Source organism: Spirillospora sp. NPDC047279 (assembly GCF_040643285.1).
In the GTDB taxonomy this organism is placed as follows: Bacteria; Actinomycetota; Actinomycetes; order Streptosporangiales; family Streptosporangiaceae; genus Spirillospora.
Genome location: NZ_JBEYUA010000021.1, coordinates 1 through 55337 on the forward strand (window position 1 = coordinate 1; position 55337 = coordinate 55337).

Annotated in this window: 63 protein-coding genes and 2 pseudogenes (1 of these 65 running past the window's edge); 55 read left to right on the forward strand and 10 right to left on the reverse strand. The window is 69.5% G+C overall.

Annotated features, from left to right (window positions below):
- Nucleotides 1–861, forward strand: a pseudogene (locus ABZ810_RS39220) (DNA-directed RNA polymerase subunit beta); the annotation flags it as partial.
- A gap of 20 nt (nucleotides 862–881) precedes the next feature.
- A complete protein-coding gene (locus ABZ810_RS39225; protein ID WP_358411989.1) occupies nucleotides 882–4754 on the forward strand; it encodes a DNA-directed RNA polymerase subunit beta' in 3873 nt (1290 codons plus the stop codon).
- A 183-nt stretch (nucleotides 4755–4937) separates the two neighbouring features.
- Here ABZ810_RS39225 and ABZ810_RS39230 read toward each other — a convergent pair whose 3' ends face one another.
- A complete protein-coding gene (locus tag ABZ810_RS39230) occupies nucleotides 4938–5357 on the reverse strand; it encodes a hypothetical protein (RefSeq protein ID WP_358411990.1) in 420 nt (139 codons plus the stop codon).
- A 251-nt stretch (nucleotides 5358–5608) separates the two neighbouring features.
- Here ABZ810_RS39230 and ABZ810_RS39235 point away from each other — a divergent pair, with 251 nt between their 5' ends.
- From ABZ810_RS39235 to ABZ810_RS39390, 32 genes and pseudogenes are all read left to right on the forward strand, one after another.
- Complete coding sequence (locus ABZ810_RS39235; protein WP_358411991.1) at nucleotides 5609–5842, forward strand: hypothetical protein; 234 nt, start codon at nucleotides 5609–5611, stop codon at nucleotides 5840–5842.
- A gap of 105 nt (nucleotides 5843–5947) precedes the next feature.
- On the forward strand, nucleotides 5948–6928 hold the full coding sequence (locus ABZ810_RS39240; RefSeq protein ID WP_358411992.1) for an aldo/keto reductase: 981 nt from the start codon (nucleotides 5948–5950) through the stop codon (nucleotides 6926–6928).
- A gap of 276 nt (nucleotides 6929–7204) precedes the next feature.
- Nucleotides 7205–8929, forward strand: coding sequence for a hypothetical protein (locus ABZ810_RS39245; protein ID WP_358411993.1), 1725 nt, complete (start codon nucleotides 7205–7207; stop codon nucleotides 8927–8929).
- Between the two features lie 585 nt (nucleotides 8930–9514).
- A complete protein-coding gene (gene rpsL, locus ABZ810_RS39250; RefSeq protein ID WP_019632621.1) occupies nucleotides 9515–9889 on the forward strand; it encodes a 30S ribosomal protein S12 in 375 nt (124 codons plus the stop codon).
- Nucleotides 9889–10359 (forward strand): 30S ribosomal protein S7, encoded by a 471-nt coding sequence (rpsG, locus tag ABZ810_RS39255; RefSeq protein WP_151558974.1) that lies wholly within the window; start codon nucleotides 9889–9891, stop codon nucleotides 10357–10359. The genes rpsL and rpsG overlap by 1 nt, the downstream gene beginning before the upstream one ends.
- A gap of 45 nt (nucleotides 10360–10404) precedes the next feature.
- Nucleotides 10405–12516 carry an elongation factor G gene (gene fusA, locus ABZ810_RS39260; RefSeq protein WP_358411994.1) on the forward strand — a complete coding sequence of 704 codons (2112 nt, stop codon included), beginning with the start codon at nucleotides 10405–10407 and terminating at the stop codon, nucleotides 12514–12516.
- Between the two features lie 91 nt (nucleotides 12517–12607).
- Entirely contained in the window at nucleotides 12608–13801 is a 1194-nt protein-coding gene (tuf, locus tag ABZ810_RS39265) for an elongation factor Tu (RefSeq protein WP_358411995.1), read from the forward strand.
- A gap of 111 nt (nucleotides 13802–13912) precedes the next feature.
- Entirely contained in the window at nucleotides 13913–14221 is a 309-nt protein-coding gene (rpsJ, locus tag ABZ810_RS39270; protein WP_018657599.1) for a 30S ribosomal protein S10, read from the forward strand.
- A 14-nt stretch (nucleotides 14222–14235) separates the two neighbouring features.
- Nucleotides 14236–14886, forward strand: a complete 651-nt coding sequence (gene rplC, locus ABZ810_RS39275; protein WP_358411996.1) for a 50S ribosomal protein L3 — start codon at nucleotides 14236–14238, stop codon at nucleotides 14884–14886.
- On the forward strand, nucleotides 14883–15488 hold the full coding sequence (rplD, locus tag ABZ810_RS39280) for a 50S ribosomal protein L4 (protein ID WP_358411997.1): 606 nt from the start codon (nucleotides 14883–14885) through the stop codon (nucleotides 15486–15488). Before rplC ends, rplD begins: the two co-directional genes overlap by 4 nt.
- Before the next feature lie 12 nt (nucleotides 15489–15500).
- A complete protein-coding gene (gene rplW / locus ABZ810_RS39285; protein ID WP_358411998.1) occupies nucleotides 15501–15800 on the forward strand; it encodes a 50S ribosomal protein L23 in 300 nt (99 codons plus the stop codon).
- A gap of 43 nt (nucleotides 15801–15843) precedes the next feature.
- Nucleotides 15844–16677 carry a 50S ribosomal protein L2 gene (rplB, locus tag ABZ810_RS39290; protein ID WP_358411999.1) on the forward strand — a complete coding sequence of 278 codons (834 nt, stop codon included), beginning with the start codon at nucleotides 15844–15846 and terminating at the stop codon, nucleotides 16675–16677.
- Between the two features lie 12 nt (nucleotides 16678–16689).
- Complete coding sequence (gene rpsS / locus ABZ810_RS39295; RefSeq protein ID WP_161100910.1) at nucleotides 16690–16971, forward strand: 30S ribosomal protein S19; 282 nt, start codon at nucleotides 16690–16692, stop codon at nucleotides 16969–16971.
- Nucleotides 16972–17002: 31 nt separating this feature from the next.
- Entirely contained in the window at nucleotides 17003–17413 is a 411-nt protein-coding gene (gene rplV, locus ABZ810_RS39300) for a 50S ribosomal protein L22 (RefSeq protein ID WP_358412000.1), read from the forward strand.
- Nucleotides 17413–18276, forward strand: coding sequence for a 30S ribosomal protein S3 (gene rpsC, locus ABZ810_RS39305; protein ID WP_358412001.1), 864 nt, complete (start codon nucleotides 17413–17415; stop codon nucleotides 18274–18276). The genes rplV and rpsC overlap by 1 nt, the downstream gene beginning before the upstream one ends.
- Before the next feature lie 7 nt (nucleotides 18277–18283).
- On the forward strand, nucleotides 18284–18703 hold the full coding sequence (gene rplP / locus ABZ810_RS39310; protein WP_358412002.1) for a 50S ribosomal protein L16: 420 nt from the start codon (nucleotides 18284–18286) through the stop codon (nucleotides 18701–18703).
- Nucleotides 18703–18951 carry a 50S ribosomal protein L29 gene (gene rpmC, locus ABZ810_RS39315; RefSeq protein WP_358412003.1) on the forward strand — a complete coding sequence of 83 codons (249 nt, stop codon included), beginning with the start codon at nucleotides 18703–18705 and terminating at the stop codon, nucleotides 18949–18951. Before rplP ends, rpmC begins: the two co-directional genes overlap by 1 nt.
- Complete coding sequence (gene rpsQ, locus ABZ810_RS39320; RefSeq protein ID WP_358412004.1) at nucleotides 18944–19216, forward strand: 30S ribosomal protein S17; 273 nt, start codon at nucleotides 18944–18946, stop codon at nucleotides 19214–19216. Before rpmC ends, rpsQ begins: the two co-directional genes overlap by 8 nt.
- 112 nt (nucleotides 19217–19328) lie before the next feature.
- A complete protein-coding gene (gene rplN, locus ABZ810_RS39325) occupies nucleotides 19329–19697 on the forward strand; it encodes a 50S ribosomal protein L14 (protein ID WP_026414311.1) in 369 nt (122 codons plus the stop codon).
- A pseudogene (rplX, locus tag ABZ810_RS39330) lies at nucleotides 19697–19984 on the forward strand (50S ribosomal protein L24); the annotation flags it as partial. The gene rplN and the pseudogene rplX, both read left to right, overlap by 1 nt.
- A gap of 103 nt (nucleotides 19985–20087) precedes the next feature.
- Nucleotides 20088–20663: a 50S ribosomal protein L5 gene (gene rplE / locus ABZ810_RS39335; protein ID WP_358412005.1), complete on the forward strand. Its 576-nt coding sequence runs from the start codon at nucleotides 20088–20090 to the stop codon at nucleotides 20661–20663.
- A 2-nt stretch (nucleotides 20664–20665) separates the two neighbouring features.
- Nucleotides 20666–20851, forward strand: coding sequence for a type Z 30S ribosomal protein S14 (locus ABZ810_RS39340; RefSeq protein WP_018657585.1), 186 nt, complete (start codon nucleotides 20666–20668; stop codon nucleotides 20849–20851).
- A gap of 162 nt (nucleotides 20852–21013) precedes the next feature.
- On the forward strand, nucleotides 21014–21412 hold the full coding sequence (gene rpsH, locus ABZ810_RS39345) for a 30S ribosomal protein S8 (RefSeq protein WP_358412130.1): 399 nt from the start codon (nucleotides 21014–21016) through the stop codon (nucleotides 21410–21412).
- Nucleotides 21413–21428: 16 nt separating this feature from the next.
- A complete protein-coding gene (gene rplF, locus ABZ810_RS39350) occupies nucleotides 21429–21965 on the forward strand; it encodes a 50S ribosomal protein L6 (protein WP_358412006.1) in 537 nt (178 codons plus the stop codon).
- Between the two features lie 2 nt (nucleotides 21966–21967).
- On the forward strand, nucleotides 21968–22354 hold the full coding sequence (gene rplR, locus ABZ810_RS39355) for a 50S ribosomal protein L18 (RefSeq protein WP_358412007.1): 387 nt from the start codon (nucleotides 21968–21970) through the stop codon (nucleotides 22352–22354).
- 31 nt (nucleotides 22355–22385) lie between these two features.
- Complete coding sequence (gene rpsE, locus ABZ810_RS39360; protein ID WP_151558938.1) at nucleotides 22386–23012, forward strand: 30S ribosomal protein S5; 627 nt, start codon at nucleotides 22386–22388, stop codon at nucleotides 23010–23012.
- Nucleotides 23009–23191 carry a 50S ribosomal protein L30 gene (gene rpmD / locus ABZ810_RS39365; protein WP_358412008.1) on the forward strand — a complete coding sequence of 61 codons (183 nt, stop codon included), beginning with the start codon at nucleotides 23009–23011 and terminating at the stop codon, nucleotides 23189–23191. Before rpsE ends, rpmD begins: the two co-directional genes overlap by 4 nt.
- Nucleotide 23192: 1 nt before the next feature.
- Nucleotides 23193–23654: a 50S ribosomal protein L15 gene (gene rplO / locus ABZ810_RS39370; RefSeq protein WP_358412009.1), complete on the forward strand. Its 462-nt coding sequence runs from the start codon at nucleotides 23193–23195 to the stop codon at nucleotides 23652–23654.
- A gap of 403 nt (nucleotides 23655–24057) precedes the next feature.
- On the forward strand, nucleotides 24058–25359 hold the full coding sequence (gene secY, locus ABZ810_RS39375) for a preprotein translocase subunit SecY (protein WP_358412010.1): 1302 nt from the start codon (nucleotides 24058–24060) through the stop codon (nucleotides 25357–25359).
- The gene (locus ABZ810_RS39380) at nucleotides 25359–26012 is read left to right on the forward strand and encodes an adenylate kinase (protein ID WP_358412011.1); all 654 of its coding nucleotides are present in this window, start codon (nucleotides 25359–25361) and stop codon (nucleotides 26010–26012) included. Before secY ends, ABZ810_RS39380 begins: the two co-directional genes overlap by 1 nt.
- 29 nt (nucleotides 26013–26041) lie before the next feature.
- The gene (gene map, locus ABZ810_RS39385; protein WP_358412131.1) at nucleotides 26042–26851 is read left to right on the forward strand and encodes a type I methionyl aminopeptidase; all 810 of its coding nucleotides are present in this window, start codon (nucleotides 26042–26044) and stop codon (nucleotides 26849–26851) included.
- 37 nt (nucleotides 26852–26888) lie between these two features.
- On the forward strand, nucleotides 26889–27326 hold the full coding sequence (locus tag ABZ810_RS39390) for a DUF1707 domain-containing protein (RefSeq protein ID WP_358412012.1): 438 nt from the start codon (nucleotides 26889–26891) through the stop codon (nucleotides 27324–27326).
- Between the two features lie 10 nt (nucleotides 27327–27336).
- Here the strand turns inward: ABZ810_RS39390 and ABZ810_RS39395 are convergent, their stop codons facing one another.
- Nucleotides 27337–28146: a phosphodiesterase gene (locus ABZ810_RS39395; RefSeq protein ID WP_358412013.1), complete on the reverse strand. Its 810-nt coding sequence runs from the start codon at nucleotides 28144–28146 to the stop codon at nucleotides 27337–27339.
- Between the two features lie 158 nt (nucleotides 28147–28304).
- Between ABZ810_RS39395 and ABZ810_RS39400 the strand changes: the two genes are divergently transcribed.
- Both ABZ810_RS39400 and ABZ810_RS39405 read left to right on the forward strand, forming a co-directional pair.
- The gene (locus ABZ810_RS39400; protein WP_358412014.1) at nucleotides 28305–28811 is read left to right on the forward strand and encodes a hypothetical protein; all 507 of its coding nucleotides are present in this window, start codon (nucleotides 28305–28307) and stop codon (nucleotides 28809–28811) included.
- Nucleotides 28804–29475, forward strand: coding sequence for a class F sortase (locus ABZ810_RS39405; protein WP_358412015.1), 672 nt, complete (start codon nucleotides 28804–28806; stop codon nucleotides 29473–29475). Before ABZ810_RS39400 ends, ABZ810_RS39405 begins: the two co-directional genes overlap by 8 nt.
- Before the next feature lie 22 nt (nucleotides 29476–29497).
- Here ABZ810_RS39405 and ABZ810_RS39410 read toward each other — a convergent pair whose 3' ends face one another.
- Nucleotides 29498–30046 (reverse strand): hypothetical protein, encoded by a 549-nt coding sequence (locus ABZ810_RS39410; protein ID WP_358412016.1) that lies wholly within the window; start codon nucleotides 30044–30046, stop codon nucleotides 29498–29500.
- A 280-nt stretch (nucleotides 30047–30326) separates the two neighbouring features.
- On the opposite strand from ABZ810_RS39410, the gene infA reads away from it, so the two are divergent.
- From infA to truA, 8 genes are all read left to right on the forward strand, one after another.
- Entirely contained in the window at nucleotides 30327–30548 is a 222-nt protein-coding gene (gene infA, locus ABZ810_RS39415) for a translation initiation factor IF-1 (protein ID WP_018657567.1), read from the forward strand.
- A gap of 65 nt (nucleotides 30549–30613) precedes the next feature.
- Nucleotides 30614–30727, forward strand: a complete 114-nt coding sequence (gene rpmJ, locus ABZ810_RS39420) for a 50S ribosomal protein L36 (protein ID WP_018657566.1) — start codon at nucleotides 30614–30616, stop codon at nucleotides 30725–30727.
- Between the two features lie 201 nt (nucleotides 30728–30928).
- Nucleotides 30929–31309: a 30S ribosomal protein S13 gene (gene rpsM / locus ABZ810_RS39425; protein WP_358412017.1), complete on the forward strand. Its 381-nt coding sequence runs from the start codon at nucleotides 30929–30931 to the stop codon at nucleotides 31307–31309.
- 55 nt (nucleotides 31310–31364) lie between these two features.
- On the forward strand, nucleotides 31365–31766 hold the full coding sequence (gene rpsK / locus ABZ810_RS39430; protein ID WP_021596710.1) for a 30S ribosomal protein S11: 402 nt from the start codon (nucleotides 31365–31367) through the stop codon (nucleotides 31764–31766).
- A gap of 25 nt (nucleotides 31767–31791) precedes the next feature.
- Nucleotides 31792–32421, forward strand: a complete 630-nt coding sequence (gene rpsD / locus ABZ810_RS39435; protein ID WP_358412018.1) for a 30S ribosomal protein S4 — start codon at nucleotides 31792–31794, stop codon at nucleotides 32419–32421.
- A gap of 119 nt (nucleotides 32422–32540) precedes the next feature.
- Complete coding sequence (locus ABZ810_RS39440; RefSeq protein ID WP_358412019.1) at nucleotides 32541–33554, forward strand: DNA-directed RNA polymerase subunit alpha; 1014 nt, start codon at nucleotides 32541–32543, stop codon at nucleotides 33552–33554.
- 264 nt (nucleotides 33555–33818) lie between these two features.
- Nucleotides 33819–34346, forward strand: a complete 528-nt coding sequence (gene rplQ, locus ABZ810_RS39445) for a 50S ribosomal protein L17 (RefSeq protein ID WP_358412020.1) — start codon at nucleotides 33819–33821, stop codon at nucleotides 34344–34346.
- Nucleotides 34347–34611: 265 nt separating this feature from the next.
- Nucleotides 34612–35475, forward strand: coding sequence for a tRNA pseudouridine(38-40) synthase TruA (gene truA / locus ABZ810_RS39450; RefSeq protein ID WP_358412021.1), 864 nt, complete (start codon nucleotides 34612–34614; stop codon nucleotides 35473–35475).
- A 66-nt stretch (nucleotides 35476–35541) separates the two neighbouring features.
- Here the strand turns inward: truA and ABZ810_RS39455 are convergent, their stop codons facing one another.
- From ABZ810_RS39455 to ABZ810_RS39465, 3 genes are all read right to left on the reverse strand, one after another.
- On the reverse strand, nucleotides 35542–37209 hold the full coding sequence (locus tag ABZ810_RS39455; protein WP_358412022.1) for a hypothetical protein: 1668 nt from the start codon (nucleotides 37207–37209) through the stop codon (nucleotides 35542–35544).
- A 24-nt stretch (nucleotides 37210–37233) separates the two neighbouring features.
- Nucleotides 37234–38331 (reverse strand): hypothetical protein, encoded by a 1098-nt coding sequence (locus ABZ810_RS39460; RefSeq protein WP_358412023.1) that lies wholly within the window; start codon nucleotides 38329–38331, stop codon nucleotides 37234–37236.
- A 287-nt stretch (nucleotides 38332–38618) separates the two neighbouring features.
- Nucleotides 38619–39356: a CAP domain-containing protein gene (locus ABZ810_RS39465; RefSeq protein ID WP_358412024.1), complete on the reverse strand. Its 738-nt coding sequence runs from the start codon at nucleotides 39354–39356 to the stop codon at nucleotides 38619–38621.
- A gap of 513 nt (nucleotides 39357–39869) precedes the next feature.
- Here ABZ810_RS39465 and rplM point away from each other — a divergent pair.
- From rplM to glmM, 3 genes are all read left to right on the forward strand, one after another.
- Nucleotides 39870–40313, forward strand: a complete 444-nt coding sequence (rplM, locus tag ABZ810_RS39470) for a 50S ribosomal protein L13 (protein WP_358412025.1) — start codon at nucleotides 39870–39872, stop codon at nucleotides 40311–40313.
- Nucleotides 40314–40569: 256 nt separating this feature from the next.
- The gene (gene rpsI, locus ABZ810_RS39475) at nucleotides 40570–41085 is read left to right on the forward strand and encodes a 30S ribosomal protein S9 (protein ID WP_358412026.1); all 516 of its coding nucleotides are present in this window, start codon (nucleotides 40570–40572) and stop codon (nucleotides 41083–41085) included.
- Nucleotides 41086–41330: 245 nt separating this feature from the next.
- Entirely contained in the window at nucleotides 41331–42680 is a 1350-nt protein-coding gene (glmM, locus tag ABZ810_RS39480; protein ID WP_358412027.1) for a phosphoglucosamine mutase, read from the forward strand.
- Nucleotides 42681–42721: 41 nt separating this feature from the next.
- Here glmM and ABZ810_RS39485 read toward each other — a convergent pair whose 3' ends face one another.
- Entirely contained in the window at nucleotides 42722–43075 is a 354-nt protein-coding gene (locus tag ABZ810_RS39485) for a hypothetical protein (RefSeq protein WP_358412028.1), read from the reverse strand.
- Between the two features lie 20 nt (nucleotides 43076–43095).
- Nucleotides 43096–43782: an HNH endonuclease family protein gene (locus tag ABZ810_RS39490; protein ID WP_358412029.1), complete on the reverse strand. Its 687-nt coding sequence runs from the start codon at nucleotides 43780–43782 to the stop codon at nucleotides 43096–43098.
- Between the two features lie 85 nt (nucleotides 43783–43867).
- Here ABZ810_RS39490 and ABZ810_RS39495 point away from each other — a divergent pair, with 85 nt between their 5' ends.
- From ABZ810_RS39495 to ABZ810_RS39515, 5 genes are read left to right on the forward strand one after another with little or no spacing between them, the layout of a single operon-like run.
- Complete coding sequence (locus ABZ810_RS39495; protein WP_358412030.1) at nucleotides 43868–44875, forward strand: DUF389 domain-containing protein; 1008 nt, start codon at nucleotides 43868–43870, stop codon at nucleotides 44873–44875.
- Nucleotides 44876–44910: 35 nt separating this feature from the next.
- Nucleotides 44911–45909 carry an ABC transporter ATP-binding protein gene (locus ABZ810_RS39500; protein WP_358412031.1) on the forward strand — a complete coding sequence of 333 codons (999 nt, stop codon included), beginning with the start codon at nucleotides 44911–44913 and terminating at the stop codon, nucleotides 45907–45909.
- The gene (locus tag ABZ810_RS39505) at nucleotides 45906–46847 is read left to right on the forward strand and encodes an ABC transporter permease (protein WP_358412032.1); all 942 of its coding nucleotides are present in this window, start codon (nucleotides 45906–45908) and stop codon (nucleotides 46845–46847) included. Before ABZ810_RS39500 ends, ABZ810_RS39505 begins: the two co-directional genes overlap by 4 nt.
- Nucleotides 46844–47755, forward strand: coding sequence for an ABC transporter ATP-binding protein (locus ABZ810_RS39510; RefSeq protein ID WP_358412033.1), 912 nt, complete (start codon nucleotides 46844–46846; stop codon nucleotides 47753–47755). The genes ABZ810_RS39505 and ABZ810_RS39510 overlap by 4 nt, the downstream gene beginning before the upstream one ends.
- Nucleotides 47752–48468: an ABC transporter permease gene (locus tag ABZ810_RS39515; protein ID WP_358412034.1), complete on the forward strand. Its 717-nt coding sequence runs from the start codon at nucleotides 47752–47754 to the stop codon at nucleotides 48466–48468. Before ABZ810_RS39510 ends, ABZ810_RS39515 begins: the two co-directional genes overlap by 4 nt.
- A gap of 88 nt (nucleotides 48469–48556) precedes the next feature.
- Here the strand turns inward: ABZ810_RS39515 and ABZ810_RS39520 are convergent, their stop codons facing one another.
- Together ABZ810_RS39520 and coaA are read right to left on the reverse strand one after the other, a co-directional pair.
- Nucleotides 48557–50299: a hypothetical protein gene (locus tag ABZ810_RS39520; RefSeq protein WP_358412035.1), complete on the reverse strand. Its 1743-nt coding sequence runs from the start codon at nucleotides 50297–50299 to the stop codon at nucleotides 48557–48559.
- Between the two features lie 125 nt (nucleotides 50300–50424).
- Nucleotides 50425–51363 (reverse strand): type I pantothenate kinase, encoded by a 939-nt coding sequence (gene coaA, locus ABZ810_RS39525; RefSeq protein WP_358412036.1) that lies wholly within the window; start codon nucleotides 51361–51363, stop codon nucleotides 50425–50427.
- Between the two features lie 88 nt (nucleotides 51364–51451).
- Between coaA and glmS the strand changes: the two genes are divergently transcribed.
- The 3 genes from glmS to ABZ810_RS39540 all read left to right on the forward strand — a co-directional run.
- Complete coding sequence (gene glmS / locus ABZ810_RS39530; RefSeq protein ID WP_358412037.1) at nucleotides 51452–53296, forward strand: glutamine--fructose-6-phosphate transaminase (isomerizing); 1845 nt, start codon at nucleotides 51452–51454, stop codon at nucleotides 53294–53296.
- A 175-nt stretch (nucleotides 53297–53471) separates the two neighbouring features.
- Nucleotides 53472–54494, forward strand: coding sequence for an ABC transporter ATP-binding protein (locus tag ABZ810_RS39535; RefSeq protein WP_358412038.1), 1023 nt, complete (start codon nucleotides 53472–53474; stop codon nucleotides 54492–54494).
- 9 nt (nucleotides 54495–54503) lie between these two features.
- Nucleotides 54504–55337 carry the 5' portion of an ABC transporter permease gene (locus ABZ810_RS39540; protein ID WP_358412039.1) on the forward strand. 126 nt of this gene lie beyond the right edge of the window, so only the first 834 of its 960 coding nucleotides appear in the window; it begins with the start codon at nucleotides 54504–54506; its stop codon lies off the right edge, out of view.

Below are 55337 nucleotides of genomic sequence, written 5' to 3' on the forward strand. Positions count from 1 at the left end.
GGCAACAAGGGCGTCATCTCCAAGGTGCTGCCCGTGGAGGACATGCCGTTCCTCGAAGACGGCACCCCCGTCGACATCGTCCTCAACCCGCTCGGTGTCCCCGGCCGCATGAACGTCGGCCAGGTCCTCGAAACCCACCTCGGCTGGGTCGCCAGCCGCGGCTGGAAGGTCGAGGGCGACGACGCCGACTGGAAGAAGGCCCTCAAGGCGATCGGCGCCGACGAGGCCGAGCCGTGGACCAACACCGCGACCCCGGTCTTCGACGGTGCCCGTGAGGACGACGTCACCGGCCTGATCGCGAGCACCCTGCCCAACCGCGACGGCAACCGCATGGTGGAGCCGGGCGGCAAGGCGAGGCTGTTCGACGGCCGTACCGGCGAGCCCTACAAGGACCCGATCTCGGTCGGTTACATCTACATCCTGAAGCTGCTCCACCTGGTCGACGACAAGATCCACGCGCGTTCGACCGGCCCGTACTCCATGATCACCCAGCAGCCGCTCGGCGGTAAGGCCCAGTTCGGCGGCCAGCGCTTCGGTGAGATGGAAGTCTGGGCCCTTGAGGCCTACGGCGCCGCCTACGCGCTGCAGGAGCTGCTGACCATCAAGTCCGACGACGTCCTCGGCCGCGTCAAGGTCTACGAGGCCATCGTCAAGGGCGAGAACATCCCCGAGCCCGGTATTCCCGAGTCCTTCAAGGTCCTCATCAAGGAAATGCAGTCGCTGTGCCTCAACGTCGAGGTTCTCTCCAGCGACGGCATGTCCATCGAGATGCGCGACACCGACGAGGACGTCTTCCGCGCGGCGGAAGAGCTCGGCATCGACCTGTCCCGGCGTGAGCCGAGCAGTGTCGAAGAGGTCTGAACAACTCAAGGGGAAACAAGTTGCTTGACGTCAACTTCTTCGACGAGCTTCGCATCGGTCTGGCGACCGCCGACGACATCCGCCAGTGGTCGCACGGCGAGGTGAAGAAGCCGGAGACGATCAACTACCGGACTCTCAAGCCGGAGAAGGACGGGCTCTTCTGCGAGAAGATCTTCGGTCCTACCCGCGACTGGGAGTGCTACTGCGGCAAGTACAAGCGCGTCCGGTTCAAGGGCATCATCTGTGAGCGCTGCGGCGTCGAGGTGACCCGTGCCAAGGTGCGCCGTGAGCGGATGGGCCACATCGAGCTGGCCGCGCCCGTCACGCACATCTGGTACTTCAAGGGCGTCCCGTCGCGCCTGGGCTACCTGCTCGACCTCGCCCCGAAGGATCTCGAGAAGATCATCTACTTCGCGGCGTACATGATCACGAGCGTCGACGCCGAGCGTCGCGACCGTGACCTGCCGACCCTCGAGGCGCACATCTCGGTGGAGCGGCAGCAGATCGAGCAGGCCCGCGACGCGCAGGTCGAGGCCCGCCAGCAGAAGCTGGAGGCCGACCTGGCGGAGCTGGAGGAGGCCGGGGCCAAGGCCGACCAGAAGCGCAAGATCCGTGACGGCGCCGAGCGGGAGATGAAGCAGCTGCGCGACCGCGCGCAGCGCGAGATCGACCGTCTCGACGAGGTCTGGAACCGCTTCAAGAACCTCAAGGTCCAGGACCTCGAGGGCGACGAGATGCTCTACCGCGAGATGCGCGACCGCTTCGGCAAGTACTTCGAGGGGGGCATGGGCGCCGCGGCGATCCAGGCCCGCCTGGAGAACTTCGACCTCGACGCCGAGGCCGAGCGCCTGCGCGACATCATCCGCACCGGCAAGGGCCAGAAGAAGGCCCGCGCCCTCAAGCGGCTGAAGGTCGTCTCGGCGTTCCTCAACACCCGCAACAGCCCGCTGGGCATGGTGCTCGACTGCATCCCGGTGATCCCGCCGGACCTGCGTCCGATGGTGCAGCTGGACGGTGGCCGCTTCGCGACCTCCGACCTCAACGACCTGTACCGCCGCGTGATCAACCGGAACAACCGGCTCAAGCGCCTGCTCGACCTGGGCGCGCCCGAGATCATCGTCAACAACGAGAAGCGCATGCTTCAGGAGGCCGTCGACGCGCTGTTCGACAACGGCCGCCGCGGCCGGCCCGTCACCGGGCCCGGCAACCGCCCCCTGAAGTCGCTCTCCGACATGCTCAAGGGCAAGCAGGGCCGGTTCCGTCAGAACCTCCTCGGCAAGCGCGTCGACTACTCCGGCCGTTCGGTCATCGTCGTCGGCCCGCAGCTGAAGCTGCACCAGTGCGGTCTGCCCAAGCAGATGGCGCTGGAGCTCTTCAAGCCGTTCGTCATGAAGCGGCTGGTCGACCTCAACCACGCGCAGAACATCAAGAGCGCCAAGCGCATGGTCGAGCGGGCCCGCCCGGTCGTGTGGGACGTGCTCGAAGAGGTCATCACCGAGCACCCGGTGCTGCTCAACCGCGCACCGACCCTGCACCGTCTCGGCATCCAGGCGTTCGAGCCGCAGCTGGTCGAGGGCAAGGCCATCCAGATCCACCCGCTCGTCTGCACCGCGTTCAACGCGGACTTCGACGGTGACCAGATGGCCGTGCACCTGCCGCTGTCGGCCGAGGCCCAGGCCGAGGCGCGCATCCTGATGCTCTCGACCAACAACATCCTCAAGCCGTCGGACGGCAAGCCCGTCACCATGCCCACCCAGGACATGGTGATCGGCCTCTACTGGCTGACGACCGAGCGCGAGAACACCAACGGCGACGGCCGCTCGTTCGGCTCGGTGGCCGAGGCCACCATGGCCTACGACCGCGCCGAGCTCGACCTCCAGGCCAAGATCCAGATCCGGTTCAAGGACGTCCCGCCGCCGCGCGGCTGGCAGGCGCCCGAGGGTTACGAGCCGGGTCAGCCGTACCGCCTGGAGACCACGCTGGGCCGGGCCCTCTTCAACGAGGCCCTGCCGGCCGACTTCCCGTTCGTCAACTACGAGGTCGGCAAGAAGCAGCTCTCGGCGATCGTCAACGAGCTGGCCGAGACCTACCCCAAGGTCGAGGTCGCCAACGCGCTGGACAACCTCAAGTCCACGGGATTCCACTGGGCCACCCGGTCCGGCGTCACCATCTCCATCGAGGACGTGGTGACCCCGCCCAACAAGGCCACGATCCTGCAGGGCTACGAGAACCGCGCCGACAAGGTGCAGCGTGAGTACAACCGCGGTCTGATCACCGATGATGAGCGCAAGCAGGAGCTCATCATGATCTGGAACGAGGCCACGGCCGAGGTCGCCGCGGACATGGAGCAGGCCTTCCCCAAGACCAACCCGGTCTGGATGATGGTCAACTCCGGTGCCCGTGGCAACCCGCTGCAGATCCGGCAGATCGCCGGTATGCGCGGCCTGGTGTCGAACCCCAAGGGTGAGACCATCCCGCGGCCGATCAAGTCGTCCTTCCGTGAGGGCCTCTCGGTCGTCGAGTACTTCATCTCGACGCACGGTGCCCGTAAGGGCCTGGCCGACACCGCGCTGCGCACCGCCGACTCGGGCTACCTGACCCGTCGACTCGTCGACGTGGCGCAGGACGTCATCGTCCGCGAGGAGGACTGCGGCACCGACCGCACGATCCCCTTCTCGGTCGCCGACAAGCTGCCCGACGGCACGCTGGTCAAGCCGGCCACGACCGAGACCGGCCTGATCGGCCGGACGATCGCCGAGGACGTCGTCGTCGACGGCACGGTGGTCTTCCCGGCCGACACCGACCTGTCGGACACGGTGGTGGGCCGCCTGGTCGAGACCGGCGTGGAGAGCGTCCGGACCCGTTCGGCCCTCGTCTGCGAGGCCAAGATCGGTGTCTGCGCCGCCTGCTACGGCCGCTCGCTGGCGACCGGCAAGCGGGTGGACGTCGGTGAGGCCGTCGGCATCATCGCCGCGCAGTCCATCGGTGAGCCCGGCACGCAGCTGACCATGCGCACCTTCCACACCGGTGGTGTGGCCGGTGGTGACATCACGCACGGTCTGCCGCGTGTCCAGGAGCTGTTCGAGGCGCGCATCCCCAAGGGTGTCGCCCCGATCTCCGAGGTCGCCGGCCGGGTCAAGATCGACGAGACGGAGAAGACCCGCAAGGTCGTCGTCGTCCCGGACGACGGCTCGGACGAGATCGCCTACCAGGTCCCGATGCGTTCCCGCCTCCTGATCAAGGAGGGCGAGCACGTGGACGTCGGCCAGCAGCTCATCGCGGGTGCGCAGAACCCGCACGAGGTGCTCCGCATCCTCGGCCCGCGCGCCGTGCAGCTCCACCTGGTCCACGAGGTCCAGGAGGTCTACCGGTCGCAGGGCGTGTCGATCCACGACAAGCACATCGAGATCATCGTTCGGCAGATGCTCAAGCGGGTCAACATCCTCGAGTCGGGTGACACCGACCTGCTGCCCGGCGACCTGGTGGAGCGTCCCCTCTTCGAGGAGACCAACCGCTCGGTCGTGGCCGAGGGCGGTTCGCCCGCCGCCGGCCGCCCGGTCCTGATGGGCATCACCAAGGCCTCCCTGGCCACCGAGTCGTGGCTCTCGGCCGCCTCCTTCCAGGAGACGACGCGAGTCCTGACCGAGGCCGCGATGCACGCCAAGAGCGACCCGCTGCTGGGCCTCAAGGAGAACGTCATCATCGGCAAGCTCATCCCGGCCGGTACCGGCATGCCGCAGTACCGCAACGTCCGGGTCGAGCCCACCGAGGAGGCCAAGGCCGCCGTCTACTCCGTCGGCTCGTACGACGACGGAGCCGAGTACGCCTTCGGCCAGGGCTCCGGCGAGGCCGTCCCGCTGGAGGAGTACGACTTCGGCCAGTACAACCGGTAACACCGAGGCCGCCTGAACGGCACCTCTGACGACACAGGAAGGCCCCTCCCGAGTCATCTCGAGAGGGGCCTTCCGTCTGTGCGGCGTGCGTTCAACCGTAGAGTCCGGCGACCGCGGCGCTCACCGGCGTCGCCGTGATCGCGTGGCGGCTCCCTGGGCGGTGACCGGGCCCGCCGTGCCCGGCTAGCGGGTGATGGTGATCGGCGTGGGCGGGACGTGCACGTGCTGGAGGCCGCCGTCCCCCTCGACGTAGCCGGACGCGCTCCAGGTCGCCGCACCCCGGACGAACCTGGCACCGTAGCCGGTCAACGTCACGCTGAAGGTCCGCGCGGTGCCGTCGCAGACCGAGGGCTCCAGATAGCCGATGGCGCGGGCGGTCTGTCCGTTTCTGGTCTGCAGCACCTCCAGATCGAGCACGCCGCGATCCGGCAGGCCCGAGGTGAACGGCCCGCAGGAGTAGTGGCCCGACAGCCGTACGTCCGTCGTGGGAGACCCCAGCCGTGCCCTGTCCGCCGAGATGGTCAGACCGGCCGCGGCCTGCGCGGTCGCCGGCAGGACGAGGCTCCCGGCGGCCAGGACGATGACGAGCGCTCTTCGACTCATGGGACTGCCCTCTTCCAGCTCCGTGTCGGCCCTCCGCCCCAGCGGAGCACCGCCGCCCCCGGCGGTCAAGAGAGCCCCCGGTGCGCGGGACCCATCCGTCAGGGGTGGTCGGTAGGCGCCGTCGCCCCGGCCACAGTGATCGTTATTACCGTGACTGGGTGGACTTTGTCGGGTTTTGGGTAGTTCGTCACGAGGTCAAGGGGAGCCGCGCACTAACGTACGAACGGGTCTTGAACAGGGGGAACGTACACATGACGAAGCTCATCGCCGCAGGTGTCGCCGGGGTCGCCACGGCCTTCGGGGCGGTCGCCGCCGCTCCCGCCCAGGCCGCGCCCCCGCAGCGGGTCACGGTGGACTGCCGCACGTACTCGGGGGTCGAGGTGTGCGGCGGGCTCACGCTGGACGCGAAGCAGAAGCAGTGCGTCCGGCAGGCGGTCGACCAGGGGATGAGCGAACGCCGCGCCGAGGTCGAATGTTCGCGCTAGATCCGTGTCGAGGCCGCTTCCCGAAGGGGGAGCGGCCTCGATCCGTTGTTGCGGGGTCATGATGGTGTTGGTGATCACGATGACCGGACGGGTGAGGGAGCAGGCATGGAACAGACGCGGCTCGGGGGCACCGGACTGAAGGTCTCGCGCATCTGTCTCGGCATGATGAGCTACGGAGACCCCGCGCGGCGGCCGTGGTTCCTGCCCGAGGAGGCCGCGGAGCCGATCGTGCGGCGGGCGGTCGAGGAGGGCGTCACGTTCTTCGACACCGCCGACGTGTACTCGGAGGGCAGGTCGGAGGAGATCACCGGGCGGTTGTTGTCCCGGTTCTTCGAACGGCGCGACGACTACGTGCTGGCGACCAAGGTGTACTTCCCGATGAGCGACCGGCCCAACGACGCGGGCCTGTCGCGCAAGCACGTGCTGGCGTCGATCGACGCGTCGTTGCGGCGGCTCGGGACCGACCACGTGGACCTCTACCAGGTCCACCGGTGGGACCACGAGACGCCGATCGAGGAGACCATGGAGGCGCTGCACGACGTGGTGAAGGCCGGCAAGGCCCGCTACATCGGCGCGTCCAGCATGTTCGCCTGGCAGTTCGCCAAGGCGCAGCGGGCCGCCGAGGTGGGCGGCTGGACCAGGTTCGTCTCGATGCAGAACCACTACAACCTCGCCTACCGCGAGGAGGAGCGGGAGATGCTGCCGCTCTGCGTGGACCAGGGCGTGGGCGTGATCCCGTGGAGCCCGCTGGCGCGCGGGCTGCTGGCGGGCAACCGGGAGCGCGGCGGCGAACGCCATACGCTGCGTTCGGCGAACGACGCGTACGCCGACGACCTGTACGGTGAGGCCGACTTCGACGTGGTGGACGCGGTGAAGGAGGTCGCGGGGGAGCGCGGGGTGACGCCCGCGCAGGTGGCGCTCGCGTGGCTGCTCCACAAGCCCGGCGTGGCCGCGCCGATCATCGGCGCGACCAAGCTGCGGCACATCGAGGACGCGGCCGCGGCGGCGGCGTTGAAGCTCGACGAGAAGGAGATCGAACGGCTGGAGGCGCCTTATCGGCCGCATCCGATCTCGGGGCACGAGTAAAGGCGTCCGTAAAAGGGGCCGTCCTCTCTTCGGAGGGGCGGCCTCTTCCCATGTCAGGGGAACGCTCCAGAGGGTTTCGGCGTCAATGTGGGGTGGTGATTTGCGATACCGCAGGCGATCGGGGCAGTCTGGGGGCGAAAGGCCCCTGGGCGGCGGTGACGTCGCTCCTTGGTCGAGATCGAAGGCAAGGAAGCCGCGTTATGCGCCGCGCGTTTCCGAGCCGGGAGGCACGGGCCTGGGAGACCCCCGGGATGACGGCGCTGAAGGAGCCCGACGATGACCGAGAACGACGGCACGCAGGGACCGCAGTCGCCGTGGCCAGACGATAAGGACAAGCCGGAGGCCGAGCAGGCCGAGGGCCAGAGCGCGCAGCAGGACGAGCCGCCCGTTCGCCCGATGGGCGACCGCACGGTGGTCTTCGGAGCCCCCCAGCTCGGAGGCACGGCGCAGCCGCCGCCTCCGCCCGCGCCTCCCGCATCCGCGCCGCCCGCGCCCACGGCACCGCAGGCCCCTCCGCAGCGGGAGACGCCCCCGCCGCCGCCCGCGACCATGATCGAGCCGATGCCCATTCCGGGTGCCGAGCAGCCGCCTCCGCCGCCGCCGCAGCCGTACGGCCAGGAGCCGCCGCAGTACGGTGCTCCGCCCCCCGGGGGCTACGGACCGCCGCCTGAGGCGCCGCAGCAGCCGTACGGGCAGTCACCCCCGGCGCCGCCCACCTTCGAGCAACAGCAGCAGCCCTACGGCCAGCAGCCGCCGCCTCCGCCGACCTTCGAGCAGCCGCCGGGCGGCGCCTACCCGCAGCAGCCGCAGCAGCCCTACGGCCAGCCGCCCGCGCAGCCCCAGCAGCCCTACGGGCAGCCTCCGTTCGGGGCGTCGCAGGAGCCGCCGGCGCCGACGGCCCCGCATGCGGCCGAGCCGTTCACGCCCCCGGCCGAGCCGGAGGCGCCGGCCGCCGAGGGCGCTGACCTCAGCGAGCGCACGATGATCGTCCCCGGCCCGGGGGCCGGCGCGCCCGCGCCGGAACGTCCCGCCGTGGACGACCAGGCGACGACCGCCTGGTCGCCGGGCCCCGACATCCCCGTCGCCTCGGGCCCGGAGCGCAGGCACGCCCCGCAGGAGCCGGCCGGCGAGCCCTGGCAGGTGCCGACCCCGCCCGCCACGCCCGAGCCCTGGACGCCGGAGTCGCAGTCCCCGCAGTCCGCACCGCCCGAGCAGCCGCGGCAGCCCTCCGTCGACTCCGACCGCACGATGATGGTCCCGCCGCCGGAGCCCGGCCTCGGCACGGCCTCGTCGGGCGAGGAGTCCCAGGGGTACGGCGCCCCGGCGGCGCCGGCCGCGGGCGCGTCCGACGCCGAGGACGTCCAGCAGACGCAGGCGTTCGACCCGTCCGCCGGGGGCAAGCCCGGCGAGCAGCCCCAGCAGGGCGGCCTGGGCGACGCGACCCGGCTGGACATGAACTACCAGCAGTGGGGCGGCGCGTCGGCGCAACCGCAGGCACCCGGCCAGCAGCAGCCCTACGGCCAGCAGCAGTACGGGCAGGAGGGGCAGCAGCAGTACGGGCAGGAGCAGCAGCAGTACGGCCAGCAGCAGCCTTATGGCGGCCAGCAGCAGTACGGCCAGCCCGAGGCTCAGCCCGGCCAGCAGCAGGGCTACGGGCAGCAGCCGGAGGGCCAGCAGGCGTACGGGCAGCAGGCGTACGGGCAGCAGCAGTACGGGCAGCAGCAGGGCTACGGCCAGGAGCAGCAGGGCTACGGGCAGGAGCAGCAGCAGGGCTACGGGCAGGAGCAGCAGCAGTACGGGCAGCAGGCCTACGGGCAGCAGGCCCCGGGTCAGCAGGCGCCGGGACAGTACGGCCAGCAGCAGTACGGCCAGCAGCCGGGATACGGCACCGGCGGCGAGGCCGACAAGAAGAGCGGCGGCAACAAGAATCTGCTGATCATCGTCGGCGGCGTGATCGTTCTGGTGATCCTCGTCGTGGTGCTGATCGCGTTCTTCCTCTGACCCGCCTCCTCTGACCAGCGGCGGAACGGAATGCCGGTGGGGCCCGCGCGCGTCGCGGGAACAACCCGCCGGCATTCCGTCGTTATAGTTGCCGGTAGAGAGTGGCGGAAGACACGGTGCTCCGCGAAGACCACTCGGCACCTGGCGGAGATCGGGGAACCCCGGCGAAGATCGAAAAGCCGGAAGCTCGATCGGGAAAAGCCATAAATGCCGTTCGCTTTGCACTTTGGCGTGGGGGTAGGTAACCTCTCTCCTTGTGCCCGCCGTGTGCGGGCCGCTATGCGTGCGCTCCGGCCAGCCCTTCTGGGGCAGGGCCCCGCGCCGCACTACTCCCCGGCTTGATTCGGCCCTTGCATGGGCCGGGCGGTCTGTGTCGGTCTGTGGATCCTGTGTGGATCAGGGACTACGGCGACACGCCCGACCGCGGGGGTCGGAGAGGTCGGGAAACCGGCAGGTCACAGCCTCTCGTGAGGTGGTGATGACGGGTCCCGCGTAAGCGGAACTCCCGCGAGAGCGGACTCCGCGCAAGTGGAACCCAGGCAGAACTAAGACTTACCGGCTCGGTACGAGGAAGACGGAGACGCGGTGCCCACGATCCAGCAGCTGGTCCGAAAGGGCCGCCAGGACAAGGTGACCAAGAACAAGACGCCCGCGCTGAAGGGGAGCCCCCAGCGCCGGGGCGTCTGCACGCGCGTCTACACGACGACGCCCAAGAAGCCGAACTCCGCGCTTCGCAAGGTCGCCCGTGTCCGGCTGACCAGCGGGATTGAGGTCACGGCCTACATCCCCGGCGTCGGACACAACCTGCAGGAGCACTCGATCGTGCTCGTGCGCGGTGGCCGAGTGAAGGACCTCCCGGGTGTTCGGTACAAGATCATCCGAGGTTCGCTCGACACCCAGGGTGTTCGCAACCGCAAGCAGGCGCGCAGCCGCTACGGCGCGAAGAAGGAGAAGAGCTAATGCCGCGCAAGGGCCCGGCTGGCAAGCGCCAGCTCATCGCCGACCCGGTGTACAACTCGCCGCTGGTCACCGCGCTGATCAACAAGATCCTTCTGGACGGCAAGCGCTCCATCGCGCAGAGCATCGTGTACGACGCCCTCGAGGGCGCCCGCGAGAAGACCGGCAACGACCCGGTCGTCACGCTGAAGCGCGCGCTCGACAACGTGAAGCCGACCCTGGAGGTCCGCAGCCGCCGTGTCGGTGGCGCGACCTACCAGGTCCCCGTGGAGGTGCGGCCCGCCCGCTCCACCACCCTGGCGCTCCGCTGGCTGGTCATCTACGCCCGCCAGCGTCGCGAGAAGACCATGACCGAGCGGCTGATGAACGAGCTGCTCGACGCGAGCAACGGCCTCGGCGCGTCTGTCAAGAAGCGCGAGGACACGCACAAGATGGCGGAGTCCAACAAGGCCTTCGCCCACTACCGCTGGTAACCCCGGCGGCATCAGGACTGACGACGAGACGCAGCGAGGACGACAGTGGCTACCAAAACCGGTGTAGACCTGGCCAAGGTCCGCAACATCGGGATCATGGCCCATATCGACGCGGGCAAGACCACGACGACCGAGCGCATCCTCTACTACACGGGGATGAGCTACAAGATCGGCGAGGTCCACGACGGCGCGGCCACCACCGACTGGATGGAGCAGGAGCAGGAGCGGGGGATCACCATCACCTCCGCCGCCGTGACCTGCAAGTGGCCGGTTGAGAACGTCGAGCACACCATCAACATCATCGACACCCCCGGGCACGTCGACTTCACCGTCGAGGTGGAGCGGTCGCTGCGGGTGCTCGACGGTGCGGTCGCGGTGTTCGACGGCGTGGCCGGTGTGGAGCCGCAGTCCGAGACCGTGTGGCGTCAGGCCGACCGCTACGGCGTGCCGCGCATCTGCTTCGTCAACAAGCTCGACCGCGTGGGCGCCGAGTTCCACCGCTGCGTCGACATGATCAAGGACCGCCTCCAGGCGACCCCGCTGGTCATCCAGCTGCCGATCGGCGCCGAGGCCGACTTCAAGGGCGTCATCGACCTGGTCACCATGAAGGCCCTGGTCTGGAACGCCGAGGCGAAGCTGGGCGAGATGTACGACACCGTCGACATCCCCGAGACCCACGCCGAGGCCGCCCGCGAGTACCACGACAAGCTGATCGAGACGCTGGCCGAGGCCGACGACGAGGTCATGGAGCTGTACCTGGAGGGCCAGGAGCCCACCGTGGAGCAGATCCACGAGGCCATCCGCCGCGCCACGATCGCCGGCAGTCTCACCCCGGTCCTGACCGGCACCGCCTTCAAGAACAAGGGCGTGCAGCCCCTGCTCGACGCGATCGTGCGCTACCTCCCCAACCCGCTGGACGACGGCGGCGTCGAGGGCCACGCGGTCCGCGACGAGGAGAAGGCGCTGTCGCGTGAGGCCAGCGAGGACCAGCCGTTCTCGGCCCTGGCGTTCAAGATCGCGAGCGACCCGCACCTGGGCAAGCTCACCTTCATCCGGGTCTACTCCGGCATCCTGGAGGCGGGCACCTCGGTGCTCAACTCCAACAAGGAGCGCAAGGAGCGGATCGGCAAGATCTACCGGATGCACGCGAACAAGCGTGAGGAGATCAGCCACGTCGGCGCCGGCGACATCGTCGCGGTGATGGGTCTCAAGCAGACCACCACCGGCGAGACGCTGTGCGACGAGAAGGACCCGATCGTCCTGGAGTCGATGAACTTCCCGGCGCCGGTCATCCACGTCGCGATCGAGCCCAAGACCAAGAACGACCAGCAGAAGCTGGGCACCGCGATCCAGCGGCTGGCCGAGGAGGACCCGTCCTTCACGGTCCGCACCGACGAGGACACGGGCCAGACCGTCATCGCCGGCATGGGCGAGCTCCACCTGGAGATCCTCGTCGACCGGATGAAGCGCGAGTTCAAGGTCGAGGCCAACGTCGGCAAGCCGCAGGTCGCGTACCGCGAGACCATCACCCGCAAGGTCGAGAAGATCGAGTACACCCACAAGAAGCAGACGGGTGGCTCGGGCCAGTTCGGCCGCGTGATCATCGACCTCGAGCCGCTGGGCGAGGGGAACGACGGTTACGAGTTCGAGAACAAGGTCACCGGCGGCCGCATCCCGCGGGAGTACATCCCGTCGGTCGACGCGGGTTGCCAGGAGGCCGCCGAGTTCGGTGTCCTCGCCGGCTACCCCATGGTCGGTGTCAAGGTCACCCTGCGAGACGGCGCCTACCACGAGGTCGACTCGTCGGAAATGGCGTTCAAGGTCGCCGGTTCGATGGCGTTCAAGGAGGCGGCCCGCAAGGCGGGCGCCACGCTCCTCGAGCCCATGATGTCCGTCGAGGTCATCACGCCCGAAGAGAACATGGGCGATGTGATCGGTGACGTCAACAGCCGCCGCGGTCAGGTCCAGTCGATGGACGAGCGCGCGGGCATGCGGGTCGTCAAGGCGGTCGTCCCGCTGTCGGAGATGTTCGGCTACGTGGGTGACCTGCGCAGCAAGACCCAGGGCCGGGCTGTTTTCACCATGCAGTTCGACTCCTACGCCGAGGTTCCGGGGAACGTCGCGCAGGAGATCATCGCCAAGGCGCGGGGCGAATAGCACCGGGCCTGCCCAGGATCACCAACCAAGCCATTAAGCATCAGGCGGTCGTCTAGGCGGCCGAGGATCGCACAGCTACAAGGAGCAAGCAGTGGCGAAGGCCAAGTTCGAGCGGACGAAGCCGCACGTAAACATCGGCACCATCGGTCACATCGACCACGGTAAGACCACGCTTACCGCGGCGATCACCAAGGTGCTTCACGACAAGTACCCGGACATCAACCCCTTCACGCCGTTCGAGGACATCGACAAGGCGCCGGAGGAGCGCGAGCGCGGTATCACCATCTCCATCGCGCACGTCGAGTACCAGACCGAGGCGCGCCACTACGCCCACGTCGACTGCCCGGGTCACGCCGACTACATCAAGAACATGATCACCGGTGCCGCCCAGATGGACGGCGCGATCCTGGTCGTGGCCGCCACCGACGGCCCGATGCCGCAGACCAAGGAGCACGTGCTCCTGGCCCGCCAGGTCGGCGTTCCCTACATCGTCGTCGCGCTCAACAAGTGCGACATGGTGGACGACGAGGAGATCCTGGAGCTCGTCGAGCTCGAGGTCCGCGAGCTGCTGTCCGAGTACGAGTTCCCGGGCGACGACGTCCCGGTCGTGCGCGTCTCCGCCTTCCAGGCCCTGCAGGGAGACGAGAAGTGGGCCGAGTCGATCATCGAGCTGATGACCGCGGTCGACGAGAACGTCCCCGAGCCGGTCCGTGAGACCGAGAAGCCGTTCCTGATGCCGATCGAGGACGTCTTCTCGATCACCGGTCGCGGCACGGTCGTCACCGGCCGTATCGAGCGCGGCGTCGTGAACGTCAACGAGGAAGTCGACATCATCGGCATCAAGGAGACGTCGACCAAGACGACCGTCACCGGTGTCGAGATGTTCCGCAAGCTGCTCGACCAGGGCCAGGCCGGTGACAACGTCGGTCTGCTCCTGCGCGGCATCAAGCGCGAGGACGTCGAGCGCGGCCAGTGTGTCATCAAGCCGGGCACCAACACCCCGCACACCGACTTCGACGCGCAGGTCTACATCCTGTCGAAGGACGAGGGCGGCCGCCACACGCCGTTCTTCAACAACTACCGTCCGCAGTTCTACTTCCGGACCACGGACGTCACCGGCGTGGTGAACCTCCCCGAGGGCACCGAGATGGTCATGCCGGGCGACAACACCGAGATGAAGGTCGAGCTGATCCAGCCGATCGCGATGGAAGAGGGCCTGAAGTTCGCCATCCGTGAGGGTGGCCGGACGGTCGGCGCCGGTCGCGTCACCAAGATCACCAAGTAAGACCCTCTTACGGTACGGGCGGCCCGACGGCCCGGAAGGCAGCCGGGCCGCCCCGTATCGCGAGATCCAGAAGTAACAGCGGCACTACCAGTAAAGGACACCGAGGCCACCATGGCGGGACAGAAGATCCGCATCCGGCTCAAGGCCTACGACCACGAGGTCATCGACACCTCCGCGAAGAAGATCGTTGAGACGGTGACGCGGACGGGCGCCAAGGTCGCGGGCCCGGTGCCGCTGCCGACCGAGAAGAACGTGTACTGCGTCATCCGCTCGCCGCACAAGTACAAGGACAGCCGTGAGCACTTCGAGATGCGCACGCACAAGCGGCTGATCGACATCATCGACCCGACGCCCAAGACGGTCGACTCGCTCATGCGGCTCGACCTTCCGGCCGGCGTTGACATCGAGATCAAGCTCTAAGGGACGCACCAGAGATGAGTACGCAGAGGAAGGGCGTCCTGGGCGAGAAGCTCGGCATGACCCAGGTCTTCGACGATGAGGGCCGGATCGTTCCGGTAACCGTCGTCCAGGCCGGGCCGTGTGTCGTCACCCAGCTCCGCTCGCAGGAGAAGGACGGCTACACCGCCGTCCAGATCGGGTTCGGGCAGATCGACCCGCGCAAGGTGAACAAGCCGCGCACGGGTCACTTCGAGAAGGCCGGCGTCACGCCGCGCCGTTACCTCGTCGAACTGCGCGCCGACGACACCACCGAGTACGAACTCGGCCAGGAGATCACCGTTGAGGTGTTCGAGGCCGGCCAGAAGATCGACGTCACCGGGACCAGCAAGGGCAAGGGCACCGCGGGTGTCATGAAGCGCCACGGCTTCAAGGGCCTCGGCGCCTCTCACGGCACCCAGCGCAAGCACCGCTCGCCCGGTTCGATCGGTGGCTGCGCGACCCCCGGTCGTGTCTTCAAGGGCCTCCGCATGGCCGGTCGTCACGGCAACTCCCGGACCACCGTGCAGAACCTGACCGTCCACGCCATCGACACCGAGAAGAACCTGCTGCTCATCAAGGGCGCGGTTCCCGGCCCGAACGGCGGCGTGGTCCTGGTCCGCGACGCAGTGAAGGGAACGGGCAAGTGACCTCCAAGGTGAACATCGACCTGCCCGCGGAGATCTTCGACGCGAAGACCAGCGTGCCGCTGATCCACCAGGTCGTGGTGGCCCAGCTGGCCGCGGCGCGCCAGGGCACCCACTCCACCAAGACCCGCGGCGAGGTCCGCGGCGGTGGCAAGAAGCCGTACCGGCAGAAGGGCACCGGCCGCGCCCGTCAGGGCTCGACCCGCTCGCCCCAGTTCGCCGGCGGTGGTGTGGTGCACGGCCCGCAGCCGCGGGACTACAGCCAGAAGACGCCGAAGAAGATGAAGGCCGCCGCCCTGCGCGGCGCCCTGTCCGACCGTGCCCGCTACGGGCTGGTGCACGTGGTGGACAACCTCATCGACGGCGACGCCCCGAAGACGAAGACCGCGCTGGGCAACCTGCGCGGCGTGACCGGCGACGCCAAGCGCGTCCTCCTGGTGCTCGACCGCGAGGACGAGCTCACCTGGAAGAGCCTGCGCAACGAGCCGAGCGTGCACGTCATCGTCTCCGACCAGCTCAACACCTACGACGTGATGGTGAACGACGTCGTCGTCTTTACCCAGGCGGCCTACGACGAGTTCATCTCCCGCGCGGCGAAGAAGTAAGGGGGAGGACCTGTGAACAAGATCGCTGACCCCCGCGACATCATCATCGCGCCGGTCGTCTCTGAGAAGAGCTACGGGCTCCTGGACGAGAACAAGTACACGTTCCTCGTCCGTCTGGACTCCAACAAGACTCAGATCAAGCAGGCGGTCGAGGAGGTGTTCAACGTCAAGGTGACGAGCGTGAACACCATCAACCGTCAGGGCAAGCGCAAGCGCACCCGGTTCGGCTATGGCAAGCGCAAGGACACCAAGCGCGCCATCGTCAGCCTGGCCGAGGGCGAGCGGATCGACATCTTCGGCGGCCCGGCCTAGGCCGGGAACGACCGGAGAGTTAGTTAAGGGATGAACGAATAAGATGGGCATCCGTAAGTACAAGCCGACGACTCCGGGTCGTCGCGGCTCCAGCGTGGCCGACTTCGTCGAGGTCACGCGCCGCGAGCCCGAGAAGTCGCTGCTGCGTCCGCTCCCCAAGAAGGGCGGCCGCAACAACCACGGCCGCATCACCACCCGGCACCAGGGCGGCGGCCACAAGCGCGCGTACCGAGTGATCGACTTCCGTCGCCACGACAAGGACGGGATCCCGGCCAAGGTCGCGCACATCGAGTACGACCCCAACCGCACCGCACGCATCGCGCTGCTGCACTACGCGGACGGCGAGAAGCGCTACATCCTCGCCCCGCAGGGCCTCAAGCAGGGCGACCGCGTCGAGAACGGCGCCGGCTCGGACATCAAGCCGGGCAACTGCCTGCCGCTGCGCAACATTCCGACGGGTACGGTCATCCACGCCATCGAGCTCAAGCCCGGTGGCGGCGCCAAGATCGCCCGTTCCGCGGGCGCCGGCGTCCAGCTGCTGGCCAAGGAGGGCAAGTACGCCACGCTGCGTATGCCCTCCGGCGAAATGCGCATGGTGGACGTCCGCTGCCGCGCGACCGTCGGCGAGGTCGGCAACGCCGAGCAGTCGAACATCAACTGGGGCAAGGCCGGTCGCATGCGGTGGAAGGGCAAGCGCCCGACCGTCCGCGGCGTGGCCATGAACCCGATCGACCACCCGCACGGTGGTGGTGAGGGCAAGACCTCCGGTGGTCGGCACCCGGTGAACCCGAACGGTAAGAAGGAAGGCCGTACGCGCCAGGCCAACAAGGCCAGCGACCGGCTGATCGTCCGTCGTCGCAGCAAGAAGAAGCGGTAGGAGTCGCTCGCTATGCCACGTAGCCTGAAGAAGGGTCCCTTCGTGGACGACCACCTTCAGAAGAAGGTGGACGCCCAGAACGAGAAGGGCACCAAGAACGTCATCAAGACGTGGTCGCGGCGTTCCATGATCGTGCCGGACATGATCGGTCACACGATCGCCGTGCACGACGGCCGCAAGCACGTTCCGGTGTTCATCACCGACGCCATGGTCGGACACAAGCTCGGAGAGTTCGCGCCGACGCGCACGTTCCGCAGCCACGTCAAGGAAGACCGCCGCAGCCGTCGCGGCTGAGCAGGCAGTTCGTAGGAGAGAGGGATCAGCGATGGAAGCCAGGGCCCAGGCGCGGTTCATCCGCGTCACGCCCATGAAGGCCCGCCGCGTGGTGGACCTCATCCGCGGCCTGCCGGCCGCGGAGGCGCAGGCGGTGCTGCGGTTCGCCCCACAGGCCGCCAGTGAGCCGGTGGGCAAGGTGCTCGCGAGTGCCATCGCCAACGCCGAGCACAACTTCAAGCTCGACACCGACACGCTGGTCGTCAGCGCCGCGTGGGTGGACGAGGGACCGACGCTCAAGCGGTTCCGTCCCCGCGCCCAGGGTCGGGCTTACCGCATCAACAAGCGCACGAGCCACATCACCGTGGTCGTCACCCCGCACGACGCTGACGCGTCGTCCGCGGCCGGCGGTAAGCAGGGCCGGAGGCGCGCCTCCGGCACGACCAAGAGGAGGGCCCGGTAGTGGGTCAGAAGATCAACCCGCACGGGTTCCGGCTCGGCATCACCACCGACCACAAGAGCGTGTGGTTCGCCGACAAGCTCTACAAGGACTACGTCAAGGAAGACGTCCAGATCCGGCGCATGCTGCAGAAGGGCATGGACCGGGCGGGCATCTCCAAGGTGGAGATCGAGCGGACCCGTGACCGTGTAGAGGTCAACATTCACACCGCCCGGCCGGGCATCGTCATCGGCCGCCGTGGCGCGGAGGCCGAGCGTCTCCGGGGCGACCTGGAGAAGCTGACCGGCAAGCAGGTGCGGCTCAACATCCTCGAGGTCAAGAACCCCGAGATCGACGCGCAGCTCGTCGCGCAGGGCGTGGCCGAGCAGCTGTCCAGCCGCGTCGCGTTCCGCCGTGCCATGCGCAAGGCCATCCAGTCCGCGATGAAGTCGGGCGCCAAGGGCATCAAGGTCCAGTGCTCCGGCCGTCTGGGCGGCGCTGAGATGTCCCGGTCCGAGTTCTACCGCGAGGGCCAGGTCCCGCTGCACACGCTGCGCGCCGACATCGACTACGGGTTCTACGAGGCCCGTACGACCTTCGGCCGCATCGGCGTCAAGGTGTGGATCTACAAGGGCGAGGCCGCGGCGACCCGCGCCGAGCGCGAGCAGAAGGCCGCGCAGCAGCGCGCCGCCGGCGGCGGTGGCGGCGGTGGCCGTGAGCGCCGCGGCGGCGACCGTCGTGGCGGTGCCCGTGGCGGCCGCGGCGGCCGTGGCGGCGAGGGCCGCGGCGGCGGCGAGCGCGGCGGCGCGCCGCGTCAGCAGCAGCAGAGTTCCGAGCAGCCCGCCGCTCCGGCCGCCGAGGCTGCTCCGACTGGAGAGGGGAGCTGAGTAACCGATGCTGATCCCTCGTAAGGTCAAGCACCGTAAGCAGCACCACCCGAAGCGCCGGGGAATGGCCAAGGGCGGTACGAAGGTTACTTTCGGTGAGTACGGCATCCAGGCCGTCGAGGGCGCGTACGTGACCAACCGGCAGATCGAGGCCGCACGTATCGCCATGACCCGCCACATCAAGCGTGGTGGCAAGGTCTGGATCAACATCTTCCCGGACCGCCCGCTGACCAAGAAGCCCGCCGAGACCCGCATGGGTTCCGGCAAGGGTTCGGTCGAGTGGTGGGTGGCCAACGTGAAGCCGGGCCGCGTGATGTTCGAGATCTCCTACCCGAACGAGGAAATCGCTCGGGAGGCGCTCACCCGCGCGATCCACAAGCTCCCCATGAAGTGCAAGATCGTTAAGCGAGAGGTGGGTGAGTCCTGATGGCCAAGGGTCTTACCGCCGACGATCTGCGGACCGAGCCCGAGGACGTCCTGGTCACCAAGCTGAAGGAGGCGAAGGAAGAGCTCTTCAACCTTCGTTTCCAGGCCGCTACCGGCCAGCTGGAGAGCCACGGTCGCCTGCGGACCGTCAAGCGCGAGATCGCCCGCATCTACACCGTGATGCGGGAGCGCGAGCTCGGCATCGTCACGGTCGCCGAGGACTCCGCGGAGGACAAGAACGATGACTGAGCAGCAGACGTCCGACCGGACCACCCGCAAGATCCTCGAGGGTCTGGTGGTCAGCGACAAGATGGACAAGACCGTGGTCGTGTCCGTCGAGGACCGCGTCAAGCACGCCAAGTACCACAAGGTGATCCGGCGGACGAAGAACTACAAGGCGCACGACGAGGCCAACGAGTGTGGCATCGGCGACCGCGTCCGTCTCATGGAGACCCGGCCGCTGTCCGCCACCAAGCGGTGGCGCGTGGTCGAGATCCTCGAGAAGGCCAAGTAGGGCGCTCGCGCCCGCGGACCCAGTCCGCAACTAGAAACCGATGGTTCCACCAGGCTCCGCGCTCCGGACGAGATCCGGGCGCGGAGAACCGGTGTGACGAACAGGAGTTGACGTGATCCAGCAGGAGTCGCGACTCAAAGTCGCCGACAACACGGGTGCGAAGGAGATCCTTTGCATCCGTGTGCTCGGCGGCTCGGGTCGGCGCTACGCGGGAGTCGGCGACGTCATCGTTGCGACCGTGAAGGACGCCCTTCCCGGCGCCGGTGTGAAGAAGGGTGACGTCGTCAAGGCAGTCGTCGTGCGCACCCGCAAGGAGCGCCGTCGTCCCGATGGCTCCTACATCCGCTTCGACGAGAACGCGGCCGTCCTGATCAAGGACGGTGGCGACCCCCGCGGCACCCGCATCTTCGGCCCGGTGGGCCGTGAACTGCGCGAGAAGAAGTTCATGCGAATCATCTCGCTCGCGCCGGAGGTGCTGTGATGAAGATCAAGAAGGGTGACGAGGTCATCGTCATCGCCGGTAAGGACAAGGGCGCCACGGGCAAGGTCCTGCGCGTCGACCCGAACCGGGAGCGTGTTGTCGTCGAGGGCGTCAACATCATCACCAAGAACATCAAGGCCGACGCGCAGCGTGCGGGCAAGGAGAGCGGCCAGGTCAAGGTCGAGGCCTCGCTCCACGTCAGCAACGTCGCGCTGGTCGAGGGCGGCGTGCCCGTCCGGATCGGCTACGAGTTCGACGAGGACGGCAACAAGGTCCGGGTCACCCGCCCGTACAAGAACCGTGCCAAGTCGGCCAAGCCGGCCGGCAAGGCCAAGGCGGCCAAGGCCGCCAAGGCGGACGGCGACGAGGGCGGTAAGGAGTCTGCTTCCGATGACTGAGACCGCTACCGAGCGTCCCGTGCCGCAGCCGAGGCTCAAGCTCCGCTACCGCGAGGAGATCGCGAAGGCGATGCAGGAGCAGTTCGGCTACGCCAACGTGATGCAGATCCCCGGCCTGACCAAGATCGTGGTCAACATGGGTGTGGGTGACGCCGCCAAGGACGCCAAGCTGATCGAGGGCGCCATCAAGGACCTCTCGGCGATCACCGGCCAGAAGCCGGCCGTCAACCGGGCCCGCAAGTCCATCGCGCAGTTCAAGCTGCGCGAGGGCATGCCGATCGGCGCGCACGTCACGCTGCGCGGCGACCGGATGTGGGAGTTCCTGGACCGCCTGCTGGCCACGGCGCTGCCGCGGATCCGTGACTTCCGCGGCCTGTCGCCGAAGCAGTTCGACGGCAACGGCAACTACACCTTCGGGCTGACCGAGCAGGTCATGTTCCACGAGATCGACCCGGACAAGGTCGACCGCTCGCGCGGCATGGACATCACGCTCGTCACCTCGGCCACGACCGACGACGAGGGCCGGGCGCTGCTCAAGCTCCTGGGCTTCCCCTTCAAGGAGAACTGAGCATGGCGAAGAAGTCTCTGATCGCCAAGGCGGCCCGGAAGCCGAAGTTCGGCGTCCGCGCGTACACTCGGTGCTCGCGCTGCGGGCGTCCGCGCTCCGTCTACCGCAAGTTCGGCCTCTGCCGAGTCTGCTTCCGGGAGATGGCGCACCGCGGCGAGCTGCCCGGCATCACCAAGTCCAGCTGGTAGGACGCCTGCGCCCCGGCACGGTCGACGACCGAACCGGGCGCGGGGTCCGTCCCAGCCAGTAATAACCACCGGGCACCTGACGAAGGTGCCCACGACCGCGCCAAAGGTCCACGGATCCGGTTCCGGAGCCTGGAAACCGTGGCGAGGGAGGGCCAGCAGGCCATGACGATGACCGACCCGATCGCAGACATGTTGACACGTCTGCGGAACGCCAACTCGGCATACCACGACTCGGTGGTCATGCCGTACTCGAAGATCAAGGCGCACATCGCCGAGATCCTCCAGCAGGAGGGTTACATCACCGGCTGGAGCGTCGAGGACGCCGAGGTCGGCAAGAAGCTCGTTATCGAGCTCAAGTTCGGCCCGACGCGTGAGCGTTCGATCGCCGGCATCAAGCGCGTCTCGAAGCCGGGTCTGCGCGTGTACGCCAAGAAGGACAACCTGCCGAAGGTCCTCGGCGGCCTGGGGATCGCGATCATTTCGACGTCCTCGGGTCTGATGACCGACCGGCAGGCAGGCAAGCGCGGAGTGGGCGGGGAAGTCCTCGCCTACGTCTGGTGAGGGGAGGGCTCTAACCATGTCTCGTATTGGACGACTTCCCATCTCCGTTCCCGGCGGCGTCGACGTCAAGATCGACGGCCAGGAGGTCACCGTCAAGGGGCCCAAGGGCACGCTGTCGCATGTGGTCGCGGAGCCCATCGTGGTCGAGCTGGAGGACGGCACGGTCAGCGTGTCCCGTCCCAACGACGTCAACACGGTGCGCGCGCTGCACGGCCTCACCCGTGCGCTCATCAACAACATGGTCGTCGGTGTCACCGAGGGCTACAGCAAGACCCTGGTGATCCAGGGCGTCGGTTACCGCGCCGTGCCCAAGGGCAAGAACATCGAGTTCTCCCTGGGCTACAGCCACCCGATCCTGGTCGAGGCGCCCGACGGCATCACCTTCACCGTCGAGAAGCCGACCCAGATCAAGGTCGAGGGCATCGACAAGCAGAAGGTCGGCGAGATCGCCGCCAACATCCGCAAGCTGCGCAAGCCCGACCCCTACAAGGGCAAGGGCGTGCGGTACGAGGGCGAACAGATCCGCCGCAAGGTCGGAAAGGCTGGTAAGTAGTCATGGCAGGCACCAAGACCCTGGCCGGAAAGGCCACGTCGGCGCGGGCCAAGTCCCGCAAGCGCCGGCACCTGCGGGTCCGGAAGAAGGTCGTGGGCACCGCCGCGCGTCCTCGCCTGGTCGTGACCCGCTCTACCAAGCACGTGTTCGTCCAGGTCATCGACGACACCAAGGGCCACACGCTGGCCTACGCGTCGACGATGGAGGCGGACCTGCGCTCCGGCGACGGCGACAAGACGGCCAAGTCCCGCAAGGTCGGCGAGCTCGTCGCCGCGCGGGCCAAGGAGGCCGGTGTCTCCGCCGTGGTCTTCGACCGGGGCGGCAACAAGTACCACGGGCGCGTCGCCGCCGTCGCGGACGGTGCGCGCGAGGGGGGCCTCCAGCTGTGACGGCCCTGACGACGAACGAGAAGAGGAACCACTGATGGCAGCGCAGAGGCGTGGTGGCGGTCAGGGTGGCGACCGTCGCGACGGCCGCCGCGATGACCGCCGCGGTGGCGCCGACAAGGGCCAGTCGTACATCGAGAAGGTCGTGGCGATCAACCGTGTCGCCAAGGTCGTGAAGGGTGGTCGTCGCTTCAGCTTCACCGCCCTCGTCATCGTCGGTGACGGCAACGGCACCGTCGGCGTCGGGTACGGCAAGGCCAAGGAAGTGCCCGCGGCGATCGCCAAGGGCGTCGAAGAGGCCAAGAAGCACTTCTTCAAGGTGCCGCGGATCCAGGGCACCATCCCGCACCTGGTGCAGGCGCGCGACGCCGCGGGCGAGGTCCTGCTGCGTCCGGCCAGCCCCGGTACCGGTGTGATCGCCGGTGGTCCGGTGCGCGCCGTGCTGGAGTGCGCCGGCATCCACGACGTGCTGAGCAAGTCGCTGGGCAGCGACAACGCGATCAACATCGTGCACGCGACGATCGCCGGTCTGAAGGCGCTCAAGCGTCCCGAGGAGATCGCGGCCAAGCGCGGCCTGCCGATCGAGGACGTCGCCCCGGCCGCCATGCTGCGGGCGCGCGCCGCCGGCAGCGAACCGAGGGCGGAGGCTCCGACCTCATGAGCCAGCTCAAGATCACGCAGACCAAGTCTGTGATCAGCGAGAAGCAGAACCAGCGTGACACGCTGCGCACCCTGGGCCTCAAGAAGATCGGTCAGAGCACCGTTCGCGAGGACACCCCGCAGGTGCTCGGCATGATCCGGACGGTGGCGCACCTTGTCACCGTCGAGGAGGTCGACTGACATGGCGGACGCCACTGAGGGCACCCCCCTCAAGGTGCACGACCTGCGTCCGGCCCCCGGCGCCAACAAGGCCAAGACCCGCAAGGGCCGTGGCGAGGCGTCCAAGGGCAAGACCGCCGGTCGCGGTACCAAGGGCACCAAGGCCCGCAACACGGTGCCGGTCGGGTTCGAGGGCGGCCAGATGCCCCTGATCCGCCGGGTGCCGAAGCTCAAGGGCTTCAAGAACCCCAACCGGGTCGAGTTCCAGGTGGTCAACCTGGACAAGCTGACCGAGCTCTACCCCGAGGGTGGCGAGGTCACGGCGGAGGACCTGGCGGCGAAGGGCGCGGTGCGCCCCAACCGTCCGGTGAAGGTCCTCGGCACCGGCGACATCTCCGTCGCGGTCCAGGTGAAGGTCAACGCCTTCTCCAAGTCCGCCAAGGAGAAGATCGTCGCGGCCGGCGGCTCCGCCGACGAGCTGTAACCCTGCGCCTAGCACGACGCACAGGGCCCCGCTCTCCCGCACGGGAGCCGGCGGGGCCCTGTGGCGTTGTCAGCAATAACGGAAAAGTTGTCAGAAACAGCTGAAAAAGTGTGCGAGCGCCTGCTGTCGTCGAACTCCGCCAGGTCGCGGCCACGTCTCCGTTCCAGCTCAGATCGGCCACGCCGAGGGCGAACGCGGATGCGGGCAGCGCGGCGGCGGTGAGATGGTTCGAAGTCCCTCGGGACAGGCGCTACCCTGGGCGGGGCCCGTCATGCTTCGCCGTAGGTGGTGCACTTCCAGGGCAAGATAAGGTATGGCCCTGAGCGGGGCGTGGGCGCCGCTCACCCCGGGACTGGATCCAGATCGACTCTGCCGTAATGGTGCAGGTCATGCAGGAGGAATAGTGCTGACCGCGTTCGCTCGGGCTTTCCGTACGCCTGACCTGCGTAAAAAGATCCTCTTCACGCTCTTCATCATCCTGGTGTTCCGGATCGGTTCGATCCTCCCGACGCCGAACGTGAACGTGGGAGCGTTGAAGGAGACGGCCGACGCCGCCAAGAAGGGCGCCTCGGGGCAGGTCTTCCAGCTTGTCGACCTCTTCAGCGGTGGAGCACTGCTGAAGTTGTCGGTCTTCGCGCTGGGCATCATGCCCTACATCACCGCGAGCATCATCTTGCAGCTGCTGACCGTGGTGATCCCGCGGCTCGAGGCCCTCAAGAAGGAGGGCCAGGCCGGCACCACGAAGATCACGCAGTACACCCGGTACCTGACGGTCGCGCTGGCCATCCTCCAGGCCACCGGCATCGTCGCCATGGCGAGCACGGGCAACCTGTTCGGCAACTCGGCGGGCGCCGACGACGTGCTCTACGAGAAGGGCGTCTTCCCGATCGTCACGATGGTCATCGTGATGGTCGCCGGCACCTCGGTCATCATGTGGCTCGGTGAGCTGATCACCGACCGGGGCGTCGGCAACGGCATGTCGATCCTGATCTTCACCCAGGTCGTCGCGGTCTTCCCGTCGCAGTTCTGGGGGATCTACAAGACCAAGGGCTCGTTCATCTTCGCGATCGTCATCCTGGTGGGTCTGGCGATCATGGCGGGTGTCGTCTTCGTCGAACAGGCACAACGCCGGATCCCGGTGCAGTACGCCAAGCGCATGGTCGGCCGCCGGATGTACGGCGGCACCTCGACCTACATCCCGCTGAAGGTCAACCAGGCGGGCATCATCCCGGTCATCTTCGCCTCGTCGCTGCTCTACCTGCCGGTGCTGGCCTCGCAGCTGTGGCCCAACAACTCGTGGGTCCAGAAGGTCCAGCCGTACCTCCAGCAGGACAACCCCTGGCACATGGCGGTGTTCTTCGGCTTCATCATCTTCTTCACGTACTTCTACGTGGCCATCACGTTCAACCCCACTGAAGTCGCCGACAACATGAAGAAGTATGGTGGATTCATCCCAGGCATTCGTCCGGGCCGGCCGACCGCCGAGTACCTCGACTACGTGCTGACCCGGATCACCACTCCCGGTGCGCTCTACCTGGGGCTCGTCTCGCTGATCCCGATGGTGGCGTTCGCTCTGCTGGACGCGACCCAGGACTTCCCCTTCGGCGGGACGAGCATTCTCATCGTCGTCGGCGTCGGACTGGATACCGTGAAGCAGGTCGAATCGCAGCTCCAGCAGCGTAACTACGAGGGCTTCCTCCGGTAGTGCGTATCGTGCTGGTGGGCCCCCCGGGAGCGGGCAAGGGGACTCAGGCCCAGTTCATCGCATCGCACCTGTCCATCCCGAAGATCTCGACAGGTGACATCTTCCGCGCCAACGTGAGCGGCGGTACCGAGCTCGGCCGGCAGGCCAAGCAGTACATGGACCGCGGCGACCTCGTCCCCGACGAGGTGACCATCGCGATGGTGCGGGACCGCCTGGCCGAGGACGACGCGCAGGACGGCTTCCTTCTGGACGGCTTCCCGCGCAACGTCCCCCAGGCCGAGACGCTCAAGAAGATGTTGTCCGCCGACTTCGACGCCAAGCTCGACATCGTGCTCGAGCTGGTCGTCGACGAGGACGAGGTCGTCCGGCGGTTGTCGGGCCGGCGCACCTGCGAGCAGTGCGGGCGCATCTGGCACGTCGACTTCGACGACAAGAAGGACGACATCTGCGACGACTGCGGCGGGCACCTGTTCCAGCGGGACGACGACAAGGAGGACGTCGTCCGGCATCGCCTCGAGGTGTACCAGGAACAAACGGCCCCGCTCGTCCAGTTCTATGCCGATGAGGGCATCCTGAAGGGTATCGACGCGACCGGCCCGGTCGAGGAGGTCACCAAGCGCGCCTTGGACGCGCTGCGTCCGCTGGAGAAGTGACCCCTGAAGACCACCGCACAGGGGGAGAGATGTTCAAGCGGCGCAAGCCGGTGATCCAGATGAAGACGCCCGAGCAGATCGAGCTCATGCGCGCGGCCGGCCTGCTGGTCGGCGAGACGTTGCAGCTGCTCCGCGAGGCCGTCAAGCCCGGCATCACCACCGCCGATCTGGACGTGATCGCCGAGCAGAACATCCGCGACAACGGCGGCGTTCCCTCGTTCAAGGGCTACCACGGGTTCCCGGCGACGATCTGTGCCTCGGTCAACGAGGAGATCGTGCACGGGATCCCGCGCGCCACCAAGGTCCTCGGCGAGGGTGACGTCATCTCGATCGACTGCGGCGCGATCGTCGAGGGCTGGCACGGCGACTCGGCGATCACCGTTGCGGTGGGGGAGGTCCCCGCGGAGCTGACCAAGCTCCTGGAGGTCACCGAGGAGTCCCTGTGGCACGGCCTGAAGGCCGGCGTGGCCGGGGCCCACCTCACGGACATGTCGCACGCGATCGAGTCTCACATCCGCTCTCAGGGCCGCTACGGCATCGTTGAGGGCTACGGCGGGCACGGCATCGGGACCGAGATGCACATGGACCCGCTCATCCCCAACCACGGCGCCCCCGGCTACGGGCCGATCCTCGAGGTCGGCATGTGCTTCGCGGTGGAGCCGATGGTCAACCTCGGCACCAAGGACACCGTCGAGCTCGAGGACGGCTGGACCGTGATCACCACGGACGGGAAGTACTCGGCGCACTTCGAGCACACCTTCGCGGTCACCCCCGAGGGTCCCCGCGTGCTCACGGCCCTTGACGAGGGCCGGGAGTGGTTCGCCAAGCTGGAGGGGTAGCCCCCAGGGCGAAGAGGGGGTCGAAGAGGGGGATGGCATGACGAACCCGGACATGCGGGCCTCGGACTCCGACCGTGACCGGGTGGCCGAGGCCCTGCGGGAGCACTGCGCCGAGGGCCGCATCACCATGGACGAGCTGCACGAGCGGCTGGAGTCCACCTATTCGGCCAAGACCCTGGGCGATCTCCAGGCGGTGACGTCGGACCTGCCCGAAGAGGATCTCTACGCGCTGCCCGTGCCCGCGTCGCAACGTTCGTCCAGCGTGCCCGCCAAGCGCGGGTCGGGAGAGCTCGCGATGCCCGGCCCCGGCGCCCTGTGGGTGAGCTGGGCCTCGGTCAACGCGGTCTGCTTCACCGTCTGGGCGGTCGTGGCGATCGCCGGCGGCCCCCTCTACCCCTGGTTCCTGTGGGTGGCCGGGCCGTGGGGCGCGCTCCTGCTGGTGAGCACGATCTTCAAGTCACGCTCGTCCGGCTGAGCCGCCGGGGCTACTCGACGTCCATCAGGGGGCGGTAGTTGCCCGTCGGGACGAAATGCGTGGTCGCCCCTTCCTCGGTCACCAGGTGCACGGCGTAGCCGGCGGGTTCTCCGGTCACCGCGGCCCGGCCGGGGTGGGTGAGGTCGAGGAACAGCTGCCGGTAGGTGCTGGGGCAGGTGGTGCAGACGGTGCCGCCGAGCGATCCCACCGAGCCGCGGTGCACATGCCCGCTGATCACCCGGGTCACCTGCGGGTTGCGGGCGATGATCTTGCTGAACGCGCCCGTGTCGGCGAACCGCATGTCGTCGATGAAGCGGATGCCGATCGGGTACGGGGGATGGTGGGTCGCGACCACCGTCGGGACGTCCGGCTCGGCGGCGAGCGCCGCCGCCAGCCAGTCCAGCCGTTCGGCGTCCATCTCGCCGTACGGCTCGTCGCGCACCGTGGTGTCGCAGCACACGAGCCGCACGCCGTTGACGTCCACCGCGTACTGCACCGGGGCGCCGTCGCGGCCCGAACCGGCCACCGCCGGATGATCCTTGAACGCGGCGCGCAGCTCGTCGCGGTCGTCGTGATTGCCCGGCAGTGGATAGACGGCCATGGGCAGCGGCGACAGCAGCGCGTGCAGCCGGGCGTACTCGCCGGCCAGGCCGCCGTCGGCCAGGTCGCCGGTGAGGACCACGGCGTCGGGCCGGGCGGGCAGCGACAGGAGGCTGGACACGGCCGCCCGCAGCGCCCGGACGGGGCCGGAGTCGTCGTCGACCTCGCCGTTCCTGCCCGCGGCAAGGTGGATGTCGCTGAGCTGCGCGATGATCGCCATTGATCCTCCCCCTGGGTGGAGCACGGTACGGACCCACGGGCGCCGGGAGCCGTCCGGAGTGCTGGAACGATCTTTGCGTCCGGTTGACCGCGGTGTCGACTTGGCGCGGGGACAAGAAGATCGACGGGCTCAGTGCAGAGGCCGACCCGGGGGAACCGATGATCCGCACACTATCGACAGCCTGCGCCGCGGCGGCGCTCGGTACCGCCCTGGCGGTGCCCGCGCACGCGGACGGCGAGGTCAGGGTCGAGCCGTCCCGGGCGGAGCCCGGCGAGACGGTGACGATCACCGCGCCCACGTCCTGCAACGATCCGGTGGCGACGTCGAACGCGTTCCCCTACGGCGTCCAGGTCCAGCTGTCGTCGGCCGACGACCCGACCTCGGGCCGCCCGCTCGGGCAGACCGAGATCGACTCGGCCGCGACGCCCACCGCCTACTCGGTCGACGTCAAGTGCTCCGACGGTTCCACGATCACGGGCTCGGTGGAGGTCGTCCCGATCGGGACCGGCCCGGGCCCGGACACCGGCGGGGGCGGGCTGGCGGCCCTCAACGGGCCGCGCGACTGGGGGGCGGCGCTGGCCGCCGGGGCCGGGCTGGTGCTGGCCGCCGGCATCGGGGCGGCCGTCCGGCGGTCCCGCCGCGACCGGACGGAATTCGATGCCTGATCGTTGCCGCCGCCACGGCCGCCGGTCACGCGGACGCTGCGCGCTCGTCGCCGCCGTGGGCGTGACCCAGGTCGTGACGGGCTGTTCCCTGCACCGCGCGCCGTCCACCGAGCTCGCCTTCCCGGCCGTCGTGAGCGGCGCCTCCGCGCGCCCGGCGCCGCTCCGGAGCACGCTGGGCCGGTACGAGCCCACCTCGATCGCCATCCCGCGCATCGCGGTGAACGCGCCGCTCACCCGGGTCGGCAGCGAGGGGAACGGCCAGATCAAGGCCCCGCCGCTGGACGACCACAACCTGGCGGGCTGGTACGAGCGCGGCGCCACCCCGGGGGAACCGGGCACCGCGGTGATCGTCGGGCATCTGGACACCACCGGCGGTCCGGCCGTCTTCGCCCGCCTGCGCGAGCTCGAGCAGGGCGACGTCGTCGGGGTCGTCCGCGCCGACGAGACGGTCGCCGTCTTCAAGATCACCGCCGTCGAGCAGGTCGCCAAGCACCGGTTCCCGGCCGGCCGCGTCCATGGCTCCGGTCAGGGCGGCGTCCCGGAGCTGCGCCTGGTCACCTGCGCGGGCACGTACGACGAGTCCCGCCGCTCCTACCCCGACAACCTGATCCTCTACGCGACCTTCGCCGCCGCCTACCGCGTGGCCGACCTCCTGAAGACCTGACCGCGGCAGGCCCCGGCCGCCGCTAGGCGACGACGGCCGACAGGGCGTTGGTGATCGCTTCCGGGGCGGGGGCCACCTCGGGGACGACGTCGCGCAGGGCCAGCCAGCCGTTGATGGCGCGGGCGGTGGGACGGGCCTCGCGCAGCTGGGGGTCGTCGATGTCGTACCAGGCCGCGACCTTGGACCAGCGCCACAGCCGGTGGCCGGCGCTGGAGAGCTCCGAGGCCGGGAAGCCGCCGGCGCCGCGGGCCCCGGTGATGGCCATCCGCACCGAGTCGTGCGTGCGGCCCACCCGCTCGGCGATGTCGCGGATGGTGAGCAGGGGGTCGGCCTCGAGGCGTTCGACCTGGAGGCCCGGGGCACTCGCCTCGACGTGGGCGATCACATCCATGATCGCGGTGGCGAGGGTCGGGCCCTGCCAATTGCAGGAGGCGTTTCCCGGGCGTTCGGCGTGATGCGGCTCACTGATGATCGAAACTGTGACCTGACCGTGAGTCCGGTCGAACAGCGGATCGAGCTCGTCCTCGTAGAGGGGACGACTGAGGATCAGCACGAAGTCATAGCTCGGCATGCTGACCCTCCTTGATGTAGCGCTCCTGGAAAGGTACAACGCGTGAGCGCTGTATGCTGGGGTCGGGAGTAGTCTCCGGTGCCGGATCGTGCGCTAATTTCACATTCGGGCCCCGGTTGACGTAGACTCCTATGTCGGTCCGATTTCTGGCCGCCTGATCCCAGCCTGCACCTTCTGGTGTGGCGTGGGTGCGGCCGGGCCATCTCCAGGATTTCTCCTCACGGGGTATCACGGGGTATCGGGCCGGGTCCAATGAGCCGATCAGTGAAGCGCGGAGGACATGCCCAAGAAAGAAGGCGCCATCGAGATCGAGGGCACCGTCATCGAGTCCCTCCCGAACGCCATGTTCCGGGTGGAGCTGGACAACGGGCACAAGGTGCTCGCCCACATCAGCGGCAAGATGCGGATGCACTACATCCGGATCCTGCCGGACGACCGCGTCGTCGTGGAGCTGAGCCCCTACGACCTCACGCGTGGTCGGATCGTCTACCGCTACAAGTAATCCCACTGGGGTTGCCTTCCACGTGCGTGGCGGCGCGTGGGTGACCCTGATCTCTAGGAGACCCAGTGAAGGTCAAGCCGAGCGTCAAGAAGATCTGCCAGAAGTGCCGCGTCATCCGCCGGCACGGCCGGGTCATGGTCATTTGCTCTGACCCGCGCCACAAGCAGCGCCAGGGCTGACGCGACCCTGCCGCACAACTCCATCAAGCGCATCGCAGCTTCGCACTCCGGTCGCCGTACGAGCCTGAATCCCCAAGATCAGGTCGTACGGCACGGTCGTGTGAAGGGAGACCCTCGGACGGAGGCCGAGGCCGCCACCCGGGCAGGGTGTGAGCGGACGCGATGCGCCAATACCTCCGCCAATGAAGGGAACTGCCCACGATGGCACGCCTCCTCGGCGTCGATCTCCCGCGCGACAAGCGCATCGAGATCGCTCTCACCTACGTCTTCGGCATCGGCCGCACCCGGGCCCAGGAGACTCTGAAGGAAACCGGTGTCAACCCCGATCTGCGGGTGCACCAGCTCGGCGACGACGAGCTGGTCAAGCTCCGTGACTGGGTCGAGGCGAACTACAAGGTCGAGGGTGACCTTCGCCGCGAGGTCCAGGCGGACATCCGCCGCAAGATCGAGATCGGTAGTTACCAGGGGATCCGGCACCGCCGCGGTCTCCCCGTGCACGGTCAGCGCACGCAGACCAACGCGCGTACCCGCAAGGGCAAGAAGAAGACCGTGGCCGGCAAGAAGAAGGCCGGCAAGAAGTAGTCCGTCCCGGACCTCGGTCCGAGCGGATCGATGACCTCACGAGTAGAGAGAGCACATGCCTCCTAAGAGCCGTGTCGGCGCCAAGAAGGTGCGCCGCAAGGAAAAGAAGAACGTCGCTCACGGGCACGCCCACATCAAGAGCACGTTCAACAACACGATCGTCTCGATCACCGACCCCAACGGGAACGTGATCTCCTGGGCCTCGTCCGGCCACGTGGGTTTCAAGGGCTCTCGCAAGTCCACCCCGTTCGCCGCTCAGCAGGCCGCCGAGGCCGCCGCCCGCCGCGCCATGGAGCACGGCATGCGCAAGGTCGACGTCTTCGTGAAGGGCCCGGGCTCGGGCCGCGAGACCGCCATCCGTTCGCTCCAGGCGACCGGCCTCGAGGTGGGCTCGATCCAGGACGTCACGCCGGTTCCGCACAACGGCTGCCGCCCGCCGAAGCGCCGCCGGGTCTGACGCAGCTAGGGGAGATCACAGAACAATGGCTCGTTACACGGGTGCCGACTGCAAGCTGTGCCGTCGGGAGAAGATGAAGCTGTTCCTCAAGGGCAGCAAGTGCGATGGCCCCAAGTGCCCGATCGAGATCCGTCCTTACCCCCCGGGTGAGCACGGTCGCGGCCGGCCCAAGGAGACCGAGTACCTGCTCCAGCTCCGTGAGAAGCAGAAGGCCCGCCGCATCTACGGCGTGCTGGAGAAGCAGTTCCACAACTACTACGTCGAGGCCAACCGCCAGGGCGGCAAGACGGGTGAGAACCTCCTCACCCTGCTCGAGCGCCGCCTCGACAACGTCGTCTACCGCGCCGGCTTCGCCAAGTCGCGCGACGCGGCCCGCCAGCTGATCCGCCACGGCCACCTCAAGGTCAACGGCAAGAAGGTCGACATCCCGTCCTTCCTGGTCAGCGAGGCCGACATCGTCGAGGTCCGGCAGAAGTCGCTCGAGATGACCCCGTTCGTGGTCGCTCGCGCGGAGGCCGGCGAGCGCCCGGTTCCCGCCTGGCTCGGTGTCGTCACCGAGGGCGCCATGCGGATCCTGGTGCACGGTCTCCCGGTCCGGCAGCAGATCGACGCTCCGGTCCAGGAGCAGCTGATCGTCGAGCTCTACTCCAAGTAAGGGCTCTTTCCGCCGCCGTGATCATGCCGACCTCCGGGACGGCATGATCACGGCGTCGGGGCGTAGAATTGTCACTGCGGTCGTCATATAGCGGGCACCGCGGAAAGAAGGTTCATTCCATGCTCATCGCTCAGCGTCCCACTCTCACCGAAGAGCAGGTCGACGAGTACCGGTCGCGGTTCACCATCGAGCCGCTGGAGCCGGGCTTCGGCTACACGATCGGCAACTCGCTGCGTCGTACCCTGCTCTCCTCGATCCCCGGTGCGGCCGTCACCAGCATCCGGATCGAGGGCGTCCTGCACGAGTTCTCGACCGTTCCCGGGGTCAAGGAGGATGTCACCGACATCATCCTCAACCTCAAGGAGCTGGTCGTCTCCTCCGAGCACGACGAGCCCGTGGTCATGTACCTGCGCAAGCAGGGCCCGGGCGAGGTGACCGCCGCCGACATCGCGCCGCCGGCGGGCGTCGAGGTCCACAACCCGGACCTCCACATCGCCACGCTCAACAACAAGGCCAAGCTGGAGATGGAGCTCACGGTCGAGCGCGGCCGCGGCTACGTCTCCGCCGCGCAGAACAAGCAGCCGGGCCAGGAGATCGGCCGGATCCCGATCGACTCCATCTACTCGCCCGTGCTCAAGGTCACCTACAAGGTCGAGGCGACCCGAGTCGAGCAGCGCACCGACTTCGACCGCCTGATCCTGGACGTCGAGACCAAGCAGGCGATGCTCCCGCGCGACGCGGTGGCCTCCGCCGGCAAGACCCTGGTCGAGCTGTTCGGCCTGGCCCGGGAGCTCAACGTCGAGGCCGAGGGCATCGACATGGGCCCGTCCCCGACGGACGCCGCGCTCGCCGCGGACCTGGCCCTGCCGATCGAGGAGCTCAACCTCACGGTGCGGTCGTACAACTGCCTCAAGCGCGAGGGCATCCACTCTGTGGGCGAGCTGGTCGCCCGCAGCGAGCAGGACCTCTTGGATATAAGGAATTTCGGCGCCAAGTCGATCGAAGAGGTCAAGCAGAAGCTCAACGACATGGGCCTCTCGCTCAAGGACTCCCCGCCCGGGTTCGACCCGAGCGCCGCCGCGGACAACTACGGCGACGACGACGGCGCGTACGCCGAGACCGAGCAGTACTGAGCGGCGACCGCAGCGGAGCAGTGCTGAGCGGCGACCGCAGCGGAGCGAGGATCGTCGCTCGGTACGTTGCGGGGGTCTGGGGGTCGCCCCCCAGACCAGTACTGACCAGTACTGAGCACCACCTGGCACGACGTAGTTCGCAGGCCTGCCGCGATCGGGACCTCCGGTCGCGGCGGGTACGGCTGACGCCGGTACCTCACACGGCCGGCGCGGAACTGAGCTGACACCGGTACCTCACACGGCCGGTGCAGGAAGGAAGAAACGATGCCTCAGCCCACCAAGGGCGCCCGCCTCGGTGGCGGCGCCGCGCACCAGAAGCTGATCCTGGCCAACCTGGCCACGGCTCTCTTCGAGCACGGCCGCATCACCACGACCGAGGCCAAGGCACGGCGGGTCCGCCCGCTGGCGGAGAAGCTGATCACCAAGGCCAAGAAGGGCGACCTGCACAACCGTCGCCTCGTGGCCAAGACGATCCGCGACAAGAGCGTTCTGCACGAGCTCTTCACCGAGATCGCGCCGAAGTTCGAAAACCGCCCCGGCGGCTACACCCGCATCACCAAGCTCGGTCCGCGCAAGGGCGACAACGCCCCCATGGCGGTCATCGAGCTGGTGCAGGAGGAGCTGAGCGCCTCCACGTCCACCACCAAGGCCGCGCCGGCCACCAAGGCCGCTCCGGCCGAGGAGAAGGTCGACACGACCAAGGACGAGGCTCCGGCCGACGACACGGTCGACGCCAAGGCCGACGACGCCGACGAGGCGACCGACGCCGAGAAGGCCGAGGACGGCAAGTAAGGAGCCGTTCGACCTCCTGAACGGCGTTTTCGCCGACGAAACGTGAGGGCCCGCCGTACCGGAAACGGGACGGCGGGCCCGATCTTTGCCAGACTGAATCCCATGGTCAGGTCAGGGGTGCGACGATTCGCGAGGGAGCAGATACCGGATGCTCGGCCGAGCAGTCCGCAAGCGATGGGTAAGGAACCCCGATGACCGGTGACCGCAGCGGAGCGAGGATCGCCGGTCGTCCCGGCGGGGGGACGTCCCCTCGGAGGACGCTGCCATGACCGCGCTGGTACGGCTCCGGCTCGACATCAGCTACGACGGGTCGGATTTCGCGGGCTGGGCCCGCCAGCCCGGGCAGCGGACCGTGCAGGGAGTGATCGAGGACGCGCTGGCACGGCTGCTGCGCCTCGACCCGCCTCCGATGCTCACCGTCGCGGGCCGCACGGACGCCGGCGTGCACGCGCGCGGTCAGGTCGCGCACCTGGTCGTCCCGGTCGCCGCGTACTCCCCGATCAACGGCACGATGCCGCGCCGCCTGGCCGGGCTGCTGCCGCCCGACGTCCGGGTCCGCAGGGTCTCGACGGCTCCCGAGGGTTTCGACGCGCGCTTCTCGGCGTTGTCCCGGCGGTACGTCTACCGCGTGTGCGACGACCCGGTGGGCGTCGAGCCGCTGCGCCGCCACGACGTGTTGTGGCACCCGCGCCCGCTCAACCTCGAGCGGATGAACGAGGCGACGGCCCTGCTGCTCGGCGAGCACGACTTCGCCGCGTACTGCCGCAAGCGCGAGGGCGCGACCAGCATCCGGAGGTTGCTGAAGTACGAGTGGGTGCGCGAGGCCGAGTACGTCGCCGCGGCGACCGTGAAGGCCGACGCGTTCTGCCACTCCATGGTGCGCGCGCTGGTCGGCGCGCTGCTGATGGTCGGCGACGGCCGGCGCGAGGTCGAGTGGCCGTCGGAGGTGCTGGCCGCCCGTGTCCGCGACTCCGCGGTGAACGTCGCGCCCGCGCACGGGCTGTCGCTGGAGGAGATCTCCTATCCGGAGGACGAGGGCCTGGCCCAGCGGGCCCAGGAGACCCGCCGGGTGCGCACCCTCAACGCCACGAGCAACGCCGCCGCGAGCAACGCCGCCGCGAGCGACTAGCCCCGCCGCACCCCGCAGGCGCTCGGGGCGCTCGGGTCTCGAGGGGCGGTCAGGTGGCGCGGGCGGTCAGGTGGCGCGGGCCTGGATCGGGCGGACGCTGAAGTCCACGAACTGCTTGGCCGCGTTCCGGAGCGTGACGTCGCCCGGCTTGGGCCGCCGGCCGTCGCCGTACTGCGCGTACGCGTAGATCACGTAGCGGCCTCGCACGGTGCTCAGCGCGTAGCCGCCCGCCTGGTCCATGCCCTGGGAGCGGCGCCCCGCCATGCCGCGGAACCACTCGTACCGGGCGGGGGAGCCGGCCGCGCCGACCTTGAGGGCGGCGTCCTTGGTCGGCAGGCTCGCGATGCCGGTGGTGACGGCGAGTCCCGTCCCGCGGTCGAGGTAGGTGACCCGGACCACGCTCCGGCAGTTCGCCCGCGCCAGGGCCTGCGCCATCGCGCCGCGGGCGGCGAGCGCGCACTGGTGGTTGACCGACGAGCGGTCGCGGACGTACTGGCGCCCGCCCACGCTGACCGTCGCCGCCGGGTAGGCCTCGGCGAGCGCGAGGGGCTTGGGGTCGGTCTTCTCGCTGGAGATGTCGACCGGCGGCGGATTCGCCGCGGTGGGGCTCGGCTTGGGTGGTGCGGCCTCTTGCGTGGGCGACGTCGTCGGCGCGGCGGCCTTGCCCTCGTCGCCGGACCCGCCGATCAGCGCGAACGCGGCGGCCATGACGAGCAGGACGCCCGCGACGCCGCCGACGATGATCAGTGGCTTCCGCTTGCCGCCGCCCATGGGGGAGGACGGAGCCGGGGCCGCGGGCGGGCCCGGGGGCGGGGCCTGGTCGCCGGGCTGCTGGGAGAAGCTGAACGGCGAGGTCGGCGGGAGCGGTCCACTTCCCTCCTCGGCCCAGGGCTGCCCGGAGTCGATCGGGAGGCCGCCCTCGGCGTGGTAGACCGGCGTGATGACGGTCGGGCCGGTCGGCTCGTCCTCGCCCGTCGTGGTGTCGTCCGCCTCGGGCCGGGCGGGCGCAGCCGAGCCGTCGTTCGGCGGGGTGACCCCCGGCGGCAGGATCGCGTCCGGCATCAGGACCGGAGCCGCCATGAACATCGGCGCGGCGGCTTCGGCCCGCTTCCCGGCTTCGGGCTGCTTCTCGGCCTCGGGCTGCTTTTCGGCTTCGGGCTGCTTCGGCTCGGGTTCGGAGCCGGTGGCCTGGTCAGGGGCGGAGGCAGGAGCCGGGTCGGTGTCCCGTTCCTCCGCGGTGGCGGGCCGGACGTCGGGCTCGGGCTCGGGCCGGACGGCGGGGATGCCGTTCGGGTCGGTGTCGGCGAGGTCGGGCGGGCTGGCGGGCATGACGACCGACTCCGGGGGCACGGCCCCGCGGGTGTCGATGATGATGGCGCCCTGACCGGCGACGAGCCTGTCGAGGTTGGTCGGTGGCGGGGGGACGGGACGCTCGCTGTCCGTGCCGGCGACCGGGGCGTCGTCGGCGTCGTCCTCGTCCTCGGCGCGTCCGGGCGGGTCCTCGGTGCGCGCGACGTTGACGGAGGCGTCCGGCTCGTCGGAGTCCGTGGCCCACCACGGCTTCTCGAGGCCGAACGGGGAGAACCCGATCGCGCTCGACGGGCCCTCGGGCTCGTCGTCGGCGCCGGGTTCGGCGGGAGCGACCTGCCCGAAACTGGGCGGCGCCGGGGCGGTGGGAACGGCAGGCGTCCCCGCCTCCTCGGCGGAGTCCCGGGTCTCTTCAGGTCCAGACATAGTGGAACAGCGTATTAGCCGCGGTCACTTTCGGAAGGGTTTGCCTTCGGTTTCCCGGTATGTGAGGGCAAAGGTCAGGTTGCTCCCTCGGATGACCTGCTGTCCGAACGTGGAGACCAGGCCGTGGTACTTGGACGCGATCTTCTTGCCGTCCGGCCGCTGCACCCAGGTCATCACCAGGTAGTGGCCGTGCACCTCGGCGGTGCCGAGGGCCTCGCCCTTGCCGATGTTCTTGGTGACGCCGGTGCCGGCGATCGGCTGGAGGTAGGCGTCCTTGGCGGTGGCGGCACGTTCGGCCTGCTTGGCGGCGGCCTCGGTCTTGAGGTTCAGGACGCCGACGGTGCCGATCAGCACGCCGTCGGTCCGGGCGAACGTGGCCCGCAGGGTCTGCGAGCAGCTGCCGCTCTTGAGGACCTTGCTCAGCCTCGCCCCGTTGACGACGCCGGTGCAGCCGCGCTGCGACTTCCAGCCGGTGCGCACGTACTTGGTGGTGCCCGCGCTGGAACGTGCGCTGAACGACTTCTTGCCGAACGCCTCGTTGAGGGTCAGCGGGCTGGGGTCGGTGGTGCGGCTCTTGAGCTTGACCGGGGTCAGCGGGGTCTGCGTGGGGGAGGGCGTGGCCGCGGCCGTCTGCTGGGGGGAGGCGCTGCCGCCGGCGGCGGCAGGCTTCTTCGGCTCGTCGTCCTTGAGCATCGCCGAGGCGGCGAATCCGCCGCCGACGAGGACGAGCCCGGCCACCGCCGCGCCGCCGATGATCAGGGGGAGGTTGGAGCGGCGTTCCCGCGGGGGGAGCGGGCCGCTGCCGCCACCCGGCGGCAGGCCACGGCCGTCGAACCCGTCCGGGGGGCCGCCGAAACGATCGTCGCCGCCGAAGCGGTCGTCGCCGTACTCGGGCCCGCCGTATTCAGGGCCGCCGTATTCAGGGCCGCCGTATTCAGGGCCGCCGTATTCGGGGGAGCCGTAGCCCGGCCCGCCGCCGGGGCCCGAGCCGGGGCCGCCGCGGTCACGGTCGAAGCCTTCGCTGGAGAACTGTGCGGTGCTCGCGCCCGGGCCTTCGCCGCGCGGCGGCACGGCGGCCGACCACTCGTCCTGGCCGCCGCCGGAGTCGTAGGGGGCGTACATTCCGCCGCCCGGCCCCTCGTTCGGCTCCCCGCCGCGCGGAGAGAAGGGGGCCTCGTTCCTGTCCTGGCCGTACGGTTCGGGTCGTTCAGGTCCGGAGCCGTACGGCGCTTGCGACGGCTTCGCGGGAGGCCAGCCGTCGGGTTTGCCTTCATCGCCCGGATAACCCATGGCTTGGACCATACCGTTCCTTTAGCAGGGCTCTGGACCTTCTGAACACCCACCATGACATGGGGGTCAAACGGGTGCCGGTCGTTTGCCGAAGGTCGTGACCGCCGCCACAGGGCGGTCTACTGCCAGCCGAAGTCCTGCGTCCACCAGGGTCCGCCGGACCCCTCGACCATGCCGACGCCGATCGCGCGGAGCCTGCAGTTGAGGATGTTGGCGCGGTGTCCGGGGCTCTTCATCCACCCCTCCACCACGGCCTCGGCGGTCAGGTAGCCCTTGGCGATGTTCTCGGCGCCGGGGCTGGGATAGCCGGCGTCCTCCATGCGTTCCCAGGGGGTCTCGCCGGCGCGTGAGGTGTGGTCGAAGTAGTCGTTGGCGGCCATGTCGGCCGAGTGCTCGCGGGCGGCGGTCGTCAGGCGCTTGTCGGTGCGCAGCGCCGGGCAGCCCGCCTTGGTCCGCTCCTTGTTGGTGAGGCGCACCACGGTGCTCTCGGCGGCGGCCGGCGACGGGGGCGGGGTGGCGTCCCCGGGCGTCCGCGCCGCGGAGGGGGAAGAGGAGGAGGACGGGGAGGCGGACGGCTGCGCGCGGCCGCGGAGCGGCTTGAGGGAGGGCGGCTGCTGCGACGCGCTCGGAGCGCCGCCGTCGTTCGGGGTCTTGGGCGTGCTGGAGGTCTTCTGGACGGGCGTGCCGCCCGAGGTGTCGAAACCCGTCCCGGACGGGCCTCGCCGCCCAGCGGTCCCGGTCGCGCCGGTCGTGGACGCGGCCTCCGAGCGCAGCTCGGGGAGGACGAGCCGGTCGAGCGCGACTCCCGTGCCGATGGCGAGGGTCGCGGCGGCGGCCGCCAGGGTGACGGCGACCACACTCCTGGCCCGCGAACGTCCCGGACGCTCCGGACGCCCCGAGGACCGCGGACGCCTCGCCCGGCCACCGGCGCGCCGGTGGCCCGTACGGCGTCCTGACGGTCCTGCTGAATGGCGAGGGGAAGGCAGCGGGGCTCCCGGGAGGCTGGCCGGCGCGGGGCCGGCGGCGGATCCGGTCGGCCGAACCTTATCCTTATAAGGAGCTCAAATCAGAAGATCACCACTTAAGGACGCTCCATTAAGGGGGCCCGGTCACCCTCCGGATCGGGTTGAGTCCCGGGCATCCGGCCGCATGGGGCATACTGGAGAGTGGCTGGGAGACTGCCACAACGTTCCGCTTTGACCCATGCCCGCGCGGCTGGGTATTCTGCCAGTTCGTTGTATGTGTCGGTGTGCCCTGCGTGCCAAGCGCGAGACGGGCCCCGGCCTCCCGGAGCGCCAGGTCGGACCATCCTCTGATCGGCGCGAGCAGGATTCCGCTCAGAAGTCGACAAGAAACGAAGGCTTACGACCGTGCGCACGTACACCCCTAAGCCCGCTGATGTGCAGCGTCAGTGGCACGTCATCGACGCGACCGATGTCGTGCTGGGGCGGCTCGCCAGTCAGGTCGCGCAGCTGCTTCGGGGCAAGCACAAGCCGATCTACGCGCCGCACCTCGACACCGGCGACTTCGTCGTGATCATCAACGCCGGCAAGGTGGCGCTGTCGGGCAACAAGCTCGAGCAGAAGCGCGCCTACCGGCACTCCGGCTACCCGGGCGGTCTGCGCTCGGTGTCCTACGGCGACCTCATGGCCAAGAGCCCGGAGAAGGCCGTCGAGAAGGCGATCAAGGGCATGCTGCCCAAGAACTCCCTCGGCCGGCAGATGTTCGGCAAGGTCAAGGTCTACGCCGGTCCGGAGCACCCGCACCAGGCGCAGAAGCCGGTCCCGTTCGAGATCACCCAGATCAAGCAGTAGCTCCCGCTGATCTGAGAGCGGTACGGCTCTGAGAGCAGTACCGCTGACAGCAGCACCTCATGACCGCAGCACCTCATGAGAACAGTACCTCATGAGAGCAGTACCTCATGAGAACAGCACCTCATGACAGCAGTACACCGCGGATCCGGCGGCACGCCGGAGAGCGGGTCGGTCGCTTCACCATTGGAGAGGCCGCCGGGGCACCCGAGGACCGACCGGGCCAGCCGCCCTGGCCAGAACACCCAAGAGGAGAACCGTGGACGAGTCCACCGGCACCGAGACGCCCGAGGGCGTCGAGCTCGACTCGTACGAGGACACGCCGTCCGAGTACTCCACCGAGAGCCCCGAGGCCTCTGACGCCTCGTTCCTGGCCCAGCCGGTCGCGACCGGCCCCGCCGCCGGCACCGGCCGCCGCAAGCAGGCCATCGCCCGCGTCCGGATCGCCCCGGGCACCGGCAAGTGGACCATCAACGGCCGCACCCTCGAGCAGTACTTCCCCAACAAGGTCCAGCAGCAGACCGTGAACGAGCCGTTCGTGCTGCTCGGCCTCGAGGGCCAGTTCGACGTCATCGTCCGCGTCGGCGGCGGTGGCACCACCGGCCAGGCCGGCGCCCTGCGCCTGGGCATCTCGCGTGCCCTGCAGTTCGCCAACATCGAGCACCGCCCGGCGCTGAAGAAGGCCGGCTTCCTCACCCGTGACGCGCGCGTTCCGGAGCGTAAGAAGGCCGGTCTCAAGAAGGCCCGCAAGGCGCCGCAGTACAGCAAGCGCTGATCGCCTCCGACACGAGCCGCCGCACCCCTCGATCCTCGATGGACGATCGAAGCGGGCGCGGCGGCTCGTTCGCGTTTCGCCCGGAGGACGTCCTCCAGGCCCCCGGAACGTTCCCATCGCGCCTTGCCGGGCGGTGGCGTTCCGGGCTCATCCGGACTTTCCCCACTAGATTTGACCGCGCGGAGCGGGAGGCGGGTGACCCTCGCCTCTCCCGCGCGGTCTTTTGCCTTTCTGGGAGTTGAACTGTGGGTCGTCTCTTCGGAACCGATGGTGTACGCGGGCTCGCCAACCGCGACCTCACCGCACCGCTCGCGATGGACCTGTCGGTCGCCGCGGCGCGGGTGCTGGGCGAGGCCGGCGCGTTCAAGGGCCACCGGCCGGTGGCGGTCGTCGGACGTGATCCCCGTGCCTCCGGTGAGTTCCTGGAGGCGGCGGTGGTCGCCGGGCTGGCGAGCGCCGGCGTGGACGTGCTGACGCTGGGCGTCCTGCCGACCCCGGCCGTCGCGTACCTCACGCACACGCTGGACGCCGATCTCGGCGTGATGTTGTCGGCCTCGCACAACGCGGCGCCCGACAACGGCCTCAAGTTCTTCGACCGCAGCGGCTACAAGCTGGCCGACCACATCGAGGACCGCATCGAGAGCACGCTCGGCCAGGACTGGGATCCGCCGACCGGCGCCGGCGTCGGCCGGGTCCGCGACGCGCACGGCGCGGTCGAGCAGTACGTCGCGCATCTGCTGTCGTCGTTGCCGGTCTCCCTCGATGGCCTGCGGGTCGTCGTCGACTGCGCGCACGGCGCGTCCTCCGACGTGGCCCCCGAGGCGCTGCGCCGCGCCGGCGCCGAGGTCATCACGATCGGCGCCGCGCCCGACGGCCTCAACATCAACTCCGGGTGCGGCTCCACCCACCTGGAGGCGCTGCGGGAGGCCGTCCGCGCGCACGGCGCGGACGCGGGCATCGCCAACGACGGCGACGCCGACCGCTGCCTGGCCGTGACCGCCACCGGCGACGAGGTCGACGGCGACCAGATCATGGCCATTCTCGCCACCGAGCTGCGCGAGTCGGGGCGGCTCGCGAACGACACCGTCGTGGCCACCGTGATGTCCAACCTGGGCTTCAAGCTGGCCATGCGGGAGGCCGGGATCACCGTGGTCGAGACCGCGGTCGGCGACCGGTACGTCCTGGAGGCCATGAAGGAGCGCGGCTTCAACTTCGGCGGCGAGCAGTCCGGCCACGTCATCATGCTCGATCACGCCACGACCGGCGACGGCGTGCTGACCGGCCTGCACCTGCTCGCGACGATGGCCCGCCGCGGCCGTCCGCTGGACGAGCTGGCCAAGGTCATGACCCGGCTGCCGCAGGTGCTCATCAACGTCAAGGGCGTCGACAAGGCCCGCGCCAAGACCTCTCCGGAGCTCGCCGAGGCCGTGGCGGCGGCCGAGGCCGAGCTCGGTGACACCGGCCGTGTCCTCATCCGGCCGAGCGGCACCGAGCCCATGGTCCGCGTCATGGTCGAGGCCGCCGCCCACGACCACGCCCAGACCGTCGCCGAACGCCTCGCGGACACCGTCCGCACGGCGCTGCCGTCGGCCTAGGCGCCGTCGCCCTGGGCGTCGCCGCCCGCCCGGGCGCGTGGTCAGTCGTCGAGGATCTCGAGGCGGCCGACCTTGAGGTGCTTGATCTCGACGGTCCCGGCCTCGAGATGGTCGACGACGGCCTTCTTCACGACCAGCCTGCCGATCGCGACCGCGCCGATGGCGATGGCGCCGAGCGCCATCGAGCCGATCGCGAGCGAACCGAAGGCGTTGCCGAAGCGGACGGTGAGACCGGTGGCCGAGGCGCCCGTCACCTCGGCGCCGGTGGCGCGGGCGCCGACCCCGCGTTCGGTGCGGACCTTCTGGAGCTCGGTGGACTCCGCCTCGGGCGCGGCTTCGTCGTTCTGGGCGGCCCGGCCGTCGGCCGCGGCCTTCTCGTTGGCGTCGTTGCTCATGCCGTGCACTTTATGCGTGACTAGCAGCGGGCGAGGAAGCCTTCCAGGGCCTGGCGGTCCGAGCGGGTGACGGGGAGGTCGTATTCGGCGGCGACGGCGACGTACTTCACGCCGTAGGCGCACTGGTAACCCTTGTGCGGCTTCCATTCGCCGGGGCCCGAGTCGCTCTTCTGGCGGTTGGGCACGCCCCACACCGCGAGCAGGTTGCCGTGGTCGTTGGCGAACCTCTCGCGGCGGTCCTCGGTCCACCGGGACGCGCCCATCCGCCAGGCCAGCGCCAGCGGGTAGACGTGGTCGATCTGCACCTCGGCGGCGTCCGACTTGGAGAACGCGATGCGCTTGCCGCTGTACGGGTCGTTCAGCGTGCCGGAGACGACCACGCACTCGCCGCGCCTGTCCACCTCCCGCAGGTCGCGGGCCAGCACGTCGTTGCGCTGGTCGCAGCCGTTGTGGTCGGTGTCCTTCCAGCGGACGCCGAAGCGGTCGCGCTCGTAGCCGCCGCCGTCCGACTCGGCCGCGACGCGCAGCTTGTCGAGGTCCTTCTGGGCCTGCGAGACGTTCCGCCCGGCCGGTTTGCTGCCGGACGTGCTCGGAGACGCCTCGGTGAGGCCGATGTCGCCGGCGCATCCCGAGAGGGAGAGCGCCGCGATGAGCCAGATTCCCGCGGCGGCCCTGCCGCCACCGACCGTCAGCCGCCGTCGCGTCATACCGTCACCACCTGATCGCCTGGATGCGGTATGCCCGCTTCGCCGAGAACAAACGAATTGAGAGTAGGAGCTTGGTGACAAGAACGTGCCGTTCCCTCCCCGGCGCGTCGCCTACGGCACGATGTGGAACGTGCTGCATCTGAGAGCGATCGTGCCGTCCGGCCGTACCGAGCAGGCGTGCCAGGCGCTGGCCGAGAATCCCGGGGCGGCGAATGTGGTGGTGATCCCCGGCGCCGCCCGGTCACCGAAGGGCGACCTGGTGACCGCCGACGTCGCCCGCGAGGCCGTCAACGAGATCATTAAATCCCTCCAGGACCTCGGGATCGAGCGTGACGGGGCCATCACCCTCGAACAGATCGACCTCTCGCTGTCCGACGCGTCCGACCTGGCGGAAGAGCTCGCCCCCGGGCACGGCGACGACGCCGTCGTCTGGGAGGAGCTCCAGCACAACGTCACCGAGAACTCCCGGCTGACCTGGTCGTTCCTCGTCTTCCTCGCGCTGGCCACGCAGCTCGCCGGGATCGCCGCGCTGACCGACTCGCCGATCCTGGTCATCGGCGCGATGGTGCTCGGCCCGGAGTTCGCCCTGGTCGCCGCCATGTGTTACGGCCTGACGTTCTGGAAACCGGGGCTGGTGGTGATGGCCACTCGCAACCTGGCCGTCGGCTTCGTGGTCGCCATCGTCGTCACCTACGTGTGCGCCGAGGTGAGCTACGCGATCGGCGTGATCCAGGAGGGCATGCTCGACAAACCCCGGCCGATGACCGCGTTCATCTACAGCCCCGACCGCTGGTCGTTCATCGTGGCGCTGCTCGCCGGCGCGGCCGGGGTGCTCTCGCTGACCGCGGCCAAGTCGTCCGCCCTCGTCGGGGTCTTCATCTCCGTCACGACCGTGCCCGCCGCGGGCAACCTGGCGGTCGCCCTGGCGTTGCGGCACCTGGACGAGATCCGCGGCTCGCTGCTGCAACTCGGGGTCAACATCCTCGGCATGCTGATCGCCGGGGTGGTGACGCTGCTCGTGCAGCGCGCGGTGTGGCGCGCCGTACTCCGCAGGAGGGGGAGGGTGGCCGCAGGGCCTACAACCTCAGGGTGAGGTGCCGTGGCGCGCGAAGCACTAGGTTCGTAGACATGCCGATCATCGCCACCCAGGGGCTGACGATGAGGTTCCCCCGGGTGACCGCCCTGGACGACCTCACGGTGTCCGTGGAGCCCGGGGTCGTCGGCCTGGTCGGCGCCAACGGCGCCGGCAAGTCGACGCTCATCCGGATCCTGCTCGGGCTGCAGCCGCCCAGCGCGGGGCAGGCCACCGTGCTCGGGCTCGACATCGCCCGCGAGGGCGTGCACATCCGCGAGCGGGTCGGGTTCATGCCCGAGTACGACTGCCTCCCGCCGGACGTCTCGGCCACCGAGTTCGTCGTCCACATGGCCCGCATGTGCGGGCTGCCCTCGACCGCCGCGCGCGAACGCGCCGCCGACATCCTGCGGCACGTGGGGTTGTACGAGGAGCGGTACCGGCCCATCGGGGGCTACTCGACGGGCATGAAGCAGCGGGTCAAGCTGGCCCAGGCGCTCGTGCACGACCCCCAGCTGGTGTTCCTGGACGAGCCGACCAACGGCCTCGACCCGGCGGGCCGCGAGGAGATGCTGGAGCTGATCCGGCGCATCGGCGCCGAGTTCGGCATCAGCGTGCTGGTCACCTCGCACCTGCTCGGCGAGCTGGAACGGGTCTGCGACCACGTCGTCATCATCGACGGCGGCACGCTGCTGCGCTCGCAGGCCGTCGAGGCCTACACGGCGGCCAGCGGCCTGCTCACCGTCGAGGTCGAGGAGGGGCGCGACCAGCTCGGGCAGCGGCTCTACGACCAGGGCGTGGCGGTCCATCCCGAGGGGCGCTTCCTGGTGGTCGACATCGCCGGGGAGGAGACCTACGACCTGATCCGCGACGGCGTCGCCGAGCTGGGGCTGCGCCTCATCCGGCTGGAGCAGCGCCGCCACCACATCGAAGAGGTCTTCGTCGCGCCGCAGGAGATCCAGATGCCATCGGACGCACCGCTCGCCGGGCCGCCGGCGCCGGACGCGCCGCGGTCCGAAGCGCCGCAGCCGGGACCGCAGGGGGCGCCGCGATGACCACGAGCACGATCCACGACATCGGCTACCGGCACTACGACGGCCGCCGGCTCGGGCGCGCGTACATGGTGCGCTCGCTCTACGCGCACAACCTGCGCGCCGCGTTCGGGCTCGGCAGGCCCGCCCGCGCGAAGGTGATGCCGTTCCTGCTGTGCGCGGTCATGCTGCTGCCCGCCGCGGCCAGCGTGGCGATCCTGGGCTTCACCAAGCAGCCCGACGCGCTCATCCGCTACTCCTCGTACGCCCTGATCATGCAGGTCGTGGTGGCCATCTTCATGGCCACCCAGGCACCGGTGATCGCCTCCCGCGAGCTGCGCTTCCACGTCGTGCCGCTCTACTTCTCCCGGCCGGTCGGGCACCTGGACTTCGTGCTGGCCAAGTTCGGCGCGTTCGCCACCGCGCTGTTCGCCATGCTGGCCGTGCCGGTCACGCTGCTGTACGTGGGCGCGCTGGTCACCCGGCCCGACAAGATGACACCGATCGTCGACGAGATCGGCGGCGGCCCGGACGGGCCGGCCAAGGCCGACAGCCTCTTCGACCACACCCTGCACTACCTCGGCGGGCTCGCCGGGTGCGTGCTCTTCGCGCTGGTCCTCGCCTCGATCGGGCTGGTCATCGCGGCGTTCACCACCCGCCGCGGGCTCGGCGTCGCGGCGGTCATCGCGGCCTACATGCTCAGCAGCACGATCGTGGTGATCATTCAGGGCATCGCCGAGGCGGAGGCGAACAACTTCACCGTCTCCGGCTGGGCGGGCCTGTTCTCCCCGTTCAACCTCGTCGACATCGTCCAGGTGCGGCTGCTCGGCGCCCAGCTGTCCGCCCCGGCGGCGCCGTCCGGGGTGACCGGCGGGCTGGTGGCGCTGGCGGTCTGCTGCGGGCTGGTGGCCGGCTCGATCGCGGTCCTGTACCGCAGGTTCCGGAAGGCGGGTCTGTCGTGAGCGTGCTGCGCCTGGAGAACGTGTCCCGCTGGTACGGCAACGTGGTCGCGGTCAACGGCGTCTCGATGGACATCGGGCCCGGCGTGACCGGGCTGCTCGGCCCCAACGGCGCGGGCAAGTCCACGCTGATCCACATGATGGGCGGGTTCCTGCCGGCGTCGTCGGGCACCGTCGCCCTGGACGGGGCGCCGCTCTGGCGCAACCCCGACATCTACCGCCACATCGGCCTGGTGCCCGAACGTGAGACGGCCTACGACTTCCTGACGGGCAAGCAGTTCATCCTGGCCATGGCCAAGCTGCACAAGCTGCCCGATCCCGAGGCCGCGGCCCGCCGCGCGATCGGGCAGGTCGAGATGGAGTACGCCCAGGACCGCTCGATCGGCAACTACTCCAAGGGCATGAAGCAGCGGATCAAGATGGCGTCCGCGCTCGTGCACGACCCGCCCGTCCTCCTGCTGGACGAGCCGTTCAACGGCATGGACCCGCGCCAGCGCATCCAGCTGATGGACCTCATCCGCCAGATGGCCGCCGAGGGCCGCACCATCCTGTTCAGCTCCCACATCCTCGAAGAGGTCGAGCGCCTGGCCAGCCACATCGAGGTCATCGTGGCCGGCCGCCACGCCGCCTCCGGCGACTTCCGCGCGATCCGCCGGCTGATGACCGACCGGCCGCACATCTTCCTCGTGCGCTCCAGCGACGACCGCAGGCTCGCCGCCGCGATCATCGCGGACGGCTCGGCGTCCAGCGTGCAGCTCACCGACAAGGGGCTGCAGATCGAGGCGACCGACTTCCAGCGCTTCACCTGGTTCCTCCCCCAGGTCGCCCGCGACGCCGAAGTGCGCCTGTGGGAGGTCTCGCCCGCCGACGAGTCCCTCGAAAGCGTCTTCTCCTACCTGGTGGCACGGTGAACTCCACAATCGCGATGATCACGTTCCGGGCCATGCTGGGACGCAAGCGGGCGCTGCTGCTCTTCGTGCTCCCGTTCATCATGCTGGTGCTGGCGGCCGGCCTGAAGGTCACCGACTACGCCGACCTGGGCGTCTCCGCCACCGTGCTGCACCGGTTCGGGCTCGCCACGTTGCTGCCCCTCCTCGCCCTCATCGCCGGCACCGGCGTCATCGGGCCGGAGATCGACGACGGGCAGATCATGTACGTCCTGACGAAGCCGATCCCGCGCCAGGTCATCGTCCTCACCAAGCTCGCCGTCGCCATCGTCCTGGTCGTGCTGTTCGCGGTGGTCCCGACGCTCCTGACCGGCCTGATCATGAGCGGCACGACCGCCCAGGTGACCCCGGCCTTCACCGTCGGCGTCCTCGTCGGCGGCATCGCCTACTCCGCGGCCTTCGTCGCCCTCGGCGTCATCAGCCGCAACGCCGTCACGATCGGCCTCATCTACGTCCTGGTCTGGGAGATCCTGCTGGGCAACTTCGCGCCCGGCGCCAAGTCCGCCTCCATCCAGCAGTGGTCCCTCTCGGTCGCCGACGCGCTCTCCGGCGCCTCCCAGATCACCTCGACGGTCGACCTCCCGCTGGCGATCCTCCTCCTGGCCGCCGTCACGGCCCTGGCCACCACCTTCGCCTCCGTCCGCCTCCGCTCCCTCTCCATAGCCAGCGCCGAGTGATCACGAAGATCGTCACGGCGGTGGGCCTGCCGGTGGCTAGACGCTCAGGCCGTGGGCCGGGTCGGTTCGCGGGCCCGGCCCTTCGTGGTCAGGTGGGGCTGATGACGGTGTGGTCGCCGTCGGGCTCGTACGCCACGACCTGGACCACCGGGAGCCGGGCGACCTGGGGATACTCGCCGCGGAGGCGCGGGCCGGGGACCATCAGGACGGTGCGGCCGTCGCGGCGGCGGGCGTCGCGGTTGCCGAGCTCGCCGACCATCTTGAGGCCGGAGACGCCGGAACCGCCGGCGGCGATCAGGTGCCAGCGCTTGGAGGAACGCCACCAGACGGCGCCGGCGATCGAGTCGGTGGACGCGGAGTAGTCGCCGTTGGTGTTGCCCCGGTCGGTGAGCAGGCGGCCGTCGTCGGACATCAGCGCGGTGATGCCGGGGGCGCCCCACGGGACGGACACATCGATCGAGACGAGCGTGGCGTGGCCGCCGCCGTCGGGGAGCTCGCCCGACCAGAGCCGGCCGACGCGCAGGTCGCCGGCCTCGGTGAGGTAGACGGCGTCGCCGCAGGACAGCGCGTGAACGGTCGTCCACTGGGCGCGGTCGGTGATGGAGCCGGTGTCGCCCTCGCGCCGCGGGTCGGCGTCCCGGAACCAGACCAGCGGCGTCGCCGACTCCGGGTTGTGGCTGGCCAGCTGGGTGACCGCGCCGGTGCCCTTGTGGTTCATGCGCAGCACGACGTAGTCCTGGCAGTCCGGGTCGAACGAACGCCACGGGATCGCGTCGGTGACACCGTCGGTCACCTGGAGCGGGACCCAGCCGGCCGTGGGCTGGTCGGGCAGCGAGTAGGAGAGGTCGGTCAGCCAGGGCGGGACGAGGTAACGCCAGGTCGTGCCCAGCATGACCAGCTGGCCGTTGTCGTTGCCGAGGCTGCGGATCGACTCGACGCCGCGCGAGAGCGGGCGTTCGAAGTACTGCGCGACCATCGGGGTGTCCCGGGTGCCGGGGGTGTCGTGCATGACGACGATGGTCGCGCCGGAGACGGTGCCCGCGTACATGACCGAGACCCGGCCGAGCGGCGGGTCGCGGCGGTCGGCCTTCCACGCGGTGGCCGCGCGGCGGAGGAGGGCGCGGTCGCCCCGCAGCCCGCCCTGGGTGGGCCAGTCGTCCAGGCTGGGCACGCCGTGCCGGTTCCAGCGGGCGTTGTCGACCACCAGCGGGTCGCCGGGGCGGCCGGCGTTCCGCCAGTGCTCGTAGCCGAACGAGCCGGCGGAGATGAGCACGACGGTGACGAGCAGGAGCGCGATCCGGACGGTCATCGGCAACGACGGCGGCGGCCGCAGCCGGACCAGGGTCGGGTCGAAACCGCGCAGCTCGTCGTGCCGGGCGGTGGGGTCGAGCCCGGCGCGCTCGTCGACGTCGGTGAGGGCGCTGTCGACGTCCCAGGCGTCGATCATGAGCTGATCGTTGAGCTCGGCGGCGACCTCGGGGGCGGTGAGGCCCTCCAGACGGACCAGGAGGTAGGCGAGGCGCTCGTGCGGCGATGATCGCTGGAGGGCGGTGCGCAGCGGGGTGGGCGGCGTGGCCTCGGGCTCGAAGAACAGGCGGCGCAGGAACGGCCGGCGGTGGTGGGGCGGCCGGGTCAGGAGTTCGAGGGCGAGCCGGTGGCGGAGCTGGCGGTAACTCGAGCCGGGGCCGGCGCGGGCCGAGTGCCGGACCGCGCGGCGGGCGGCGGCGAGCACGCTCTCGGGCGGCGCGGTGCCGTCGTCCAGGCCGAGGTAGGCCAGCCGAACGAGATCGGTGTAGCGGCCCCGCATCGTGACCAGGATCGCCGTCCGCATCCGGGTCACCTCCCGTGCCGGATCCCTTTCGTTCCGATTGTGACGGTGGCGCCCGCCGGTGGAAAGGTCGGACGCGGCACCGTGGGGTCGCGGCGGGTGCGTTGCGGGAGGCCGGTGCGGCGAGGTCAGATGCGGCGCAGGCGGAGGCGTTCGACCGAGTGGTCGCGGCCCTTGTGGAGAACGAGGGTGGCGCGGGCCCGGGTCGGCAGGATGTTGGAGACCAGGTTGATCTCGTTGACGTCGCGCCAGACCCGCTGCGCGAACGCGGCCGCCTCGTCCTCGTCCAGCTGGGCGTACCGGTGGAAGTACGAGCGCGGGTCGGCGAACGCGGTGCGGCGCAGGGCGAACAGCCGCTCCACGTACCACTGCCGGATGTCCTCGACCCGCGCGTCCACGTAGATCGAGAAGTCGAAGAAGTCGGAGACGCCGAGGGAGCCGGCGGGCGGGGCCTGGAGGACGTTGAGGCCCTCGACGATCAGGATGTCCGGCCGCCGGACCGTCTGGCGGGCCCCGGGGACGATGTCGTACTCCAGGTGGGAGTAGATCGGGATCGTGACCTCCTCCGCACCCGCCTTGATCGACGAGACGAAGCGGACCAGGGCGCGCCGGTCGTACGACTCGGGGAACCCCTTGCGGTCCATGATCCCCCGTTCGGCCAGCACGGAGTTGGGGTGCAGGAAGCTGTCGGTTGTGACCAGTTCCACACTGGGGTGGTCGGGCCAGCGCGCGAGCAGCGTGCGCAGCAGCCGGGAGGTGGTCGACTTGCCCACCGCCACGCTGCCCGCCACGCCGACGATGAACGGGGTGGGCTTGACCGGCTCGCCCAGGAAACCGCTGACCGTGTCGCGCAGGCCGCCGTCGGACTTGAAGAAGAGGTTGAGGAGCCGGGAGAGCGGCAGGTAGACCTCTTCGACCTCGGTGATGTCGATCGGGTCCTTCAGCCCGCGCAGGGCGTCCAGCTCGCCCGGCGTCAGGGGCAGCGGCGTGTTCTCGCGAAGCGCCCGCCAGGCGTCGCGCGAGAGTTCCACGTAAGGGCTCGGCACGCTGTCCCATCCGCTCGTCATGGCTGAACAGTAGCCGTCCACGGTATCCATGGCCGACTACGGCCCGTGCAGGTAGGTGGGGGTGTGCAAACCGAATAGAGTTGCCGCCATGTGCGGAATCGTGGGTTACGTCGGTGCGAAGCAGGCCGTCGAGGTCGTGATCGAGGGACTGGCGCGGCTGGAGTACCGCGGCTATGACTCGGCCGGGATCGCGCTGGTCACCGAGGGCGAGCTGTCGACGGCCAAGCGTGCGGGCAAACTCGTCAACCTCCGTGACGCCCTGGCCGAGGAGCCGCCGCCGGCGGGGACCCTCGGCATGGGCCACACCCGGTGGGCCACCCACGGCGCCCCCAACGACCGCAACGCGCACCCGCACACCGACTGCTCCGGGTCGGTCGCGGTGATCCACAACGGCATCATCGAGAACTTCGCCAACCTCCGCGCCGAGCTGGAGGAGCGCGGCCACACGCTGGTCTCCGACACCGACACCGAGACCGTGGCGCACCTCCTGGAGGAGGAGCTCAAGGACGGCATCGGCCTGACCGAGGCGATGCGCCGGGTCTGCCGCCGGCTGGAGGGCGCGTTCACCCTGGTCGCCGTGCACGCCGCCGACCCCGACACCGTCGTGGGCGCCCGCCGCAACTCCCCGCTGGTGGTCGGGCTGGGCGAGGGCGAGAACTTCCTCGCCAGCGACGTCTCCGCGTTCATCGCGCACACCCGCGACGCCATGGAGCTCGGCCAGGACCAGGTCGTCGAGCTGCGCCGCGAGGGCGTGACGGTCACCGACTTCGACGGCAAGCCCGCCGAGGTGAACGAATACCACGTCGACTGGGACGTGTCCGCCGCCGAGAAGGGCGGCTACGACTACTTCATGCTCAAGGAGATCGCCGAGCAGCCGCGGGCGGTCGCCGACACGCTGCTGGGCCGGATCGGCACCGACGGGCGGCTCACCCTCGACGAGATGCGCATCACCGACGAGGAGCTGCGCGAGGTCGACAAGATCATCATCGTCGCGTGCGGGACGTCGTACCACGCCGGTCTCATCGCCAAGTACGCCATCGAGCACTGGGCCGGGCTGCCCTGCGAGGTGGAGCTGGCCAGCGAGTTCCGCTACCGCGACCCGATCCTGAGCCGCACCACGCTGGTCATCGCGATCTCCCAGTCCGGCGAGACGATGGACGCGCTGATGGCCGTCCGGCACGCCCGCGAGCAGCACGCCAAGCTGCTCGGCATCTGCAACGTCAACGGCTCCACGCTGCCCCGCGAGTGCGACGGCGTGCTCTACACCCACGCCGGGCCCGAGATCGCGGTCGCCTCCACCAAGGCGTTCCTGACCCAGCTCGTCGCCGTCTACCTGATCGCGCTCTACCTGGCACAGGTCCGGGGCACCAAGTGGGGCGACGAGGTCTTCGCCATGATCCAGCTGCTCGCGGCCATGCCGGAGAAGGTGGAGAAGGTCCTGGAGACGATGGAGCCCGTCCGCGAGCTGGCCCGGTCGTTGTCCGGTGAGAAGAGCGTGCTGTTCCTCGGCCGCCACGTGGGCTTCCCGGTGGCGCTGGAGGGCGCGCTCAAGCTCAAGGAGCTCGCCTACATGCACGCCGAGGGCTTCGCCGCCGGCGAGCTCAAGCACGGCCCGATCGCGCTGATCGAGGAGGGGCTCCCGGTCATCGTGGTCGTCCCGCCGCGCGCCCGCGACGTCCTGCACGACAAGATCGTGTCCAACATCCAGGAGATCCGCGCCCGCGGCGCCCGCACCATCGTGATCGCGGAGGACGGCGACCACTCGGTCGAGCCGTACGCCGACACGCTGATCAGCGTCCCGGCGGTGCCGACGCTGCTGCAGCCGCTGGTGACGACCGTTCCGCTCCAGGTCTTCGCGTGCGAGCTGGCCACCGCCAAGGGCCACGACGTCGACCAGCCCCGCAACCTCGCCAAGTCCGTCACCGTGGAGTAACCCCCGGGCCGGCCCATCAAGCACTTTCGGCCAGCCCGTCGAGTGCTCCCGGGGCACCCATCGTTCCGCTCTCGGTTGCGGTCGTATAACGGCCGGAACCCGGCATCGCCGCGTGCCCGTCTGAGGGATCAGACCTCAGTGGGGCAGGGGTACCAGGGTGGGAGAGCCGAACGCCGTGCCGCGACCGGAATTCGAGGCGCCGCCGCCGGAACCGAACGCGGTGCCGAGGCAGGAACCGGTCGGTGCCGGATGGCCCGCGCCCGGGGCGGAGCACGGGATCGAGGCGCGGACGGTCGTTCGCTCGTTCGGGGCCGTGCCGGCACTGCGCGGGCTCGACCTGACCGTTCCGTACGGGCAGGTCACCGCGCTCGTCGGGCCCAACGGCGCGGGCAAGACGACGCTGCTGCTCATCCTGGCGACGTTGCTGGCGCCCCACGCGGGGCAGGTCAGGGTCGCCGGATTCGATCTGGCCACGCACCCCGAGCAGGCGCGGTCGGCGCTCGGCTGGATGCCGGACACCTTCGGGGTGTACGACCAGCTCACGGTCGGCGAATACCTGGAGTTCTTCGCCGACGCCTACCGGCTGCCCCACGACGAGAAGCACCGGCGGATCCGGGGCCTCCTCGCGCTCGTCCACCTGGACGACCGGCTCAGGCAGCCCGTGCACGGGTTGTCGCGGGGACAGAAGCAGCGGCTGGGCATGGCCCGGGCACTGATCCACAAGCCGCGCGTCCTGCTGCTGGACGAGCCGGCGTCGGGGCTCGACCCGCGTTCCCGGGTGGAGCTGCGCGATCTGCTGCGGTCGCTGGCGGCCGACGGCGTCGCCGTCCTGGTCTCCAGCCACATCCTGAGCGAGCTCGAAGAGATCGCCGACCGCGTCGTGCTCGTCGACCATGGCCTGACCGTCGGCGAGCACCGGATGGCCGACCTGATCGCGAGCGGGCCGACCGGGATGGGCCGGGCCCGTTGGAGGATCCGCGCGCAGGACGACGCGCTCGCCGCGCGGCTGGCCGCGCGGCCGGGCCTCGGAACGATCAGCGACCTGCCCGGCGGCGCCGAGGTGGGGCCGCTGACGGAGGACGAGGCGGCCGACCTGCTCGCGGCGCTCGTCGCCGAAGGGGTGCGGGTCGTCGCGTTCGGGCCGGTGGGCAGTGCCCTGGAATCGGCGTACATGGCCATGACCGACGAACGGCGTTGAGGGGGCGTGGTGAGCACGCACGGGATCGTCTTGGTGGCACGGCAGGAGATCCGGACCCGGCTGCGGACGGGCCGCTGGCAGATCCTCCTCGCCGTCTGGTTCGGCCTGGTCAACGGCCTGGCACTGCTGTTCCGGATCTCGCTGGAGAGCGGCAGCGGCAGCAACGTCGGCTGGGGGAGCGAGGCGGCCGTCATCATGTTCGGCGCCGTGCTGATGTCGGTGCTCGTGCTCACGCTGATGATCACCCCGGCGCTCAGCGCGACGACGATCAACGGCGACCGCGAGCGCGGCACGCTCGCCACGTTGCAGGTCACCCGGCTGACCGGGGCCGAGATCGCACTGGGCAAGCTCGTCGCGTCCTGGGGGACCGGGCTGGTGATCCTCGGCCTGGCACTGCCGTCGGTGTTCCTGCCGGTCATCGAGGGCGCGATCACCATGGGGCGCTTCGTGGTCGTGGTGGTCGTGACGGGCCTGCTCATCGGCATCGTCTGCGCCCTCTCGCAGGGCTGGTCGGCCCTGGTCGCGCGCAGCATCACCTCGATGTTGCTGTCCTACCTGACGGTGTTCGGGCTGCTGGTGGGCACACCGATCGCCTTCGTGCTGGCCCTGCCGCTGACCTCCCAGCCGGCGGGCGACGACCATCTCTCCTACCGGAAGGACCACCCCGAGTACGTGTGGTGGCTGCTGGCACCCAACCCCCTCGTGGTCCTGGCCGACGCCGCGCCGACCCTTCCCGAGCCCGACGAACGCGCCGACGAACCCGACGACCCGCTGGGTGACATCGGCCGGTCCGTGCGCGACTCCCGCGACCCCGAGTTCACCGGCGACGACGAGAAGACGCTC

Coding starts and splice junctions, on each gene's coding strand:
- ABZ810_RS39230 (WP_358411990.1), bottom strand. CDS start 5,357: ATGAGTCGAAGAGCGCTCGTCATCGTCCTGGCCGCCGGGAGCCTCGTC.
- ABZ810_RS39235 (WP_358411991.1), top strand. CDS start 5,609: ATGACGAAGCTCATCGCCGCAGGTGTCGCCGGGGTCGCCACGGCCTTC.
- ABZ810_RS39240 (WP_358411992.1), top strand. CDS start 5,948: ATGGAACAGACGCGGCTCGGGGGCACCGGACTGAAGGTCTCGCGCATC.
- ABZ810_RS39245 (WP_358411993.1), top strand. CDS start 7,205: ATGACCGAGAACGACGGCACGCAGGGACCGCAGTCGCCGTGGCCAGAC.
- rpsG (WP_151558974.1), top strand. CDS start 9,889: ATGCCGCGCAAGGGCCCGGCTGGCAAGCGCCAGCTCATCGCCGACCCG.
- rpsJ (WP_018657599.1), top strand. CDS start 13,913: ATGGCGGGACAGAAGATCCGCATCCGGCTCAAGGCCTACGACCACGAG.
- rplC (WP_358411996.1), top strand. CDS start 14,236: ATGAGTACGCAGAGGAAGGGCGTCCTGGGCGAGAAGCTCGGCATGACC.
- rplB (WP_358411999.1), top strand. CDS start 15,844: ATGGGCATCCGTAAGTACAAGCCGACGACTCCGGGTCGTCGCGGCTCC.
- rpsS (WP_161100910.1), top strand. CDS start 16,690: ATGCCACGTAGCCTGAAGAAGGGTCCCTTCGTGGACGACCACCTTCAG.
- rplV (WP_358412000.1), top strand. CDS start 17,003: ATGGAAGCCAGGGCCCAGGCGCGGTTCATCCGCGTCACGCCCATGAAG.
- rplP (WP_358412002.1), top strand. CDS start 18,284: ATGCTGATCCCTCGTAAGGTCAAGCACCGTAAGCAGCACCACCCGAAG.
- rpmC (WP_358412003.1), top strand. CDS start 18,703: ATGGCCAAGGGTCTTACCGCCGACGATCTGCGGACCGAGCCCGAGGAC.
- rpsQ (WP_358412004.1), top strand. CDS start 18,944: ATGACTGAGCAGCAGACGTCCGACCGGACCACCCGCAAGATCCTCGAG.
- rplE (WP_358412005.1), top strand. CDS start 20,088: ATGACTGAGACCGCTACCGAGCGTCCCGTGCCGCAGCCGAGGCTCAAG.
- ABZ810_RS39340 (WP_018657585.1), top strand. CDS start 20,666: ATGGCGAAGAAGTCTCTGATCGCCAAGGCGGCCCGGAAGCCGAAGTTC.
- rpsH (WP_358412130.1), top strand. CDS start 21,014: ATGACGATGACCGACCCGATCGCAGACATGTTGACACGTCTGCGGAAC.
- rplF (WP_358412006.1), top strand. CDS start 21,429: ATGTCTCGTATTGGACGACTTCCCATCTCCGTTCCCGGCGGCGTCGAC.
- rplR (WP_358412007.1), top strand. CDS start 21,968: ATGGCAGGCACCAAGACCCTGGCCGGAAAGGCCACGTCGGCGCGGGCC.
- rpmD (WP_358412008.1), top strand. CDS start 23,009: ATGAGCCAGCTCAAGATCACGCAGACCAAGTCTGTGATCAGCGAGAAG.
- rplO (WP_358412009.1), top strand. CDS start 23,193: ATGGCGGACGCCACTGAGGGCACCCCCCTCAAGGTGCACGACCTGCGT.
- map (WP_358412131.1), top strand. CDS start 26,042: ATGTTCAAGCGGCGCAAGCCGGTGATCCAGATGAAGACGCCCGAGCAG.
- ABZ810_RS39390 (WP_358412012.1), top strand. CDS start 26,889: ATGACGAACCCGGACATGCGGGCCTCGGACTCCGACCGTGACCGGGTG.
- ABZ810_RS39395 (WP_358412013.1), bottom strand. CDS start 28,146: ATGGCGATCATCGCGCAGCTCAGCGACATCCACCTTGCCGCGGGCAGG.
- ABZ810_RS39400 (WP_358412014.1), top strand. CDS start 28,305: ATGATCCGCACACTATCGACAGCCTGCGCCGCGGCGGCGCTCGGTACC.
- ABZ810_RS39405 (WP_358412015.1), top strand. CDS start 28,804: ATGCCTGATCGTTGCCGCCGCCACGGCCGCCGGTCACGCGGACGCTGC.
- ABZ810_RS39410 (WP_358412016.1), bottom strand. CDS start 30,046: ATGCCGAGCTATGACTTCGTGCTGATCCTCAGTCGTCCCCTCTACGAG.
- infA (WP_018657567.1), top strand. CDS start 30,327: ATGCCCAAGAAAGAAGGCGCCATCGAGATCGAGGGCACCGTCATCGAG.
- rpsM (WP_358412017.1), top strand. CDS start 30,929: ATGGCACGCCTCCTCGGCGTCGATCTCCCGCGCGACAAGCGCATCGAG.
- rpsK (WP_021596710.1), top strand. CDS start 31,365: ATGCCTCCTAAGAGCCGTGTCGGCGCCAAGAAGGTGCGCCGCAAGGAA.
- rpsD (WP_358412018.1), top strand. CDS start 31,792: ATGGCTCGTTACACGGGTGCCGACTGCAAGCTGTGCCGTCGGGAGAAG.
- ABZ810_RS39440 (WP_358412019.1), top strand. CDS start 32,541: ATGCTCATCGCTCAGCGTCCCACTCTCACCGAAGAGCAGGTCGACGAG.
- rplQ (WP_358412020.1), top strand. CDS start 33,819: ATGCCTCAGCCCACCAAGGGCGCCCGCCTCGGTGGCGGCGCCGCGCAC.
- truA (WP_358412021.1), top strand. CDS start 34,612: ATGACCGCGCTGGTACGGCTCCGGCTCGACATCAGCTACGACGGGTCG.
- ABZ810_RS39455 (WP_358412022.1), bottom strand. CDS start 37,209: ATGTCTGGACCTGAAGAGACCCGGGACTCCGCCGAGGAGGCGGGGACG.
- ABZ810_RS39460 (WP_358412023.1), bottom strand. CDS start 38,331: ATGTACGCCCCCTACGACTCCGGCGGCGGCCAGGACGAGTGGTCGGCC.
- ABZ810_RS39485 (WP_358412028.1), bottom strand. CDS start 43,075: ATGAGCAACGACGCCAACGAGAAGGCCGCGGCCGACGGCCGGGCCGCC.
- ABZ810_RS39490 (WP_358412029.1), bottom strand. CDS start 43,782: ATGACGCGACGGCGGCTGACGGTCGGTGGCGGCAGGGCCGCCGCGGGA.
- ABZ810_RS39500 (WP_358412031.1), top strand. CDS start 44,911: ATGCCGATCATCGCCACCCAGGGGCTGACGATGAGGTTCCCCCGGGTG.
- ABZ810_RS39505 (WP_358412032.1), top strand. CDS start 45,906: ATGACCACGAGCACGATCCACGACATCGGCTACCGGCACTACGACGGC.
- ABZ810_RS39520 (WP_358412035.1), bottom strand. CDS start 50,299: ATGCGGACGGCGATCCTGGTCACGATGCGGGGCCGCTACACCGATCTC.
- coaA (WP_358412036.1), bottom strand. CDS start 51,363: ATGACGAGCGGATGGGACAGCGTGCCGAGCCCTTACGTGGAACTCTCG.
- glmS (WP_358412037.1), top strand. CDS start 51,452: ATGTGCGGAATCGTGGGTTACGTCGGTGCGAAGCAGGCCGTCGAGGTC.